This is a genomic window from Caballeronia sp. KNU42 (genome assembly GCF_053760385.1).
Window position 1 is genome coordinate 1,659,007 of the sequence record NZ_CM132389.1, and the last position, 57,671, is coordinate 1,716,677.

At 58.2% G+C, this 57,671-nt stretch carries 50 protein-coding genes (2 of these 50 only partly in view); 39 read left to right on the top strand and 11 right to left on the bottom strand.

Features of this window, described 5'->3' with window-relative positions; translation table 11 throughout:
- On the top strand, positions 1-290 hold the 3' portion of the coding sequence (locus tag ACSOSP_RS26605; protein WP_455311387.1) for an alpha/beta fold hydrolase. The gene continues 466 nt to the left of window position 1, outside the view; 290 of the gene's 756 nt are visible here — the last part of the coding sequence; its start codon lies beyond the left edge, outside the window; it ends in the stop codon at positions 288-290.
- A gap of 64 nt (positions 291-354) precedes the next feature.
- Here ACSOSP_RS26605 and ACSOSP_RS26610 read toward each other — a convergent pair whose 3' ends face one another.
- Positions 355-1,374, bottom strand: coding sequence for a LacI family DNA-binding transcriptional regulator (locus tag ACSOSP_RS26610; protein ID WP_455313685.1), 1,020 nt, complete (start codon positions 1,372-1,374; stop codon positions 355-357).
- A 265-nt stretch (positions 1,375-1,639) separates the two neighbouring features.
- Between ACSOSP_RS26610 and ACSOSP_RS26615 the strand changes: the two genes are divergently transcribed.
- The 5 genes from ACSOSP_RS26615 (at position 1,640) to ACSOSP_RS26635 (ending at position 7,942) form a co-directional block, all read left to right on the top strand.
- Positions 1,640-2,797 (top strand): ABC transporter ATP-binding protein, encoded by a 1,158-nt coding sequence (locus ACSOSP_RS26615; RefSeq protein WP_455311389.1) that lies wholly within the window; start codon positions 1,640-1,642, stop codon positions 2,795-2,797.
- A gap of 30 nt (positions 2,798-2,827) precedes the next feature.
- The gene (locus ACSOSP_RS26620; RefSeq protein ID WP_455311390.1) at positions 2,828-4,060 is read left to right on the top strand and encodes an ABC transporter substrate-binding protein; all 1,233 of its coding nucleotides are present in this window, start codon (positions 2,828-2,830) and stop codon (positions 4,058-4,060) included.
- A gap of 87 nt (positions 4,061-4,147) precedes the next feature.
- Positions 4,148-5,023 (top strand): carbohydrate ABC transporter permease, encoded by an 876-nt coding sequence (locus ACSOSP_RS26625; RefSeq protein WP_455311391.1) that lies wholly within the window; start codon positions 4,148-4,150, stop codon positions 5,021-5,023.
- 13 nt (positions 5,024-5,036) lie between these two features.
- Entirely contained in the window at positions 5,037-5,888 is an 852-nt protein-coding gene (locus ACSOSP_RS26630) for a carbohydrate ABC transporter permease (protein ID WP_455311393.1), read from the top strand.
- Between the two features lie 62 nt (positions 5,889-5,950).
- Positions 5,951-7,942 carry a beta-galactosidase gene (locus ACSOSP_RS26635; RefSeq protein ID WP_455311394.1) on the top strand — a complete coding sequence of 664 codons (1,992 nt, stop codon included), beginning with the start codon at positions 5,951-5,953 and terminating at the stop codon, positions 7,940-7,942.
- 53 nt (positions 7,943-7,995) lie between these two features.
- Here the strand turns inward: ACSOSP_RS26635 and ACSOSP_RS26640 are convergent, their stop codons facing one another.
- The gene (locus tag ACSOSP_RS26640) at positions 7,996-8,967 is read right to left on the bottom strand and encodes a helix-turn-helix domain-containing protein (RefSeq protein WP_455311395.1); all 972 of its coding nucleotides are present in this window, start codon (positions 8,965-8,967) and stop codon (positions 7,996-7,998) included.
- A 93-nt stretch (positions 8,968-9,060) separates the two neighbouring features.
- Between ACSOSP_RS26640 and ACSOSP_RS26645 the strand changes: the two genes are divergently transcribed.
- From ACSOSP_RS26645 to ACSOSP_RS26660, 4 genes are all read left to right on the top strand, one after another.
- On the top strand, positions 9,061-10,305 hold the full coding sequence (locus ACSOSP_RS26645; RefSeq protein WP_455311397.1) for a DUF1479 domain-containing protein: 1,245 nt from the start codon (positions 9,061-9,063) through the stop codon (positions 10,303-10,305).
- A gap of 105 nt (positions 10,306-10,410) precedes the next feature.
- Complete coding sequence (locus ACSOSP_RS26650) at positions 10,411-11,658, top strand: ABC transporter substrate-binding protein (protein WP_455311399.1); 1,248 nt, start codon at positions 10,411-10,413, stop codon at positions 11,656-11,658.
- 49 nt (positions 11,659-11,707) lie between these two features.
- A complete protein-coding gene (locus ACSOSP_RS26655) occupies positions 11,708-12,724 on the top strand; it encodes an aldo/keto reductase (protein ID WP_455311400.1) in 1,017 nt (338 codons plus the stop codon).
- Positions 12,725-13,046: 322 nt separating this feature from the next.
- Entirely contained in the window at positions 13,047-14,093 is a 1,047-nt protein-coding gene (locus ACSOSP_RS26660; protein ID WP_455311401.1) for a DUF3466 family protein, read from the top strand.
- 183 nt (positions 14,094-14,276) lie between these two features.
- On the opposite strand, the gene ACSOSP_RS26665 is transcribed toward ACSOSP_RS26660, so the two are convergent.
- The gene (locus tag ACSOSP_RS26665; protein WP_455311403.1) at positions 14,277-15,176 is read right to left on the bottom strand and encodes a DMT family transporter; all 900 of its coding nucleotides are present in this window, start codon (positions 15,174-15,176) and stop codon (positions 14,277-14,279) included.
- A 157-nt stretch (positions 15,177-15,333) separates the two neighbouring features.
- Between ACSOSP_RS26665 and ACSOSP_RS26670 the strand changes: the two genes are divergently transcribed.
- Both ACSOSP_RS26670 and ACSOSP_RS26675 read left to right on the top strand, forming a co-directional pair.
- On the top strand, positions 15,334-16,254 hold the full coding sequence (locus tag ACSOSP_RS26670) for a helix-turn-helix domain-containing protein (RefSeq protein WP_455311404.1): 921 nt from the start codon (positions 15,334-15,336) through the stop codon (positions 16,252-16,254).
- Between the two features lie 617 nt (positions 16,255-16,871).
- Positions 16,872-18,014 (top strand): porin, encoded by a 1,143-nt coding sequence (locus ACSOSP_RS26675; RefSeq protein WP_455311405.1) that lies wholly within the window; start codon positions 16,872-16,874, stop codon positions 18,012-18,014.
- A gap of 155 nt (positions 18,015-18,169) precedes the next feature.
- On the opposite strand, the gene ACSOSP_RS26680 is transcribed toward ACSOSP_RS26675, so the two are convergent.
- Positions 18,170-18,970, bottom strand: coding sequence for a winged helix-turn-helix domain-containing protein (locus tag ACSOSP_RS26680; protein ID WP_455311407.1), 801 nt, complete (start codon positions 18,968-18,970; stop codon positions 18,170-18,172).
- Between the two features lie 873 nt (positions 18,971-19,843).
- Between ACSOSP_RS26680 and argG the strand changes: the two genes are divergently transcribed.
- From argG to ACSOSP_RS26700, 4 genes are all read left to right on the top strand, one after another.
- Positions 19,844-21,178, top strand: coding sequence for an argininosuccinate synthase (argG, locus tag ACSOSP_RS26685; RefSeq protein WP_455311408.1), 1,335 nt, complete (start codon positions 19,844-19,846; stop codon positions 21,176-21,178).
- A 114-nt stretch (positions 21,179-21,292) separates the two neighbouring features.
- The gene (locus ACSOSP_RS26690) at positions 21,293-21,373 is read left to right on the top strand and encodes a hypothetical protein (protein ID WP_455313686.1); all 81 of its coding nucleotides are present in this window, start codon (positions 21,293-21,295) and stop codon (positions 21,371-21,373) included.
- A gap of 415 nt (positions 21,374-21,788) precedes the next feature.
- Positions 21,789-23,519: a methyl-accepting chemotaxis protein gene (locus ACSOSP_RS26695; protein WP_455311409.1), complete on the top strand. Its 1,731-nt coding sequence runs from the start codon at positions 21,789-21,791 to the stop codon at positions 23,517-23,519.
- Positions 23,520-23,939: 420 nt separating this feature from the next.
- Entirely contained in the window at positions 23,940-25,649 is a 1,710-nt protein-coding gene (locus ACSOSP_RS26700; protein ID WP_455311410.1) for a thiamine pyrophosphate-binding protein, read from the top strand.
- A gap of 315 nt (positions 25,650-25,964) precedes the next feature.
- Here the strand turns inward: ACSOSP_RS26700 and ACSOSP_RS26705 are convergent, their stop codons facing one another.
- From ACSOSP_RS26705 to ACSOSP_RS26720, 4 genes are all read right to left on the bottom strand, one after another.
- Positions 25,965-26,618, bottom strand: a complete 654-nt coding sequence (locus ACSOSP_RS26705; RefSeq protein ID WP_455311411.1) for an ureidoglycolate lyase — start codon at positions 26,616-26,618, stop codon at positions 25,965-25,967.
- A gap of 292 nt (positions 26,619-26,910) precedes the next feature.
- Positions 26,911-29,235: a beta strand repeat-containing protein gene (locus ACSOSP_RS26710; protein ID WP_455311412.1), complete on the bottom strand. Its 2,325-nt coding sequence runs from the start codon at positions 29,233-29,235 to the stop codon at positions 26,911-26,913.
- 1,180 nt (positions 29,236-30,415) lie between these two features.
- Positions 30,416-30,853 (bottom strand): hypothetical protein, encoded by a 438-nt coding sequence (locus tag ACSOSP_RS26715; protein WP_455311413.1) that lies wholly within the window; start codon positions 30,851-30,853, stop codon positions 30,416-30,418.
- Positions 30,854-31,013: 160 nt separating this feature from the next.
- Positions 31,014-31,619 carry a TetR/AcrR family transcriptional regulator gene (locus ACSOSP_RS26720; protein WP_455311414.1) on the bottom strand — a complete coding sequence of 202 codons (606 nt, stop codon included), beginning with the start codon at positions 31,617-31,619 and terminating at the stop codon, positions 31,014-31,016.
- Positions 31,620-31,749: 130 nt separating this feature from the next.
- On the opposite strand from ACSOSP_RS26720, the gene ACSOSP_RS26725 reads away from it, so the two are divergent.
- The 5 genes from ACSOSP_RS26725 to ACSOSP_RS26745 all read left to right on the top strand — a co-directional run bounded on the left by ACSOSP_RS26725 (position 31,750) and on the right by ACSOSP_RS26745 (position 36,781).
- A complete protein-coding gene (locus ACSOSP_RS26725; RefSeq protein WP_455311416.1) occupies positions 31,750-32,673 on the top strand; it encodes an NAD-dependent epimerase/dehydratase family protein in 924 nt (307 codons plus the stop codon).
- Positions 32,670-33,020, top strand: coding sequence for a DoxX family protein (locus ACSOSP_RS26730; RefSeq protein ID WP_455311418.1), 351 nt, complete (start codon positions 32,670-32,672; stop codon positions 33,018-33,020). The genes ACSOSP_RS26725 and ACSOSP_RS26730 overlap by 4 nt, the downstream gene beginning before the upstream one ends.
- 175 nt (positions 33,021-33,195) lie before the next feature.
- On the top strand, positions 33,196-34,221 hold the full coding sequence (locus ACSOSP_RS26735) for a GlxA family transcriptional regulator (protein WP_455311420.1): 1,026 nt from the start codon (positions 33,196-33,198) through the stop codon (positions 34,219-34,221).
- A 302-nt stretch (positions 34,222-34,523) separates the two neighbouring features.
- Entirely contained in the window at positions 34,524-35,903 is a 1,380-nt protein-coding gene (locus ACSOSP_RS26740; RefSeq protein WP_455311421.1) for an aldehyde dehydrogenase family protein, read from the top strand.
- A gap of 122 nt (positions 35,904-36,025) precedes the next feature.
- Positions 36,026-36,781, top strand: a complete 756-nt coding sequence (locus tag ACSOSP_RS26745; protein WP_455311422.1) for an SDR family oxidoreductase — start codon at positions 36,026-36,028, stop codon at positions 36,779-36,781.
- A 399-nt stretch (positions 36,782-37,180) separates the two neighbouring features.
- Here the strand turns inward: ACSOSP_RS26745 and ACSOSP_RS26750 are convergent, their stop codons facing one another.
- The gene (locus tag ACSOSP_RS26750; RefSeq protein WP_455311423.1) at positions 37,181-38,104 is read right to left on the bottom strand and encodes a sterol desaturase family protein; all 924 of its coding nucleotides are present in this window, start codon (positions 38,102-38,104) and stop codon (positions 37,181-37,183) included.
- 373 nt (positions 38,105-38,477) lie between these two features.
- Between ACSOSP_RS26750 and ACSOSP_RS26755 the strand changes: the two genes are divergently transcribed.
- From ACSOSP_RS26755 to ACSOSP_RS26795, 9 genes are all read left to right on the top strand, one after another.
- The gene (locus ACSOSP_RS26755) at positions 38,478-38,903 is read left to right on the top strand and encodes a lipocalin-like domain-containing protein (protein ID WP_455311424.1); all 426 of its coding nucleotides are present in this window, start codon (positions 38,478-38,480) and stop codon (positions 38,901-38,903) included.
- Positions 38,904-39,563: 660 nt separating this feature from the next.
- Complete coding sequence (locus tag ACSOSP_RS26760) at positions 39,564-40,601, top strand: ABC transporter substrate-binding protein (RefSeq protein WP_455311426.1); 1,038 nt, start codon at positions 39,564-39,566, stop codon at positions 40,599-40,601.
- A gap of 32 nt (positions 40,602-40,633) precedes the next feature.
- Positions 40,634-41,431: an ABC transporter ATP-binding protein gene (locus ACSOSP_RS26765; protein ID WP_455311427.1), complete on the top strand. Its 798-nt coding sequence runs from the start codon at positions 40,634-40,636 to the stop codon at positions 41,429-41,431.
- A 16-nt stretch (positions 41,432-41,447) separates the two neighbouring features.
- Entirely contained in the window at positions 41,448-42,302 is an 855-nt protein-coding gene (locus ACSOSP_RS26770) for an ABC transporter permease (protein ID WP_455311428.1), read from the top strand.
- A gap of 39 nt (positions 42,303-42,341) precedes the next feature.
- A complete protein-coding gene (locus ACSOSP_RS26775; RefSeq protein ID WP_455313687.1) occupies positions 42,342-43,748 on the top strand; it encodes a sensor histidine kinase N-terminal domain-containing protein in 1,407 nt (468 codons plus the stop codon).
- Positions 43,749-44,417, top strand: a complete 669-nt coding sequence (locus ACSOSP_RS26780; protein ID WP_455311429.1) for a response regulator — start codon at positions 43,749-43,751, stop codon at positions 44,415-44,417.
- A gap of 154 nt (positions 44,418-44,571) precedes the next feature.
- Positions 44,572-45,684, top strand: coding sequence for a porin (locus tag ACSOSP_RS26785; RefSeq protein ID WP_455313688.1), 1,113 nt, complete (start codon positions 44,572-44,574; stop codon positions 45,682-45,684).
- Positions 45,685-45,870: 186 nt separating this feature from the next.
- The gene (locus ACSOSP_RS26790) at positions 45,871-46,179 is read left to right on the top strand and encodes a hypothetical protein (protein WP_455313689.1); all 309 of its coding nucleotides are present in this window, start codon (positions 45,871-45,873) and stop codon (positions 46,177-46,179) included.
- A gap of 346 nt (positions 46,180-46,525) precedes the next feature.
- Positions 46,526-46,918 carry a Fur family transcriptional regulator gene (locus ACSOSP_RS26795; protein WP_455313690.1) on the top strand — a complete coding sequence of 131 codons (393 nt, stop codon included), beginning with the start codon at positions 46,526-46,528 and terminating at the stop codon, positions 46,916-46,918.
- A gap of 514 nt (positions 46,919-47,432) precedes the next feature.
- Here ACSOSP_RS26795 and ACSOSP_RS26800 read toward each other — a convergent pair.
- Positions 47,433-48,023 carry a hypothetical protein gene (locus ACSOSP_RS26800; RefSeq protein WP_455311430.1) on the bottom strand — a complete coding sequence of 197 codons (591 nt, stop codon included), beginning with the start codon at positions 48,021-48,023 and terminating at the stop codon, positions 47,433-47,435.
- A complete protein-coding gene (locus tag ACSOSP_RS26805) occupies positions 48,020-48,796 on the bottom strand; it encodes a porin (RefSeq protein ID WP_455311431.1) in 777 nt (258 codons plus the stop codon). The genes ACSOSP_RS26800 and ACSOSP_RS26805 overlap by 4 nt, the downstream gene beginning before the upstream one ends.
- Positions 48,797-49,967: 1,171 nt before the next feature.
- Here ACSOSP_RS26805 and ACSOSP_RS26810 point away from each other — a divergent pair.
- The 9 genes from ACSOSP_RS26810 to ACSOSP_RS26850 all read left to right on the top strand — a co-directional run.
- Positions 49,968-50,240 carry a DUF4148 domain-containing protein gene (locus tag ACSOSP_RS26810; protein ID WP_455311432.1) on the top strand — a complete coding sequence of 91 codons (273 nt, stop codon included), beginning with the start codon at positions 49,968-49,970 and terminating at the stop codon, positions 50,238-50,240.
- A gap of 356 nt (positions 50,241-50,596) precedes the next feature.
- Positions 50,597-51,592: a YncE family protein gene (locus ACSOSP_RS26815; RefSeq protein ID WP_455311434.1), complete on the top strand. Its 996-nt coding sequence runs from the start codon at positions 50,597-50,599 to the stop codon at positions 51,590-51,592.
- Between the two features lie 265 nt (positions 51,593-51,857).
- The gene (locus ACSOSP_RS26820) at positions 51,858-52,598 is read left to right on the top strand and encodes an FCD domain-containing protein (RefSeq protein WP_455311435.1); all 741 of its coding nucleotides are present in this window, start codon (positions 51,858-51,860) and stop codon (positions 52,596-52,598) included.
- Between the two features lie 204 nt (positions 52,599-52,802).
- Positions 52,803-53,738, top strand: a complete 936-nt coding sequence (locus ACSOSP_RS26825) for an ABC transporter substrate-binding protein (protein WP_455311436.1) — start codon at positions 52,803-52,805, stop codon at positions 53,736-53,738.
- Between the two features lie 41 nt (positions 53,739-53,779).
- Complete coding sequence (locus ACSOSP_RS26830; protein ID WP_455311437.1) at positions 53,780-54,790, top strand: tripartite tricarboxylate transporter substrate binding protein; 1,011 nt, start codon at positions 53,780-53,782, stop codon at positions 54,788-54,790.
- Positions 54,791-54,867: 77 nt separating this feature from the next.
- Entirely contained in the window at positions 54,868-55,248 is a 381-nt protein-coding gene (locus tag ACSOSP_RS26835) for a VOC family protein (RefSeq protein WP_455311438.1), read from the top strand.
- 84 nt (positions 55,249-55,332) lie between these two features.
- A complete protein-coding gene (locus ACSOSP_RS26840; protein WP_455311439.1) occupies positions 55,333-55,836 on the top strand; it encodes a tripartite tricarboxylate transporter TctB family protein in 504 nt (167 codons plus the stop codon).
- Between the two features lie 15 nt (positions 55,837-55,851).
- Entirely contained in the window at positions 55,852-57,408 is a 1,557-nt protein-coding gene (locus ACSOSP_RS26845; RefSeq protein ID WP_455311440.1) for a tripartite tricarboxylate transporter permease, read from the top strand.
- Between the two features lie 103 nt (positions 57,409-57,511).
- A protein-coding gene (locus ACSOSP_RS26850) for a porin (RefSeq protein WP_455311441.1) crosses the window boundary here: on the top strand, positions 57,512-57,671 show its start. Its footprint extends 986 nt past the window's final position; 160 of the gene's 1,146 nt are visible here — the first part of the coding sequence; it begins with the start codon at positions 57,512-57,514; its stop codon lies beyond the right edge, outside the window.

Consider the following 57,671-nt stretch of genomic DNA (forward strand, 5'->3'; position numbering starts at 1 on the left):
AGCCGGAAATCCAGGCCGCGCTGCTGTATGACTACCGTACGAATGTGGCGGCCTATGGAGACTGGCAAGAATGGATGAGAACGCAACAGCCTCCCGCGCTCATCCTGTGGGGACGCTACGACAGATCCTTCATTGCGGCCGGAGCTGCTGCCTACCAGCGTGATTTGCCAAATGCGCAAGTCCATCTGCTCGACGCGGGCCACTTTGCGCTTGATGAAAAAGTGGATGACGTAGCGGCACTGATGAACGAGTTTCTCGACGCGTTCTATTTGCGACAAGCGGATGAATGACCATTGACTCCGGGCGTTGCAGAGCGATTCGACGCGCGCGTGATGAACGCCCGGGAGGCGCGCGTCAACTCTTCCGTACCAGAGCGGTGGAATCGCGTTTGACCAGCACCGGATCGGCGGTCCGGATAACCGGTGCAACATCCGGTGTGTTGGCGATGAGCTTGAGCAACAACTCGACGCTTTGCTCGGCCATTTCAGCCGTGGGAATGGCCACGGTGGTAAGTGACGGTCTGGACTGACTCGCCAGTTCGATGTTGGTCACGCTGACAATGGACAGGTCGTTGGGAACATTCAATCCGAGCGAGGCCGCGGCGTTTAACGCACCCAGGGCGGGAAGGTCGTTCGAGACGAACAGGGCCGTCAAGTCCGGGTGTGCGGACAACAGGTCGAGCGCAGCGTCGAAGCCGCTTTGGAACGAGTCGCTGCAGAACCGCGCATCGGCCAGGACGTGCTTGACCTTTTGCGCGCGCAGGGCATCGCGAAACCCTTGATAGCGGCCACCGTGAATGCCGTTTTTAGCGCTGCCAACCACCGCGCCGATGCGGCGATGCCCAAGTTCCAGCAGATGATCCGCTGCAATAAAGCCAGCCTTGCGGGAGTCAAAGGCAACGCACGGAACCCCCGGCGGATCGTCTGGAAGTTCCCAGATCGAAACAACCACGGGCGTACCTGTTGCCTGGATGGCTTTCAATTCGTCGATCCGCAGATCGCCGTTGTTCGCCACCAAAATGCCGTCCGACAATGAGCCTGCGACATCCGCAAGAAACCGTGTCCCGCCATCCGGCTCATAATCAGTATTGCAAACCAATAAAAAACGGCCGTGCCGGCGAGCCGCATTGTTCGCTTGCAGCGTGAACTCCGGATAGAACGGGTTCGTGATGCAACCCAGCATGAGCGCGAGCGTAGGTGCGCGGCGTTCCACCAGCGCCCGCGCGTTCAGATTGGGACGGTAACCCTGCGCCGCGACCACCTCCAAGACCCGCTCACGCGTCGCGTCGCCTACCCGGCCGCGGTTTCGCAGCACGTTCGTTACCGTCGTCGGAGTCACGCCTGCCAATGCCGCGACCTCCTTGATCGTCGCCATCAGCCTTTCCCGCTTAGCCATTCGATTTCCCAGAATCTGCAGTGGTCACAACTTACGACTCCCTTTATTGTCATACCAGACATCGATGTTACCAACGCTTCCCGCCGACCGACGGTGTCGATTGCGTTAAAAAAATTCTTGCCAATCGTACCGCACGCTGCTAATTTGCTTCTGCACAACCACGTTGATCGAATTTCCGCACGGCCTCCAGGCCGTATTTTTAGCCAAATTTGATTTAACGTTAAACCAAAAAAATGGAGACGCAGTGGCTGCGATATCTTTGCAGGGCATTTCGAAGGCGTTCGGAGAACATGCGCCGGTGCTTCGGGATGTAAATCTCGAGATTGCACACGATGAGTTCTGCGTGTTCCTCGGTCCGTCCGGCTGCGGAAAGTCGACACTTCTTCGCATCATCGCCGGGTTGGAAGACCCGAGCGCGGGTGAGATTTCGATCGGCGGCCGCGTCGTGAATACGGTGCCGCCGGCCAAACGCGGCGTAGCGATGGTGTTTCAAAGCTATGCCTTGTTTCCGCACATGACTGTCGCCGAGAACATGAGCTTTGGCCTAAAACTGGCCAGGCTTCCGGCGCCAGAGGTGGAGCGCAAGGTACAGGAAGCCGCGAAGATCCTTGAGCTTGGCCCCTTGTTGAATCGCAAGCCGGCGGCATTGTCCGGTGGTCAGCGGCAGCGCGTGGCGATCGGCCGTGCCATCGTCCGCGAGCCCGGAGTCTTCCTGTTCGACGAACCTCTTTCGAACCTCGATGCGACCTTGCGCGGCCAGACTCGCGTCGAAATTGCGCGAATCCATCGCCGCTTCAGCGAGGCGAGCACCGTCTACGTGACGCACGACCAGGTCGAGGCCATGACGCTGGCCGACAAGATCGTCCTGCTCAATGTCAGCCGTAACGTATCGGCATCGGCATCGGCATCGGCATCGGGAAGCATCGCCCAGGTCGGCACGCCCATGGACCTGTATCTGCGGCCGAACAGCCGTTTTGTAGCGGGTTTCATCGGCTCTCCCCAGATGAATTTCCTGCCGGCCACGGTCAGCAAGATAGAAGGAGCGCACACGACCGTGACGTTAAGCGTTTCCCGCGAAGACGTCCGGGTCGAGCGGGCAGGCGCAGGCCTGACGCTTGGACAAGCCGTGATGTTTGGCGTGCGGCCGGAGCACATCGCGCTGCTCGCTTCTGGCGACGCAGAAAGGAACGGACCTCAGTACGTCGGTTCGACGCTGACGCGCACGGTGTCGCTCGTCGAGCGGCTTGGCGAGCAGAGTTACCTCCATTGCAGCGAAGCGGACGGGGCCACGCTTCTCGTCAAGCTGCAGGGCAATACGCTGTTGCGCTCCGGCGAAATGGTTCACCTCGCACCGGACCCCGCTTCATGCCATCTCTTTACCGAAGAAGGCCACGCCGTCTGAGCGGGCTCGACCAACACCAGGAGACAAACCATGCAGAACCGATTCCGCTTGTCGTTGCTTTGCGCTGCACTGAGCTTCGCCGCCACCGTTCATGCCGGCACATTGACTGTCAATATGGCGTTCAAAGGGGCGAATCAGCGCGCATTCTGGGAGACCACGGTAGCCGAATTCGAAAAGGCCAATCCTGACGTCAAGGTCAAGATCGCCTACATCGAGGAAGAGGCTTACAAGGTCCAGTTGCCCGGCTGGTTGATCTCCGAGGCGCCGGATATTGTCAGGTGGCATGAAGGCGAACGGATGCGCTATTACGTCGAGCGCGGCCTGCTGGAGGATCTCTCGCCCGACTGGCAGAAGAACGGCTGGAATACGAGCTTTGCCTCCCTGAAAGAACCGTCGTCGTACGAAGGTAAGCAGTACGCATTGCCGACGGACTACTTTTCATGGGGAGTTTTCTACAGGAAGGACCTGTTCGCGAAGGTGGGGATTCAGGGAGAGCCCAAGACCTGGGCTGAATTTCTCGACGACTGCAAGAAGCTCAAGGCGGCTGGCATTGCGCCGATCTCAATTGGCGGACGCGATTCATGGCCGCTCGCTGCATGGTTCGACTATCTCGATCTGCGCATGAACGGCTACGCGTTTCACATGCAATTGATGGACGGAAAAATTCCTTATACCGATGCGCGCGTGAAGAAGGTGTACGAAGCGTGGAAGGTGCTGATCGACAACAAATATTTTGTCGATAACGGGCTGTCCTACACGCTCGATTCTGCTCAGCCTCTGTTGATCCAGGGTCAGGCGGCAATGATGCTGATGGGCTCGTTCATCTCCGCCGGCTTGCCCGATCCGGTCAAGGCGCAGACGGGTTATTTCCAGTTTCCAATCGTCGACCCCAAGATTCCGGTGGCTGAAGACGGCTCCGCGGACTGCCTGAACATTCCAGCCAAAGCGAAGAACAAAGCCGATGCACGACGCTTCATCGCGTTTGTCGGCACGCCCGAGATTGAAGGACGTCTTGCCAAGGCATTCGGGTCGCTTCCGGCCAACAATCAAGCGACGGTATCGGACGATCCGTTTACGAAGAAGGGTTTCGAGATCCTGTCGAATACCAAAGGAGGCATCGCGCAGTTCTACGATCGCGACATGACCAAGGAAATGGCCGATGAAGGCATGAAGGGCATGCAGCGATTCTTCAGCGACCCGTCCAAGCTTGATCAGGTGCTGGCTCACCTCGAAGAAACCCGCATGCGCATCTACAAGAAATGATGCACGGCGTTCCGGCGCCATTGTGTGCCGGGCCAGCGATCGTTCAACTTACGCAGCGCGCCGTGGCGCGCGTCACCGAGTCTCGTCATGTCCTCATCCCTCAGTGCGTCACCGCTCGCGCGCCGCCGCCGACGCTCGGCGCTGCTGTTCCTCGCGCCCGCGTGCGCGATGTTCTTGATCTATGTGATCTACCCAATCTTCAGCAGCATTGTGCTGAGCTTCTACGATTGGGACGGAGTAGGCGCGCGAACCTTCGTGGGCCTGGCGAACTACCGTGAACTGCTGCACTCCGACACGTTCTCTACGGCGGTGTTGAACAACGTGATCTGGCTGGTCCTGCTGTTGCTCGCGCCGCCGATCGGATTGTTGCTCGCGCTGTATCTGAACCAGAAGGTACGCGGCATCCGGATCATCAAGTCCTTGTTCTTTTCGCCGTTCGTGGTGTCGGGTGTCGTGATCGGTCTTGTTTTCAGCTGGTTCTACGATCCTTCGTTCGGATTGCTGAAGGTATTGATCGGACACGGTGTGCCGGTGCTCGGTGACGAGCATCTGGCCACGCCCGGGATCATTGTTGCCGCGCTCTGGGTGCAGATCCCGTTCTGCATGATCCTGTTCCTGACGAGCCTGACCGGCATCAACCCCGAGGTCATCGAGGCCGGCCGCCTGGAAGGCGCCCGCGGCTGGACCCTGCTGTGGCACGTGGTGCTGCCCCAGTTGCGTCCGGCAACCTTCATGGCGATCACGCTGACCGTGATTGGCGCCTTGCGCAGCTTCGACCTGATCTCCGTCATGACCGGCGGCGGTCCGTTCGACAGCTCGACCGTCCTTGCTTACTTCATGTACGACCAGGCGATCAAGTACTTCCGATACGGCTATTCGGCGGCGATTGCGGTCGTGCTGTTCCTCATCATGCTGGTCTTCATCGTCTATCAGCTGCGGCGCTTGCTGCGCTCGGACAACTGATAAAGGAGCATCCATGTACCCCTTACCCGTCGCCAGCTGGAAACCATCGAACCGGGTGCTGTACAAGATATCTTTGCCGGTCGCATTGATCATCTGGTTGTTGCCCCTGTTAGCCGTGCTGGTCACCTCCATCCGATCCTCCGATGAATTGATGCAGGGCAATTACTGGGGATGGCCGCACGACTTCGCCGCGTTCCAGAACTACCGGACCGTGCTGGTCGACTCGCCGATGCTCCACTATGCATGGAACAGTTGTCTCATCACGTTCCCCTCGGTGTTCGGCGCAATCGTGCTTTCCGCAATGGCAGGTTTCGCGTTGGCGACCTATCCGTTCAGGGGCAGTGCGGCCGTTCTGGCGACTTTCGTCGCCGGCAATTTCGTGCCGATCCAGATCCTGATGATCCCGGTACGCGACCTGACGCTGAGGCTCGGACTGTTCAATACGGTCGGTGGGCTCATCCTGTTTCATCTTTCTTTTCAGACGGGTTTTTGCACCTTGTTTCTTCGCAACTTCATCAAGGAGTTGCCGTACGAACTGGTGGAAGCGGCGCGGGTTGAAGGCGCGACGGAATGGCAACTGTTCTACAAGATCGTGCTGCCGTTGATCCGGCCCGCACTTGCCGCGCTCGCGGTCCTCGTCTTCACCTTCGTGTGGAACGACTATTTCTGGGCGCTCTGTCTCACGCAGGGCGACGACGCTGCGCCACTGACAGTCGGGGTCGCTGCGCTGAAGGGGCAGTGGACCACTTCGTGGAACCTGGTCTCGGCGGGTTCATTGCTGGCAGCACTGCCGTCCGTTGCCATCTTCTTCGCCATGCAAAAGCACTTCGTAACCGGCCTCACGTTTGGCGCAACCAAGGGCTGAATTCTTCCACTTCGCGCCGGGCATTCGAGCCCGGTGTTTAACCATCCAATCAGGAAACGCTTATGAAGGTCGGTGTCGATTATTACCCCGAGCATTGGGACCGCGCGATCTGGGAACAGGACGCCGCGCGCATGCAGGCTGCGGGGATCACGCTTGTGCGGCTTGCAGAATTTGCCTGGTCGCGTCTGGAGCCGACCGAGGGGCAATTCGACTTTGCCTGGCTCGACGACGCCATCGGCGTGCTCGGACAGCATGGCATTCAGGTGGTGATCGGTACGCCGACAGCAACGCCGCCCAACTGGATGGTGGCGAAGTGTCCAGACGTCCTGCCGCTGGACAACAAGCGTCAGCCCGTCTATCCCGGCGTGCGGCTGCATCGTTGCTATAACAGCCCGTCGTTGCGCCGGTACACGCAGATCATTGTCGAAAAACTGACCCGGCATTACGGCAAGAACCCGCATGTCATCGGATGGCAGACCGACAACGAGATGATCGGCAACGACAGTCACAGCGACGCCGCCATCAGCGATTTTCGTCTCTGGCTGCAGAAGAAATACGGAGACCTCGACACGATGAACCGGGCGTGGGGCACGGTCGTCTGGAGCGGCGAGTACAGCGACTGGTCCCAGGTGAATACGCCGCTGGGCGGCTCACCGCATATGAACCCGTCCTACCTGCTCGACTACAAGCGTTTTTGTTCGGACTCGGTCGCGGATTTCAACCGGTTCCAGGCGCGCATCATTCGCGAGAATTGCAGCGGACAATTCGTCACGCATAACCTGTGGGGTTACCCAGTCGTCAACGATTACTACGACCTGTTCGACAGCATGGATTTCGCATCGGTCGACTATTATCCGAGCACCGATCTCGTCAACGACAGCAAGTCACGCGTCTATCACGGGGCGTTGACGCATGACCTCACGCGCGGCCTCAAGCAGAAAAACTTCTGGGTGATGGAGCAACTGAGCGGTACGCCGGGTTGCTGGCATCCGATGTCGCGCACCCCGTATCCGGGCATGATCCGCGCGCACGCCTGGCAAAGTGTGTCGCGTGGCGCGGACGCGATCGTTCAGTTTCGATGGCGCACCGCTCGCATTGGCGCAGAACAGTTCTGGCACGGCTTGCACGACCACCACGGCAAGCCCGGACGTCGCTTCGACGAGTTCGTCCGCTTTAGCGAAGAAGCGCGGCGGGTGTCGCCTCTGCTGGAGGGGACGAGCGTGGTCAACGACGTCGCGATCCTGTTCTCGCACGAGCAACTCAATGCGTTGACGATCCAGCCGCAATCGGACGGATTCGATTATCTTGCCAACCTGAAGCAGATACATCGGGCTTTCCTCAGGCTTGGTGTCGGTACGGATGTCATCAACTGGACATCGAACATTCATCGCTACAAGCTGGTCGTGGCGCCGTTCCTGTTTCTCATCAATGACGACATCGTCAAGACGCTGACCGACTACGTGGCGGGAGGCGGAACGTTGATCCTGACGCCCCGGACCGGCGTCAAGAACATGGACAACGTGTGCTTGCCGACGCAGCTTCCTGGACCATTAAGCGAGCTTGCCGGCGTGCTGGTTGATGAATATGACCCGGTGGGTCATGACACGCAGTTCGTCGCGCTTGGTGAAGACAGCAGGTTCGAATGCAAGCAATGGTGCGATGTCCTCACGCCGACGACGGCCGAGACAGTGGGGACATATGCCAGCGAATTCTTTGCGGGTCGCGCTGCAGTGACCATGAACCGCTTTGGGAGGGGAGCCACCTATTATCTCGGCACGGTGCTGGAGGACCATGGGTACAAAGCGTGGTTTGAGGCGATCTTGACTGGCTTGAACGTCGCGGTCATGCCGCATTTCCCGGCGGGCGTCGAGGTTTCCGTTCGGTCCGACGGCGAGCGTCGCCTTCTGTTCGTGCTCAACCTGACGAAGAACGAACAGGTCGTCGAACTGCCGGAAGGTGACTATCAAAGCGTGCTGAGTCAGCTCGTTGCGCCAAGGCGTTTAGTGCTTGAGGCTATGGGAGTCGAGATCTTGCAGACTCCCGGCAAGATGTAGTGTGTTTTGACATGTTCACTGCCGGCCGGACGTCTCGCCGACGTCCGGTACGGCTAAGCAGTCTCTTCGCTGCTTCGCTCAGCGGCCAATTTCCGCGTCCTTTGCAGCGAAGGGGAGCGTTCGGTCAAGCTGGCCGCTGTGTCCTTATCCTGAGAGCCTGCAGCCGCGAACTGCCGCCTATATTCGGCTGGTGTCGTTTGCTTGGCGCCCCTGAACTGGCGATTGAAATTGGCAACGTTCGCGAAGCCCGATCGAGCAGCAATGACGGCAACGGGCAGTGACGTGTCAACCAGCATCCGGCAGGCGTGGCCAATACGAACCCGGGCGATATACCGGCCGACGCTCTCACCAATATGCTGAACAAAGTATCGCGTGAGCGTACGTTCCGACAGGTTGGCGGCCGCGCAGAGTTCTGACAGTCGCAAGGGTTCGGCAAAGCGCGCGTCAATCATCGAAAGGACCCGGTTGATTCGTTCGGGCTCGTGGCCGGACGGGCCGGCGCCTGACTGATTAAAAGCACTTGGCGAGGCGAGCGGCTGCCCCGGCGCGTCGGCGAGCGTGCACAAGATATCGAGGGCGGCGCTAAGGCGCTCACGCGACCCGCTCGATAGTAATTGCCCCAGCCGGCCGTGCATCGATTTGCCGGCAGGCGGCTCGAAGGCTAGCCCGCACGCGGCCCTGCGTAACAGGTTGCGCAGCGGCTCGTATTCGGGGCAGCAATCCGCCATGCGCCGCGCCCAATCGCCATCGAACCAGATAACGATGGCGACTTGTGGGGAGGATACATCGATCGAACGATTCGACGCCCAGGTGTGCGGCAGATCCGGCGGCACGAGGACGAGATCCTCAGCCTCATATTCGTTGACGGAGTCGCCAATGTAACGCTTGCCATGACTGTTCATGGTCAGCGTCAACTCGTATTCCGGATGGTGATGCCACTCGAACGGAATACGCGGAAGCCGCCGATGGTATACCCGCAGCGAACAGTCCTCGCCGAACTCGACGTGCTCATAGGCTGGTTTCATGGCTGAAAACGCAAATAGATTGCCTGAATAGTATCACCAGGGCGTGCATGCACGTCATATCCTCGGGCATATCAAATTCAGACGGAGACAATCATGGCGTTAGTCATCGACGATTTGCCGAGCTCAATCCGGCAAGCGAAAAAGGAGTTGCGCGCGGCGTTGCCGAACTACCGGGAGGTCTTCGCCGAAGTCGAAGAAGCGATCATCGCCGAGGCGAAGCGAATCGCCGCGCAGCGCGATCGTGGAGAAGCCGTCATACCGGAGATACAGTTTTCCGACATCACCGAACGACGCGTCACTGCGGACCAGATCGCGGTCGTCAAGGCGCGCGGCGCATGCGTGATTCGTAACGTCTTCCCGCGCGCGCTGGTGCAGGGTTGGGATCAGGATATTGCCAACTATGTCGAGCGCAACCATCTCGACAAGCGCCTTGAAAACCGTGCCGAGGACAAATATTTTGGCCAGCTTGCTTCCAGCAAACCGCAGATCTATGGCGTGTACTGGTCGAAGCCACAAGTGCTGGCGCGTCAATCGGAGCTGCTGACTGAGGCACGCGTGTTCCTGAACCGGCTGTGGCGCCACGAAAGCGAGGGCCGCGTGCACTTCGATCCGGAGCGGGTGCCCGCGTATGCCGATCGTTTGCGTCGCAGGCCGCCGGGCTCCGCGTCGCTCGGCTTGTCGGCGCATTGCGATGGCGGGTCCGTCGAGCGCTGGATCGAAAGCAATTTTCGCAAGGTGTATCGCCACGTGTTCGAGGGGAACTGGCGCGACTACGATCCGTTCGACGCGGCGTTTCGGCCCGATGTGCAAGAGATCGAATCGCCCGCCGTATGCTCGATGTTCCGCACCTTCCAGGGATGGACCGCGTTGACGCCGCAAGGCCCGGGCGACGGCACGCTGCAACTCGTGCCCATCGCCAATTCGATGGTGTACATCCTGCTTCGCGCGCTTCAGGACGATGTCGCCGAGGACGACCTGTGCGGCGCCATGCCCGGTCGGGCGCTGTCGATCAAGCAAGAATTCCATGCGCCATTGTTCGAGGCGTTGTCGTCAATTCCCAGGATGGAAGCGGGCGACACCGTGTTCTGGCACAGCGACGTCATCCATGCAGTCGAAGACGAGCACAAGGGAACGGGTTACAGCAATGTGATGTACATCGCGTCGGCACCCGCGTGCGCCAAGAATGACGCTTATCTCAAGCGCCAGTTGCCGAGCTTCCTGAAGGGTGAAAGCCCGCCCGATTTTCCGACTGATCATTTCGAAGTGGATTTCAACGGACGCGCCACGGTTGACGACCTGACAGCGCTCGGCAAGACGCAACTTGGTTTGGACCTGTAGATCGACATCGATACCTGACACGCACGCAAGAAGACGAGCACCCAAGCGCGGCCGCCCTGGCCGCGAATGCGCCGCTCGCTCAATAATTAAATCTCGGAGACTGCAATGAAACGATCACTGACGTCGATTGCGACGGCTGTTACCCTGCTCGTGGCTGGAACGCATGCCGTACTTGGCGCCGAACAGCTTTCGGTACTGCACTGGTGGACCTCCGGCGGCGAATCGAAGGCGATCAGGGTGCTGAAGGACGATATGAGCAAACAGGGCTACGAGTGGAAGGACTTCGCCATAGCGGGAGGAGCGGGCGCGGCGGCCATGACCGCGCTGAAGACGCAGGTTATCGCGGGCAACGCACCGTCGGCTGCGCAGATCAAGGGGCCCCTGATCCAGGACTGGGCCACTCAGGGGGTGCTGGTCAATATCGATCAGTCCGCCACAGATTGGAAAGCGCATTCGCCCGCGCAAATAGACAGCTCCATGAAGGTTGGTGGTCACTATGTGGCTGCACCATTCTCCGTACACCGAATCAATTGGTTATGGATCAACAAAGCCGACCTCGATAAAGTCGGCGGGTCGGTGCCCACGACATGGCCGGAGTTCTTTGCGCTCGCCGACAAGTTTCGCGCGGCGGGAATCACGCCCGTTGCGCATGGCGGCCAGCCTTGGCAAGACATGACCATCTGGGAGACTGTGGTGCTGTCTCAGGGACCTGACTTTTATAGAAAAGCGTTCGTTGATCTCGACCAGAAGACCTTGACGTCGCCGCAAATGGTGCAGGTGTTCGAGACTGTCCAGAAGATCCGGACTTACTTCGACAAGGGCTACTCCGGCCGTGACTGGAATCTCGCGACGGCCATGGTTATTTCCGGCTCAGGCGGGATGCAATTCATGGGCGACTGGGCGAAAGGGGAGTTCGCCAATGCGAACAAGAAGCCGGATGTCGACTATATCTGTGCTGCGGCGCCCGGCACGTCGAATGCCTACACGTACACAGTGGATGCGTTCGTGTTTTTTCAGCAGAACGGCAAAACGGAGGCGACTCCCGGGCAGCTTGCACTTGCCAAGACGATCATGTCGCCTGATTTCCAGCAGCAGTTCAGTCTTTACAAAGGTTCGATTCCGGTCCGGTTGGATGTGCCCATGGACAAGTTCGATGGCTGCGCGAAGAAATCACGCGCAGACGAGCAGGCCACGATTAAATCGGGCGGGTTCCTGCCGTCGTTGGCCTTCGGCGAACTTCAGTCGTCGGTTACTGCTGGCGCCATTACTGACGTCGTAACGAATTTCATGAACTCGAACGAGGATCCGAAAGAGGGCGTGCGCAAACTTGCTGCCGCTGCGAAGGTGAAGTAGGCGGGGACCCCGGCGCTAGTCAAACAGGTTACATGGGATGGGAGACAAAATGGATCCGGTAGCAAAACGTAAATGGCCGCGTTCAGGGCTAAACACAACCGTAATGGGCTTTGGCGCCGCGCCGATCGGTAACATCTTCAAGCCGATCAGCGAAGAGGATTCGGCTGCCTTGATCGAGGCAGCGTGGGACGCAGGCGTACGCTACTTCGACACCGCCCCCATGTACGGCCACGGGTTGAGCGAAGCGCGCTGCGGCCAGGGGCTGCGTTGGTATCCGCGCGACCAGTATGTGCTGTCGACCAAGGTTGGACGCCTTCTGAAGCCACGCAAGCGCGCTGAGATCAACTTCGCGCCGTGGGTCGATGGACTGCCGTTCGAGCCCGTTTTCGACTACAGCTACGACGGCACGATGCGATCGATCGAGGACAGTCTGCAGCGTCTGGCGCTGGAACATATCGACATCGCGCTGATCCACGACATCGACGTATTTACACACGGGAAGCGGCAGCCCGAGATGTTCGAGACGGCGATGGGCGGTGCCGCGAAAGCACTGCTGAAACTTCGTGACGAGGGTGTCGTGAAGGCGGTGGGTATCGGTGTCAACGAGTGGCAGGTCGCGCACGAAGCCATTCGCCGGCAAGATTTCGACTGCCTGCTGCTGGCGGGTCGCTACACGCTGCTGGAACAGGATGCATTGGATGGCTTTCTGCCGCTTTGCGAGGAGAAGCAGGTGTCGGTGATTCTCGGTGGCGGCTATAACAGCGGCATTCTCGCGACCGGCGCGGTGCCTGGTGCGAAGTACAACTATTCGCCTGCGCCGGAGCCAATTCTCGAGCGCGTGCGCAAGATCGAACAGGTGTGCGAGGAATATTCGGTGCCGCTCAAGGCGGCGTCGCTGCAATTCGTTCTGGGCCATCCTGCGATCCCGACCAACATCCCGGGTGTGCGGACGGTGGCACAGCTCGAAGACAACCTGCAAACCTTCCGGGCCGATATCCCACCGGCATTCTGGGCCGAACTGAAACGCCGCGAACTGATCCGGCAGGATGCGCCGACTCAGCAGTAGCGCCTGATTACATGCACTGTCGAGCAACGGCAAGTCATCGCCGCTTGGCAGCATCATTGGATTATTTAATTTTTTTCATTATTTAATTTGTTGAAAAAAATATTCCTTAGACTAGACTCATCGATAGCTTTAACCCAAACGATTATTAGAAGGCTCGGCGCTAACGTCGGCTATGAGACAGCTTTGCAGGAGTTCCCTCGGCTCGACTGAAAGTTCGGGCCTGTCCACGATTCTCAAGGTACCTTGTCAACACGCATTCAGTGCGCCTGTGCTCGGGTCGCCGAATGTGATCCAGGTCGTGTCTCAGGAAAGGGAGATCATCATGAAATTCGCGTGCGGAATAATTAGCAATACGAAATTCATTCACCGTACTCTGATTTTCTTCACCCTGCTCGTGGTGGCAGCATTGCAGCCCGCCGCAGGCCAGAGTCTCACTATCAAGAATCTTGGCACGCTCCCCGGTGGCAATCAGAGCCAGGCGGTCGCGATCAATGAGCGCGGCCAAGTGGTTGGCTACTCGTTCGACGCGCGCGGGGACCAGCATGCCGCCCTGTTCGAAGACGGGCGGATCATCGACCTGCACACACTTCCCGGCGGCGATACGCTTTCCGCCGCTTACGGGATCAACAGTCGCGGACAAGTAGCCGGTTACTCGTTCAACTGGAGCGGCTACCCGCGCGCTACCGTGTTTGAGAAGGGGCAGGTGATCGACCTGGGGACGCTCCCCGGTGGCGACAACAGTGCCGCTAACGCAATCAACGATCGCGGCCAGGTGGTCGGCTGGTCGTTCAACGCGGGCAGGGCGTCGCAAGCCTTTTTGTTTGAAGACGGGGTGATGACCAACCTGGGTACACTCCCCGGTGGTTACTTCAGCGGCGCGAACGGGATCAACGATCGTGGCCAGGTAGCCGGCTGGGCCACGGCAAGCGACGACAACTACCACGCCATTCTGTTTGAACATGGCGCGGTGCGCGACCTGGGTTTGCTCCCCGGCTGCAACAGCAGTGTCGCTTACGGGATCAACAATCGCGGCCAGATAGTGGGCTCGTCAGCCGCTGCAAGCGGGGATCAGCACGCCTTTCTGTTTGAGCACGGGGTGATGACCGACCTGGGCACGCTGCCCGGCGGCAACAAAAGTGCCGCTTATGGGATCAACGAGCGCGGCCAGATAGTCGGCTCGTCGAACACCGCAAGCGGGTGGCAGCAGCATGCCTTTCTGTATGAGCACGGCGTGATGACCGATTTGGGCACGCTCCCCGGCGACGACCAAAGTATCGCTCAGGGAATCAACAATCGCGGCCAGGTCGCAGGTTACTCCGCGCCGGATTCCTCCGTGTGGCAAGCTGTTCTTTGGACACGAGAACGATGACAGCTCGTCTCTGGTAGTCGGCATGACCGTTGGAACTACGGAACCAGCACTTGCGCCGCGTGCGCAAGTGCATGGGCTCGGCGCTAGCGAAGTTCACAAGCCACGATTAGCGTCCCCTCGGACCTCGCTAGTGCTGCAACGGACTTCAACACCGCGACGCCGTTATTCCACCCGTCGGTGAGATCAGGAAGACTGCACCCGGCGCGCAAAGATGCGCCGCGTCAAATCGAACGCCACCAGATTACCGGCGACCACCAGCACGAGCCCAACTACCGCTAATGCGCTCCACCGATAGCCTTCGAACACGGTCGACGCCGCCAGCGCCACGATCGGAAACAGCACGGTGCAGTAAGCAGCCCGTTCCGGCCCTATGCGCCCGACCAGCATCAGATACGCCGTAAAGCCGATCACCGAGCCGAACACGGCCAGATAGACGAGTGCGCCGAGATATCGCGCGTCCGGCTCGATGGCGAAGGAGAAGCCAGCCAGCGCGCTGCCTATCGTCAATACGCTGGCGCCGATCAGCATGGCCCAGCTATTGGTGGCGAAGGGGTGCAGACCCATCGATTGCATCCGGCTCGACAGCAGATTGCCGGCCGAGAAGCACAAGGTGCCGAGAAATGCGATCGCAAGGCCGAACCACACTGCGTGGTCGCCGAGATGCCCGGCCATCTGCTGGACGAACAGGCAGACAATGCCGACCAGGCCCAGCGCCGCGCCGGCAATCGCCGTAGGCTGCAAGGGGCGGCCCATGAACAGGCGTCCGTTGATCGAGTTCAAAAGCGGTGCGGTAGAAAACACCACCGCCACCAGTCCGCTCGGCACGACCTGTTCGGCGTAGTAAAAGCACAGAAAATTAACGCAAAACAGCGCCATTCCCTGCGCGGCCAGGTAGCGCCATGCGGCGCGCGGCGGCCAGATCGGACGGCGCATCAGGCGTAGCAGCGCGAACAGCACCAGCGCCGCAATCCAGAACCGCCACGCAATCGATACCGGCGGCGGCACCGACCCAAGCTGCCATTTGATCGCAATCCAGGTGGTGCCCCAGATCAGCACGGTGACGGCATAGAGCAGCATATTCATGGCGTGGCTTGCAGCATAAAAAACGGGAACTCAACTATGCTGCAGCGGGCCCGGCCGCGCTTGTCCAGGATTGCGCACTTCTTTGCCGCATCGCACCGGTGCTCATGGCGGCGCGTATACTGACGGTTACCCAGTCATCAGATGCATCCGCTCGTCCATGAACGCCAGGCCGCCTGCCTCTCCGACGGATTCCACCGAAACGCCGTTCGGCCTTCATTCGGTCTGTCACACGCTGCACAGCGCCAACGCGGATCTGGAACGGTTCGCGTGGCTTGGGGATCAATTGGCCATCGCGGTGTGGACGCGCGACATCGAGGAAGCCGAGACCGTCTATGACCGGCCGGGTCACCACACGCTCTCGTGTTATCTGGATGGCGGCTATCGCACTGAACGTCAGAAAATGCCGGGGCGCTACGGTGCGCCGGCGCGTCTTTGCGCGCTGCCCGGCGACCACGAATCGCGCTGGTGGGTCCGCGGCCACATGCATTTCATGCATCTGTACTTCCTGCCCGAACACTTCACGCAACGCGCGGTGCAGGAGCTCGATCGCGAGCCGCGCGAACTGACGCTCGCCGATCGCACCTATTTCGAAGACGCCCGTATCGCAAGCCTCTGTCAAACGCTCGCCAATGAAAACTGGCAGGACCCCGACGGCCTGCTGCGTACCAATGAAACCGCACATCAGGTGTTGAGCCTGCTGCTGCGTGCACAAGGCGTGCGGCGGACCGATGCATCTATGACGGGGGGGTTGTCGGTTGCGACCCGGCGGCGGTTGCGCGAGTACATCGACCAGCATCTCGGGCAAACACTCACACTCAGCGAACTGGCCGGCGTTGCCGCGCTATCGGAGTTTCATTTCGTACGCATGTTCCGCACGTCGTTCGGACTGCCGCCTGCTGCGTGGGTTGCTCAACAGCGCCTCGAACGCGCTCGCTCGCTGCTGCGCACCACGGCGCTGCCGCTCGCGCAGGTCGCGGAACAATGCGGGTATGCAAACGCCAGCCATTTCAGCCATCGTTTTCGCGAAAGCGTTGGTGTTGCGCCCACTGTATTCCGGCAGGCCGTCGGCATTCGATAGCTGCTGCCGGTGCAGATGTCACCTGGGACGCGGGATCAGTGATGGCCGGAAGTGCGAAAACGCCATGCACGGGAATTTAGTTTGGCGGTCAACGCCAGCGGGCTGCAATGAATCCGAGTAGCGTCGGAAATATATTTAGGAATATTGAGTAAATATAAAAAATGGGCGAGGCAGCACCGAAGATGCTGCCTCTGACTCAATCTGAATGAAAATGTTTGGCAACAACTTTCACCTGGCACAGAGCTGATGGGGAATATATCTGAACCGAAAACGAAGTGTTAACACAGGGTCTTACGGCATATTCCAGGTTCCATGGATCTGGGTGGCGGCGCTCTGAGTGGCGATGCCGGACCCGGTTGATTCGATGCCACCGATCCCGTCGCAGCGCGGCGCGCGAACGTTTGCCATCCGGAAGACAAGGAAAGTTTTTATATACATAGAATAACTTATCAATGCTTCCGCAAGAATAATCGGTGAGGTTTGGAGACCAAGCGTAATTAGACGGAGTGCGTAACGTATCGCTTTCGCGACAGACTCTGAAAATTAATTTTAGATTTCGGGAAGACGTTCTATTGTCTGCTTCGCTTGATCCCATCAACGAACCAAGACATGTACCCATGACAAAAAAGATTGCTTTAACTGCGACCACTCTCGCTCTTGTCTTCGCCAGCATCCAGGCCCATGCACAAAATTCTGTGACTCTGTACGGGATCATCGATACGGGCTTCACGTACACCCATAACAGCGGTGGCTCCGCCTCCCAGTTCGCGATGACCGCCGGTAACGAATCCGGCTCACGCTGGGGCCTCAAGGGTTCGGAAGACCTGGGCGGTGGTCTCAAGACAATTTTCCAATTGGAAAACGGCTTCAATTCGACGACCGGAAAACTGGGTCAAGGCAGCCGCGAATTCGGGCGCCAGGCGTTCGTCGGATTGTCCGGTACGAACTGGGGCACCGTCACGCTGGGACGTCAATACGATCCGCTGATCGACCTGGTCCAGCCGGTGCAGGGTGACAACTATCTTGGTGGCATCTTCACCTCGCCGGGCGACGTGGATAACGCCGACAACAGCGTTCGTTTCAACAATGCGGTCAAGTGGGCGAGCCCGACCTGGGGCGGTGTGACGGCTGAGGCCATGTACGCAGCAGGCGGGGTCGCGGGTTCGACAAGCAATGGCCAAAGCTATTCCGCCGCGTTGGCTTATAACAGCGGTCCGCTCGGTTTGGCAGCGGGTTATTTGCACATTGACAATGGCACCGCGTCGGTACGCGGAACCACTTCGTCCACGTCTACGGCGGATTCGTTATTCAACTCTAACGTCAACCTTCACTACGAATCGGCGAAGACGATCAACATTGCCCGCATTGGTGGCAACTACCAGATTGGCGCAGTGACAGTTGGCGCTTACGGGAGCTACTCGGACTATAAGCCGGATGCCAGTTCCGCATTCACGACCGCTGAGAAATACAAGGTCGGATCTGCGTACGCCGTGTGGCAAGTGTCGGCACCGCTTAGCACGGAAATTGGTTACGTCTACATGAAGTCGAACGGGGATTCCTCGGCCTCCTACAATCAATTTGCAATTGCGGCGGACTACTTCATCAGCAAGCGTACCGACTTCTACGCCTTCGCCGGATACACCCATGCTAGCGGCACCAACGGGCTTGGCACGGCAGACGCGGTGGTCGGATCGACGGATACGGATTCGGGCAAGAGTTCGCAGGCTGTCGTCACCGTCGGCATTCGCCACAAGTTCTGATCGTTGCCGGTCATGTGCCCGCAATGCATCGCGGGCATTCATGAAGGAGGCGATCTGATGATCGGACTGTCGCGATCGAACCGGTCATGGGTCCTGCAGAAGGGAGAAGGCCACATCCCTTCTGCAGGACCATGTGAACAGGCTGTGCATGGCGCTTAGGGTGAGATCGGCTGCGGATGCGCTTCTTCTCGTCTCAATGCCGGCTGTGTTTGCAAGGCGGCATCCACCTTCTCGAAATCGGCCGGATGTGCGCCAGTACCTGATGGACTGAAGACATAGCCTCGTCCGCGGATGGTCTGGATGAACCGGGGAAGCGAGGGATCCTGCTCTAACACTTGTCTGAGCCGCCAGACGAGTACGTCGAGCGAGCGCTCGCTATACCCCGTCGGGGAATCGCGCAGCTTGGCGACTATGCTACGTCGGGAAAGCACTTTCAGTGGATGTTCCACGAAGAGGTGCAATAACGGGAACAGGCTCGGATGCAAGGTGACGGGGATGCCGTCGCGCGTAACCGATTGCGTCCGGAAGTCGAGAGCGATGCTTCCCAGCTCGCATTTCACGCGCCCCGGCAGGGACCATTGACCATTTTGCAACCTGTGCCGCAGCACGTTCTGGACACGTGCAAGCAATTCATGCGGATCGCAAGGCATTCTTAAGTAGTCTTCGGCTCCGAGTTCCAGGCAGATAATTGCATCGACGGAATCCCTTGGCTCGCCGATCACGATAACCGGGATGTCGTTCCCGGAGTTGCGCAAGGTTTGCAGGACGGCCGTGGCTTGAACGCTGGGCGAACCGTCACGCAACACAAGCAGTGACGGAGTGTCTTGCTTCATGTGCCGGATTAATGAGCGGCTGCAGTCAAGCATATATACGGTCATGCCACGACTTTCGAGAAAGTCACTTAGCATCCCGAGGGTGGGCGGATCGTCTCCAACAAACCAGATACGTTCATTCATCTCTTTCTCTTGAAATGGCTTTGGAGCGCGCTACGAGATCGGCGGGTCCAACGAGTACTTCGGGAACGCAATAATTCGGCACTGACTGGGGCCTGATAGCCCTTACGATGCATGGCGAGCCAGTGCGATTGCGCGCATGCATGGGCTTTACGCACGGACTTCACGCACGGACTTCACAACTGGGGGAAGACCCACTCGCCTTATGTTGACGCTCCAATGCGTCGTGTGCGTCGTGAATTCCGCGAATACAGTGGACGTCTCCGACCGATACGGGTTTCCAACCGGCTGATTGATGCAAACAATCTGGACCGGAAAGTCAGCGCTCGTTTCGAGCTATCTTAGACTAACAAAACCATTCAATGCGTTAGAAATTCAGAAATCCAAACGATATATACGATTTCTATAAGGATAGGCTCACTTTGGGGTAAGAGAAAACCTACAAATGATTAAGGATTTAACTTGAAACCATGCTCAATACTTTGCATATGAATAAGAATGCTTGATTGAGATACTTACTTCTTATAAATATCCCGCTTGTTCATGAACGAAATGCCGGCTACCGTCGCTCGCCCGGCAGATCACCCGGGTCTCTGGTCGGCACAAAAAGCGGCTGGTCAGAACGCGCTAATCTATACAGGCCTCGTGGCACCTCGGGAAGGGTAAAGCGCACCCTGAAACCGGGTGATTTTGGGTCGGACACGGCCTGGACCAGAACCGGCGATTCGACAGCGACGTCCAAATCGTCGAAAATCGTTGCTCGAAATTTCAGATTCGGGGTCGAAACGGTCGAGCTACCCTCCGGGGTGCTCGAATCGGAGGCGCGGCCCCACCTCTGTTAGCTTGTACGTCAGCTCTTAACCGGATGATTCCAACATGACCACCATTCTCGAAAGTCTTCCCGTCCAGCAGCGCGTCGGAATCGCGTTCTCCGGCGGCCTCGATACCAGCGCCGCGCTGCACTGGATGCGCCTCAAAGGCGCGGTGCCGTTCGCTTACACCGCTAACCTGGGGCAACCCGACGAGGATGATTACGACGAGATTCCCCGTCGGGCAATACAGTACGGCGCAGAAGGCGCGCGGTTGATTGACTGCCGGGCGCAGCTCGTGGCCGAGGGCATTGCCGCTTTGCAGTCTGGCGCGTTCCATATTTCGACCGCCGGCGTGACCTATTTCAATACGACGCCGATCGGCCGCGCGGTGACGGGAACCATGCTGGTCGCCGCGATGAAGCAGGATGGCGTCAATATCTGGGGCGACGGCAGCACGTATAAAGGCAACGACATCGAGCGGTTCTATCGTTACGGCCTCTTGGTGAACCCGGACCTCAAGATCTACAAGCCGTGGCTCGATCAGGCGTTCATCGACGAACTGGGCGGGCGCGCCGAGATGTCCGAATTCATGCGCAAGTCCGGATTCGACTACAAGATGTCGGCGGAGAAAGCTTACTCGACCGACTCCAATCTGCTGGGTGCGACGCACGAAGCCAAGGACCTCGAAAGCCTCGAAAGCGGCATGCAGATCGTCAACCCGATCATGGGCGTGGCGTTCTGGCGCGACGAAGTGCAGATCGCCCGCGAACAGGTCACGGTCCGTTTCGAAGAGGGCAGGCCGACAGCTTTGAACGGCGTGGAGTTTCCGGATGCGGTCGAACTGCTGCTGGAGGCCAACCGCATCGGCGGGCGCCACGGACTCGGGATGAGCGATCAGATCGAGAACCGGATCATCGAGGCGAAGAGCCGCGGGATCTATGAGGCGCCGGGGCTTGCGCTGCTGCATATTGCCTACGAGCGGCTGGTGACGGGCATCCACAACGAGGACACGATCGAGCAGTACCGCGATAGCGGCCGCCGCCTCGGACGCCTGCTGTACCAGGGCCGCTGGTTCGACCCGCAGGCGATCATGCTGCGCGAAACCGCCCAGCGCTGGGTGGCCCGTGCAATCACCGGTGAAGTGACCATTGAACTTCGGCGCGGCAATGACTATTCGATCATGAGCACGAAGTCGCCGAACCTGACCTATCAGCCGGAGCGGCTGTCGATGGAAAAAGTTGCGTCGACGTTCTCGCCGCGCGACCGGATCGGGCAGTTGACCATGCGTAACCTGGACATCAACGATACGCGCGAAAAGCTCCGTGTCTACGCGCAGGTCGGCCTGCTGACCCCGGGCGAAACCTCAGCTCTGCCGCAGCTGAAAGAAGACGCCAAGTAAGAAAGACCGGGGACACGGACAGGCGCGCACCCTTACGCAGATGCCAGGCCGGGTGAGCGCCATCGGGCGTTCACAGGTTGGTTACCGCTAAATGCTCTCGATCCCGAGGCATATCTGCGCCGTGTCCTCTCACGCATTGCCTCCCATCCGCTCAATCACGTGAGCGAACTGCGGCCGTGGGCCGTTGCTGAATAGTCACCCTCATACCCCTCCTTGATCGCGATTCGCGTCAAGGACGGCCTCACGCCGACGATGGCTCGGCACGTCATCCAGATCCGGCACCGCATATCCGTAATACAGTGTAAGCATTATTTGTATGAAGATTTCATTCGTACTGTCGTTAACCCCTACATGAGGGTCTTGCGGCGTTCCCTGCCGGTCCGGTTGGGATCCGCTTGCCACTGTGAAATGCAAGGAGATTCGACATGCAGTCTCATGAACCTGAAGGGGGCTATCCAGCTCGTCCCGACAGTTTCGACTGTCATTTTCGGGCTCCTTTTACAGCGACCTCCAGCCGGAACACAGGTTGCGCGACAGTACATTGCGGCCAGCGTTGCCGATCCGTTCCGGTTCTTTCACTTCAACATAGCGAACTATGAATTTCGGCAATATGAAGCTCGGCGCGAAACTAATCAGTGCCTTCATCCTGGTATCCGTCATCAGCGCCATCGTCACCGGGATCGGTCTTTACAACATGGCGCAGATTAGCGCAAATGCCGATAAGACCTATCGGATGGATCTCGTTGGGCTTAACCTGATCCAGCAGGCGAATGCCGATGTGCTGAGGACCGGCACGTATCTGCGCAACGCCATTCTGGCTTCCACTGCCGAGCAGCAGACTGCATCGCTGGACGCGGCTGAAAAAGCCCTCGCGTCGGCGCGCGAACGCCTCAATCAAGCGGAGCCGCTGGTCTACAGCGAGAAAGGGAAGGCTACCTTTACCGATCTCGATCAGAACTGGCAGGACTACACGCAGGCCTTCAATGAAATGAAAGGCAGGATTAACACAGCCGGGCTAAAGGATCGAGACGGCCTGACTGATTACCTGTTGAACGAATATCATCACAAGGGTTTCAAGACCCTGGTCCTGATGAGCGCCCTGGTTGCTCTGAAGCAGGGCGACGCACAAAACGCGGCCGAGTCCAATGAGAAGGTGTACGACCAAAGCCGCAATCTGATGCTTGTTCTGGTGATCCTCTCTGTGCTGACTGGTTTGGGGCTCGGTGCTTACTTGACGCGTAGTCTGACCCGGCAGCTTGGAACAGAGCCTGCGACCGCGGCAGACCTGGCGAGAAGCGTGGCTGCCGGCGATCTCAACGTAAGCATCGACCTCCGGCCCGGCGACACGAGCAGCCTGATGGCGTCGCTGAAGGTAATGCGCGATGCGCTGTTGCGGGTCGTCTCGGATGTACGCGAGAACGCCGAAAGTGTGGCGACTTCGAGTGCGCAGATCGCGCAAGGCAATCTTGATCTGTCGAGCCGTACGGAGGAGCAGGCGGCATCGCTGCAGCAAACTGCCTCGAGCATGGAACAGCTGACCGCTGCAGTCCGTCACAACGCCGACAACTCGAAGCAGGCATCTACACTCGCCGGCACGGCCTCAGGTGTCGCGCAGCGAGGGGGCGAAATCGTCGGGCGGGTGGTTGAGACGATGCACGAGATCTTTGCGAGTTCGACCAAGATGTCCGAGATCATCAGCGTGATCGAGGGGATTGCTTTCCAGACCAACATCCTCGCCCTCAACGCGGCGGTTGAGGCGGCTCGTGCCGGCGAACAGGGGCGTGGATTTGCCGTCGTGGCTGGTGAAGTGCGCACGCTCGCGCAGCGCAGCGCCACCGCGGCCAAGGAAATCAAGGAACTGATCGCCGTCTCGGTCAACCGGGTGGAAGCGGGTTCGACGCTTGTCGAGCAGGCTGGCGGCGCGATCAAGGAGATAGTCGAGTCGGTGAAACGCGTGACTGACATCGTGGGCGAGATCTCATCGGCGTCGGTGGAGCAGAGCGGCGGAATCGAGCAGGTGAATCAGGCGGTCAACCAGATGGACCAGGTAACCCAGCAAAATGCCGCGCTGGTGGAAGAAGCTTCGGCAGCGGCGCAGTCGATGGACCAGCAGGCGCAAAGCCTGCGTGAAGCGGTGGCCTTCTTCAAGGTCAACGGCGGGCGGGTATCAGTGTTACGAGCGAATGCGCCCCGGAAAGAACCCCACCGGACGGCGCCGAAATTTCACGCGTCTTCGCCTGCGATGCTGACAAAACGCGGGAAGACTCCAGTTCTTGTCGCTGGCCAGAGCACGGTGGTCGCGACCGGCGCCAGTGACGCGTCGGGCTGGCAGACATTCTGAACAGGCTTTGGCGTTGGGCGGTGCTCTCGACGTGAGAGCGCCGTGCTCGTCGAGCAGAGTGTCGCCGCACAGGTATTGCATATGCTTGATAACACCTTGCAGATCTTGCTTCAGCTATTCGTGAAGCGTATGCGAGCGACGTCGTAGCCCAAGAAGAGTACTCATGGATGGAGACACGGGCCCGTTGATCAAGCGGGCACGATGAAGCAGCGCGAGACGCGGCTGCAGCTGCTTTGCAGCGCACTCAAGGCCGTCTCGCCGTCTCCACAGGCCGGTTGCGACCGGTCGCGTCATGTCGCCGTTGCGAGGGCTGCACGCGATGACCGGATGAGGGATGGCGAGATCCAACTAACAGTTTCTGCTCGGATCGTACTCGAAACCATGGGATCACCCGCTCCATTCAGCGTATCGAAAATAGTTGTGAAGTCGTTGGAGTCCGCGAAGATCGACCACGTCTTCCTGGTCCCGGGAAAGATGATTTACCCATTGCTGGAGGCAATCGACGAGTCGCCGGCGATTCGCGCAATCGTTAGCGCCCATGAGACTGGCAGCGCCTTCATGGCCGATGGTTATGCGCGGGCCAGCCGGAAATTCGGCGTATGCATAGGGATTTCCGGACCAGGCACCATGAATTTCGTGCCCGGCATGGCGGCTGCTCAGGCAGACCAGATTCCCATGCTCTATATTGCCGGAGGTGTCTCGTCGCGCGCAGAAGGGAAAGGCGCGTTCCAGGACGCTACGCTGGGTGGCATTTTCGAAAGCGGCGTGGTGAGAAACCTGGTGGACAATGTCATCGAGCTAAAGAACAAGGAAAATATCCAGGCCGAAATGCGCCGTGCGACAGACGGGTTGAACTGGATGCGCCGAGCGCGGACTTTCATCAGCATTCCTATTGATGTTCAAAAGCAGGAGGTTCCGACGGGTCAGGACGGAACGAGGCAGCTGTACGATCATGGCGAATTCAATGTATGCGAAGTCCCCGCGAGCCGCGTGGCGTTGGATGCCTTGTGCAAGGAGTATCTGCTCAAATCGAAGAAAGTAGCTTTCCTGATCGGAAGCCGTGGCAATGACGCGGACACCGCAAAGGCCCTGCTCGAGGTGGCCGAAAAATTTCACATTCCCGTCGCGACCACGCTATCGGGGAAGGGCGCATTTCCTGAGCATCATGTCCTTGCTCTCGGCATTTACGGATTCTCCAGCCACTCGCGTGCCGTTCACGCGATCAATTCGGACGGGCTCGACGCCATTGTCGTGTTTGGCAGCGACTTGAACCAGCGCGACAGCATGAATTGGAGCAAGAAGCTGACGGCCGGGAAAGAGTTGATCATCTTCGACGACAGCTTCGACCCGCCCGCAATGGGGCACGTCGCGCACGGCAGGATTTTCTCCGGGATTGGCGCTACATTCCGCGTGCTGTCCCAGACCGATACGGACAGCAGCGCCGGCTTCGTGAAGGTGCTTGAAGCAAGAAAGGCGTGGGTCGCCGAGCTCAACCAAACGCCGTTGTATGACCATCGATTCGAGCAAGCAAGTGTCCCGGTTTTACCTGGCGATCGATCGCTTTATCCGGGAGACGTAGTGAAGCGCTTGTGCCAACTCCTGCCGAAGGACAGCAATGTTGTCGTGGATTCCGGCGCGCACCGTATCTTCATGGCCCATTACTGGCTTTCGTCGGGCATCGGCAATTACTTTTCATCCAGCTCCCTCGCGCCGATGGGTTGGGCAATCGCCGCCGGGATCGGCATCAAGCTTGCAGCCCCAAAGCGCCCGTGTATTGTCGTGACCGGTGACGGTTGCATGCTGATGCACGGAACCGAGATTCAGACCGCGGCGCGCTACGGGGTCAAGATGATCTACGTTGTGTTGAATAACTCCGCGCATGGCGCAATCCATATCGACGCGATCAGCAACGGATCGATTTCAGAGCAGTTCAGCAAGCTCCCTCGTCATGACTGGACAGCTTTTGCATCTTCGCTCGGTGTGGCGGCGCGCAGGGTCGAGCACGTCGATGACCTGGAAGATGCACTGAGCGAAGCGTCGCGATATAACGGGCCATTCCTGATCGAAGTGATGACCGGCGTCTTTCCTGCACCGAATCGGTACTACGCGCAATCGGCGGCTTGTTCGTGAACGGCGCACGAGGGTACGCTCGTTGTTCTACAAAACGCCATGGTTCAAATGAACTCTGATTTTCTGGCGTTAAATGATCTTGATTCGGCAACGCTTGTATAACTGCTCGAACGCACGCAGCAATTGGCAAGCTTTTGGAAAGAGCAACGCATGCCTCAGGGCTTGGCGGGTAGGTACGGGTCGGCTTCTGGCGATAGCTGACGGGCAAAAGCCGGTCAGTTACCGACGTTTGACGTTGCTCTCCGGCGGACATTCGAATGTCCGCTCGACCTGAGTCACAGACCTGCCGCGAGGATCGCCGTCTCGAACAAACGGTCAGGCGCCACTGGCGATCGGCGCCTCGAGTAGACAGCCAAATTCGCGGGCAAAGTCGACCGAGACGCGCGCATGGACTGCGCCCTGCTTGTCAAAGAACCGCTGCGTCCCTCTGAGAGCGAACACACCTTCATGCCAGACGTTCGGGTGGATGTAGAGACCCTGCTGTCCATCGAAGCGAAAGCACACGAACTTCTCTGGCGCGATGTCGTCCCCGGGCAATGCCAGTGGAATGTAGAACGGAAGATGGTCGAGAGGAAAGAACAGCTGTCCGCCGTCCGGGTGATAGTTCGCGTGCCAAAGCAGCATGCGTTCCGGGGCATTGGCGTTGTCGTCGCGGGCTGTCGCAGGCTCCCTTGCGTATGCAAGGATGTAGTTACCGCCCACGGCCTCGTTTCGACCGTAGAGAATATCCCCGCGCCATTCGCTTACAAATGTCCCTTCGGTTGTGCCTGCCTCATCACCGGTTCCAGGATCGATGGGCCTCGTTCCCACCGACGGCCATTGCACGATCTCGATCGAGCACTCGCTCGGGTCTGTCACAAGCCGGCCATATCCATCAAGCGTTGTTGGGGTCGCGTCGACCACGGGCATCGACACGCGTCGGAGGCCCGGAGGAAGGGCGGGGTTGAGGTAATCGATTTCGTCGGACATCCACGCAGTTTACACGAGTCGACAATTCGACCGCAGGTGCTCGAACAAGGCGTTAGCCGACCTTCATACACGTGAAAACGGCCACTGCGGCAACGTCGGACCGAATTCCGGAAACGGATCGGCCTGTGCCTTGGTTACCTGGCTGAACTTGAACGTCACGATAAAACTGCGCCGTCGGCGCGATCGCAAAAGCGATCAGGACGACAGCCATTCCCCGCGTGGGCAGCAACATGGGCGGCGCTTGCGCGTCGTGCCCGGCGGCTTGCCGGGCACGACGCGCAACGCTGACCGCTCAGTGTGCAACTTGCCATCGCAGCACAGGAGACGTCGCGCCAGCCGGGATCACCCACGTTCCGGTGGGACTGAAATTCCAGCTCGAGCCGAAGCTGGCCGGAACGCTCATTTGCGCGGTCGTCAAACCATTGGCAGCGGGTATTTGCGTACCGTTGACTACGCCCGGAGCGCCACGCGCGGTGACCGTGTTCCAGAAGACGTTATTCGCGATGGTGCCGGTGTTCTCCGCGGCAATCCCGCCGTAGGACGCGAGCGGGAGACCTCCCGCCAACCGTGTGGCAGCGGAGTAGGACTCTTCAATCAATCCGGCGTTGGTCCCGACCAGACCACCCGCCTCGGTCGAGGTTTCGACTGCCCCGGTCGTGTAAGACTGGTTGATGACACCGGTCGACGAGTTCGAACCAACCAGGCCGCCCTGCAAACCATGGCTCCCGCCGCTTACGGAGCCCGTAGCGTACGACTGCAGGACCAGTCCGTTGTTGATGCCGACAAGGCCGCCAGATACGCCCTGGATGCCGACTGACGCGCTGCTCCAGGAGCGCTCGATGGTGCCATTATTCGTACCGGCCACTCCACCGGCACTGCCCGATCCGAAGCTCCCGGAGCTTGCCGTCCCGGTGCTGTACGAGTTCGTGATCAAACCAAGATTGTCGCCCGCAATGAGGCCGACACTTGCGAACATTCCGCTGCCAGTTGCATTGGTGACGCCCAGGTTCCGTACTACACCCGTTGTTCCAACTGTCGAGAACAAGCCAATGGCTCCGGTGAAGGAAGTCGAATTTGTCGACGCATAGCTAAGACCGCTGACAGTGTGGCCCATGCCATCGAACTGGCCGGTGAATGGTGTAGCCGGTGTGCCTCCAATAGGGTTGAAAGCGACTGACGGGTCAGCCTGGATATTGTTGCCAAGCGCGTAGATGCCTGCGAGATTCTTCGAAACGTTGTTCAGATCGGCGAGCGTATTCACGAGTTGATAGGCCGTAACCTGCGTCAGAAGTCCGCTAAACGGCGCAGCGCTCCATGCGCTATTGCTTCGAATCGTGCCGGCTTGCCAGCTACCGTTCATGTCGTAGAGCGCAGAGACAATGCCGGTGCTCTTCGACCAGTCGATCGTGCCGGCGTTGATCACGCTGCCGCCGTTGTCAATTCCGGCAGCATCGGCGCGCAACGTGAGATTGCCGCTTCCGGTATTGCCGACGCTGACATGCTGCCCGACGTTCACCGTGTGATACGCATTCAGCGCAAGCGATGCAGCACCCTTCCAGTTCACGCTGGACGATACGGTCAGGTTGCCGTTGGCGCCACCGGCGCCCGTTGTGGTCACGGCAACTGAGGTTCCAAGCGACAGGTTTTGCGCAAGTGCGCTGGCGGTCGCCGCGTCGATCGTGAAGATGGGGGCGCTCAGGTTCCACTGCGCTGCATTGACCGTCGCGCCCTGGACATTCAACGTCTTGCCGCTCATGTCGACCGTGCCACCGCTGCCGCCTGCGTTCGCTGCCTGGATGGTACCTTGCGCGTTGACGGCGCCGGTGTTCGCGACCAGCCAGACATGGCCGTCGCGCGTGGCTGTGCCAGTCGCGCGCAGCACGCTGTGACTTCCGGCAAGCGCGTACACGTTGCCGTCCGCAGCCTGCAGGTTGATCTGCGCCGCCCGAGCCGTGCCGGAGTTGAGCACCTGCCCGGCGCTGCCCGCTTGCACGAACACCTGCGGGCCCGAAGACGAGTCCTGCAGCAGAACCTGGCTACCGGCGGCAAACTCTGCAGTTCCGTTGGGCGCCGTCACAGTGCCCTGGTTCGACACGGTCGTGCGCGAGATCAGGAATACATCGCCGCCGGTCGAACTGATCGCGCCGAGATTGACGATGGTGCCCTTACCATTGCCGCTCAGTGTCAGCGGTCCGCCGTTCATGAACGCGGTGTTGGATACGCCGAGCGTCGAGGCGACAAAGCGGCCCCCTGTTGTGACGACGCCGGTCGTCCCTATCAGCACGCCCTGCGGATTGATCAGATATACGCTGCCGGTCCCGCTCAGCAGTCCGCTGATCGACGAAAGACTGTTACCGGTGACAACGTTCAGCGTCGCGCCCGAGCCATTGTTGATCGCGACGTGTTGACCCGCGCCAATCGAAAAGGTATTCCAGTCGATCACGCCGCGCGCGCTTGTCTGCGAGATGCTGAGCCCGGAACTGACAGTCGAGATCTTGCCGTTGCCTGCAACGAACTGGCCGCCTTGCGGAAGCACGCCGGCCGCTTGCGTTAAAGGCACCCAGAAAGAGGCCGCGATGGGAATAAGCAGAGTAACAACGGGACACCGACGTGACATGTCTTCCTCCAGGGAACAGCGACTGCTTTGGTTATTGGACTGCCCGGCATACAAAGGAATGGCTCGATACACCGATCGGGATATCAGGTATTTAATGCCGGGAAGATATCAAGCATGGAATGTGGTGAATCAATATCGATCTGGCGTAGATGCAGTATAAAAAGATTTTCGCGAAATTAAGATAAATATGTCTGGAGAATAATCAAAATTAAGTGGTCTACCGCACGGTGTTGCCAATACCCGCCCCATGCCGCTTTGAGTGGAACTTGACGGCCGGCGCGATAGCGTTTTAACCCTTTGTCTTTGTTAATCTGAATGAACGAGGGGAAAGACCCAAGATAAGCGGGACGGCGGCGGGGTGTTTTTGGGTTTCGGCAACTGAGGCGCAGCGGCGAAAATGGCATCCAGGCCTTTGCCGCATGGGCCAGGGTCGCCAGAGGCCGGGATTTACCGGCATGCTGGGTCAAGCGTGCTTGTGCTCTGCGAAGGCAAAATAGTGAGCCGGTGTGGCGGCAAACCCTGAGTATTCGCTGCCGAGAAAAAGCGCATCCACGGACTCGAAGCTAAAGTGTCAAACGTGCTGGCGTTTGCGTCGGTTTATTCGTCGTTCTGCTGTAAGTATTGAATTATCCCGACTCGGTAATTGACGTTTTTGACCGTGTTGCTCTCCGGCGCTGCGTTTTCTTGGTGAATGTCCTTCCAGCTTGCTATTACAGCGCTGAACGCCTCAGTCTGGGTGATCAAATCCTGAAATACCACGAGTAGTCGATCCCCAATTATCAGGTGAGGGTTCGCAACCGTTAAATCTTCCATTTTTACATTCAATGGATGACAACAGTTCTTACCCCCGATCGCCATGCGGCAGCTTCTTCAAGCATTGAAGGGTTGCGCGTGTCAAGAAAATAGCGTCGATTTTTACAAGCATAGGTATTTTTAAACTGTCGCCAAGGTTTGTCGTCAGCTTGAGTCAGCGGATAGAGGCGCCCGTAAAGATGCTCAATTTGTCTTTTAATATGGTCTGGTTTTGCGCCACGGACCCGGTCGATCGAGTTGACGACGTAGGTGGCGACGTCGGGTGCTAGTGCAATGACACCAGCCCACGTTTTGCTGGCGGGAAATAGTTGTCCAGCATCAGCGCTTGCTGTGATACGCCATGCAGCTGGACAACCGTTACTTCAAATCAAATGGGATGATTCAGATCGGTCGCGAGTTGGGATGCGATGTTGTTTGCCCCTTCGGTCAAATCCTGTTTGATATCGGTATCTAGCACATTCAACTTCCCGTAGTTGAACGTTTTCCGATATATAGCATTGCCAGCATCGAGCGGGTCGGAATCGTTCGGTTTTTTCCTGAACTGCAACAAGTTGTCGGCCTTTGGATACATCACGACATTAGCGGAGACATAAAGATTTCCCGACTGCAACTGATAGCCGACATCGACGAACAAGACTGCGCTTGCTGAAGCATTGTCAAAGACTGTTCTTTTCTGCGTGCTCGAGTTGACAGTTTCGACATCGAGCGGCGCGGCAAACTTGATGGTCTGAAGCGCGCCGACTGCATTGTCGGACGCCTGCTTCATGACAGCGCGGAAGTCAAAATCGTGGAGTTGCTCAAGCATTGGAGTGGTGGCAATTTCTTTAGCACTCCCAAGGTGCCGCGAGGCCGATATAGAGCGATCTAACAAGCCACGTTCGGAATCGGACGCGCGGTGTCTTGCTTCCCGCGCTACACGCTGTTGCGCTCCGCATTTAGTCGCTCGACATCCTATGCGGTGCTCTTTAGCGAAGTGCCGCCGCCACCGCCTCGTCAATCTGCAGTGCGAAGCGCGCTTGCACATCGGGCACCGTGAAGCCAATCGACAGCTCCAGATACGCGTCGCCCAGCACCAAATTAACGAATGTCGCTGCCCGCAATGCAGCCGTCGATTCGTCAAATCGCTTTCGCAGAATTTTTGCGGCGAAGGCGCGTACGCCCTTCGCACCATTTTCGTAAAACACCTGGCCGAGTTCCGGAAGACGCTCGGCCTCAGCAACGATGGCCCGGTAAAGCCGCAGAAAATCCGGTGCGATAAGACTTTGTGCCAACACCCATCCCAACTCGCGCAACTCGACTTCGGGTGATCCATCGGATTGCTCGTCTAGAGCGCCGGCAAGAAATCCGCCCACCTGAGCGCACATCGAGCTCACCAGACCAACGAAGAGCGCTTCCTTCGACTTGAAATGACGGTAGACCGTCTGTTTGCCGACGCCAGCGGCCGCGGCGACATCGTCCATCGTTGCCAGGCCGAAACCCTGGCTTAAAAAAACGGTTTTCGCGCCGTCGAGGATGGCGGACCGCTTGCGGTGTTGCAGCGGGCTCAGGTCAGAGAGAGAGGATGTGTTCATGCCAGATAAATAACAGATCATCGAGTAGTTGACAAGACTGGTCAGTCTCGTTTAAATTTGCCGAAACGAGACCGATGAGTCTCGTTCGTGTGGCTTATCAACTTCGCAGGCAATCATCGAGGAGAACGCTATGGAACTATTCATTACAGGCGGTACGGGCTACATCGGGCAAGCGGTCGCGCGCAAGGCGATCAGCCTCGGCCATCAGGTGACGGCGCTGGTGCGCGACGACAAGTCGGCGGCCGCGAGCGCGCTTGCACGTCTCGGTGTGAAACTGCATGGCGGCGACTTGCGTGAGCCGCAGTCTTTCGCTGCGACTGCCGGTGCCGCTGATGGCGTGGTGCACATGGCGTCGACTAACGACGCTTCCGCCGCTGCTGCTGACAAGGCCGCGGTTGAGGCGATGCTTTCGCATTTGCATCCGGGCGCGGCGTTTGTCTATACGTCGGGCACGTGGGTCTATGGCAATACGGAGGGCGAGCCCGCGAGTGAAACGTCGGCGCTGAACCCGACACCACTCGTTGCCTGGCGTCCCGCAGTGGAGCAAGACGTGCTGGCGCTGGCAGCACGCCGCTCGATTGCCGCGGTGATCCTCAGGCCGGCAATGGTGCACGGCTACGGCGGCGGCATCTTCCGCATGCTTGCCGGCATGGTCCGTCAGACCAACACGGTGAGAGTCGTCGGCGATGGTCGCAACCGCTGGCCTGCCGTGCATGTCGATGATCTCGCCACGGCCTATCTAAGCGCGGTGGAGCGGGCGGCAAGCGGGGACGGTCGAGTCACGGGACAGATCTTCAACGTGGTCGCGGAAGATGCCGTTGCCGTTGCCGAAATGGGTGAAGCGATCCGGGCCTCGGTCGGCGCCGAGCGCGTCGAATTTTGGCCGCTCGACGATGCTCGCAAATCGCTTGGCCCATTTGCTGACGCTCTGGCGCTTGACCAGACGGTAAGCGGCCAGCACGCCCGGCGAGTTCTTGCGTGGGAACCCCGTGGCCCCGGCCTGATTGCGGACCTCTCTGTACAGAAGCACTTTCAGCAAAATAACGGAGCATGACGATGGCGTTAAACACTGCATCTTTCGAATCGATTCTCGCGACGATCGTAGCGGTTCTGTTCGCGGTTGCCGGGGTGGTCAATCTCGCAGGACTCGGCGGGGTGAAGCGCGACTTCGCGCGCTGGGGTTACCCGGCATGGTTTCATTTGCTCTGTGGCGCTCTTGAGTTGTTGGCTGCGGCACTTCTTTTTGGACAACAAACCAGAGCCTTGGGCCTAACGCTGGCCGGTGCGATCCTGGTCGCCGCGCTCTTCACTTTGCTACGAAACCGGGAGTCGTTGCAGCATCTCGCCCCTGCGCTGATCTTCTCGGCGCTCATCGTAGCGACTGTGGCGCTCCGCAGTTGAGGCTTGCTCGCGACCAGGCGAGTGAGCCCGGGACGCTAACAGGCCGGGCGGCCAATTTCTGTCATTCGACGTGACGAGGCGGATCGTTGACAAGTATTCGCCTCCCAATAGTCCAACCCTCTACGCTGATTGCCCAGCCGCTACAATATGCACATCAGCTCACGAGAGGTTGAAAATGCCGAATCGGGGAAATCTGATCCGTCGGTCGCAGCACACCAGATCCATCCTGCTGGTGGGCGTTCCTCCCGTCCTGGAGCTCGATCTCTTCGGTCCCGCGAGCGTATTCGACCTCGTCAATAAGCTCGTCGCAGGCTCCCCGCTTGCCCCTGCAAATGAACCTCCATACCGGCTTACGATAATTTCATCGACGGAGAGCTGTCAGCTTGAGGGCGAGGCAGGCAGCAGGCTCGCTGCGCATTGCTCCTACAAAGACTACGAGGAGCAAGTCGATACCCTGCTCGTGACAGCTGGCCCGCGTTCGATTGATGATGTGGGAGCGCCCGAGTTCCGCGAGTGGCTTTGCCGCATGAGCAAGAGAGCACGGCGCACCGCCTCCGTTTGCATCGGAGCATTCATACTGGCCGATGCGGGCCTGCTTGAAGGAAAACGTGCGGCCACCCATTGGCATTGGGTGAACGAACTACAGACGCGTCATCCCAATGTTCTGGTCGATCCGGAAAGCATATGGGTCAAAGATCAGGGCGTCTATACCTCCGCGGGCGGCACGGCGGGTATCGATCTGGCGTTAGCGATGGTGACGGAAGATTATGGAAACGCAGTTGCCTTGAATGTGGCCCGCAATCTGGTTGTTTTTCTCAAACGGCCAGGGGGACAGCGTCAGTACAGCGTATCGCTTGCAGCGCAAGCGCCGAAATCGCCAACGTTCGAAGACCTGGGTGTCTGGATTGTCGAGAACCTCGATAAGCCTTTGAGTGTTGAGTCCCTGGCTCAACGCATGGCAATGAGTCCCCGAAATTTCGCTCGTGTATTTCGAGCGGAGTTCGGCTGTACGCCGGCCAGTTACGTCCGTCAAAGCCGGGTAGAGGCAGCGCGCGGGCTGCTCCAGGAGTCAGGACACGGGCTGGAGAAAATTGCCGCGCACTGCGGATTTGGGAGCGATGAAGCAATGCGGAAGGCTTTCATCGTCGTGCTCGGCGTTTCTCCGGGACACTACCGGACTACTTTTCAAACGCATCATTAGAATCAGGATCTCGCTGAACGGGGTTCCAGCATCGCTCAAACGCTGTCCGCCCTCAGATCTCCATACACCCCTCAGCGATTCACCCGGCTCAACGTCACTTCAGTGCGCCTCGCGGCGTAGCGTCGCTCAACGCGGCGAAACTTCTCCATCCGATTGGCAGAGTTGTTGCCCTTTTTGACATCGCGCTTTCCAGCGCCTGCCGATAGTCTGATCACCAGTTTTCGACGAATGCAATGCCTCGGTGGACGGTTGCCGAACGTGCAGCAAGTCGAGACGCTTCCATCCATCCGAGAGTACACACCATGAATCCGTTTCAGGAGTTATTCGATCGTCAACAAAGTCACTTCGCAACTGGCGTAACGCGCAGTCGCGAGTGGCGAATAGAGCAGCTCGACCGTATGGGTCGGCTTATTTTGGAGAACGAGGCGGCGCTTCAGCAGGCGATCGGACGGGACTTCAAGACAGCCAGTCAGGAGCAGATCTTCGAGACCCAGGCGTGCTACGGCGAGACGCTGTTCCAGAAGAGCCAGCTCGAAGAATGGATGAAGCCGACCGAAGCCCCCGTGCCAAAAGCACTCGCCGCCACCGGCCACCGCGGCATTGTCTATCGTGATCCCTACGGCGTTGCACTGGTCATGGGGCCTTTCAATGGCCCGCTCCTGCTGCTGCTCCGACCTGCGATTACGGCGCTGGCCGCAGGCAATTGCTGTGTGCTCAAGCTCAGCATGGCGCTCGAGACTACGTCGTCGCTGCTGATGGAGCTCGTGCCGAAGTACTTTGAACCCGAGGCTGTGGCGGCAGTCGCGGGCCATCGTGAAGAGACCACAGAGCTGTTGAAGCTTCCGTTCGACTTTATCTTCTTCACCGGCAGCACCAGCACGGGCAAGGTTGTAGCGCGGGCTGCTGCGGAGAACCTGACGCCCGTCCTTCTGGAACTTGGCGGACAGAATCCGGCCGTGGTGGACGAGACCGCCAACATCAAGGATGCCGCGAGGAAGATCGCGTGGGGGGCGACGGCATGGGGTGGTCAGTGGTGCACGTCGCCGGGTTACGCTTATGTGCACGAATCCGTTGCAGAGGAGTTCGTCAAGGAGGCAAAGGCCGCGCTCATCGAATTTTATGGCGAAGATCCAAAAGCCAATTCGGACTATTCCCGCGTGATCAATGCACGCGAAGTCAACCGTCTCGCCGGCCTGATCGACCCGAAGAAGATCGTGATCGGTGGGCAATCCGACCCGGCAGCCCGCTATCTCGCCCCGACGATCGTGTATCCCGTGACCTGGGACGACCCGATCATGGAAGAGGAGGTCTTTGGGCCAATCCTGCCCATCCTTACCTATCGCACGTTGGACGAAGCCTTCGGAAAAATTGCGGCGACTCCGCACCCGCTCGCGGCCTTTATCTTCAGCCGGGACCAGAAGACGATCGATCGCTTCGTCGGCGAACTGTCCTTTGGCGGTGGCGCAGTCAATCAGGTCAACGTACACCTGTTCGTTGAAACGATGCCGTTCGGCGGTGTCGGGGCTTCCGGCATGGGTCACTACTACGGGAAAGACGGCTACAACTCGCTGACCCACGCCAAGTCGATGCTGGCCTCGCCGCCGGACGTCGAAATCGAGCATCTGTTCCCGCCATACACCCCGGAAAAGAACACCGCGCTCAAGCTCTGGTTCGAGTATTGAGGTCGCACTAAATTGGACCAGGACTGCATGCCCGTGGAGATAAAAATGAGCGTGCGTTATTAATAGTATTCCTCTTCAATATGATGAATGGGCGACGGAATATTTATAGCAAGGAAAAAATCATGAAACTCTCTGGAAACACCATCTTCATCACGGGCGGCGGCTCCGGCATCGGCCGCGGACTCGCAGAGGCGCTCCACAAGCGCGGCAACAAGGTCATCATCAGTGGCCGCCGGCGCAGTCACCTGGACGAGGTCCTGGCGGTGAACCCTGGCATGGCCGCGGTCGAGCTCGACATTACCGATCCCGCCAGCATCGAGCGGGTAGCAGCGAAGTTGATCGCGGACTTTCCGGATCTCAACGTGCTGTTCAACAATGCGGGGGTGATGTTGCCGGACCAAGCCGGTGACAAGGTCGAGGAGACGGTGATGGTGTCGCACATTACGACCAATCTCATGGGCCCGATCCGCATGACGTCGGCACTCATCGATCACCTCAAGACCAAGAAGGACGCCGCTATCGTCTATACCAGCTCGGTGCTGGCTTTCGTGCCGTTGGCTCCGACTGCAGTGTATTCAGCAACCAAGGCGGCGGTTCACTCGTACGTGCTCTCTCAACGGTTCATGCTGCGAGACACGACGGTTCGCGTGCTTGAGATCGCACCGCCTTGGGTACGTACGGACCTCATGAACAGCCGCGAAGCCGAACAGGCGATGCCACTTGACGCGTTCGTCGACGAAACGATGACGGTGCTCGGAACCAACGCCGATGAGATTCTGGTTGAAGGCGCCAAGCTGTTTCGCGGCAACCCAGGCCCCAGCGAACACGATCTGGTCAACGGCTTCAATACACAGATGCTGGCGATACTGGCCGGGTAATTCGTTGTCTGCAGATGTTCGGAGAAAAGTTCCAGGCAAATGTCACTCGCTCCACTATCGGAGCGAGCATCACTGAAGTTCGCAAGCCTGCATCGGACATTCGGTGTGCCGTCATATTCTCGCTGCGTGGCGCAGGACGGCATAGCGTGTGTCTACCTAAACGGCGTCAAACACGGGACCAAATTAATGGCAACAGGGACTGACGGGTTTCATTGCTCGACGACGTTAAACATCGCCAAACATACATGGGAACCGCGCGACCTTTGAAGCTCCCGAGCGTCCGCTTTCGACAGTCGGGAACAGCCGAGTCCTCGCAGAGGAGCGTTTGCAGTCCGGATTATCTTGTTAGAGAACGCGCAATATCGCATTGGTGAACTCGAGCCGTGACGGGAAATTCGGTCACCGTCCCTGCGTACTGACTGGAACCGTGCGACGTGCGGCCAGATCCCGTTGACGCAGCGCTTCGGTTGTCTGGCTGGATCCGTCCACGTGCCAGCCCGGCGGCAGCATCACGTAGCGGATCGCAGTCCACACGCTGCCCGCCGACATGACATCACGGGCAAGGCTGACCCAATGTTCGAATTCGACAACTAGCGGGTTGCGGGAGCGCGTTGGTGTCGTCAGACCGTAGCGGCACGGCTCATCGGCGCGTTCTTCGACATACGTACCGAACAAGCGGTCGAATATGACGAGCACGCCGCCAAAGTTCGCATCGAGATAGTCGGCATTCGATGCGTGGTGCACGCGATGCGCGGATGGCGTATTGAACACATATTCGAGCCAGCCGAGTTTCGGGGTCCACGTGTTATGGAGCCAAAATTGATAAAGCAGATTGAAACTTAGCGTCGCCAGCACGATTTCCGGACGCACGCCTAGCCACACGAGCGGTGCGAAAAACATCGCTGAGCCAGTCAGCTTGCCGGTCAGGCCAAGCCGGTAAGCAGACGAAAGCGTCAGTTGATTCGGCGAATGATGAACCGCATGCGTTGCCCAGAAAAAGCGAATGCGGTGCGACGCGCGGTGGTACCAGTAGTAGCAGAACTCCTGGCCGATAAAGAGCAGGAACACCATCAGCGCACTGTTGAGCGTGACGGTGAAGATCCGGTGATCCCAGGCAAGCGCGAAAATCGGGGTTGCGAGCGAAAGCGGCAGCAGGGCGAGCAGCTTGCGACCGGCCACATCGGCCAGCGAAATCCACACTTCATACCAATCGAAAGGCATGGCGCTATTGCGCTGCTTGCGAGTGAGCACGCATGCCTCGATCAGTGAGACGGTAATGACGAACAACGTAGCGCAAAGAGCGATCTTTCCAGTGGTAACCATGATGGGCAGATAACCGGTTCAGATTGGACGCGTCGTTTGCTGGAAAGGCTGCTATCGCGTCGGGTGAAGCTAATGTAGTGTTAGGCCCGGTTAAAAACCATGCGCAAACTATGTCACCAGATGTCGCGGACTTCCGCCCGTGACTGGCAAGCCGCGATGCAGGGTCGGCGCTGCGGCGGCGCCCCGGCGATGGACCGTGACAGACAAACGTTTTGTGCCGTATCCAATTGCTTGCTCTACTGCCCGGCAAGGTCCGGCCATTAGCGGTCCGTGGCGCATCCCGTGGATTTGTCGGTGTTTTTGCAATTTGCATGGCAACATACCCTACCTTCGACAGGTTGCTACATTCAAGCAAACTACTACAGGAGCGAATATGTCTGAGCGCGACACTAAGCTTCACGGTTGCTGGCGGTTGGTTTCTTTTGATACTGAACTTCAGGATTCAAAGGAGCGCAGTAAGCCGTGGGGCGCCGACCCCAATGGGCACCTTATTTTCGGCTCTGATGGGCGAATGATGGTACTAGTTACCGCGCAGGCGCGGGAGCCAGGGAATACAGATGAGAAACTCGTGGCACTTTTCCGTACTGTGATGGCCTATACCGGACGGTATCGGATAGATGGGGATAGGTTCATCACAAAGGTTGACGCATCGTGGAATGAAGCCTGGAACGGCAGTGAGCAGGAACGATTCTATAAGCTCGATGGAGACACGCTCGATGTCTTTACGGCCTGGATGCCGAATCCGCTAGTATCAGGAAATCCAATTGGAAGGGCTATTCTCGGTTTTAGACGCGAGTAATTTTCCCTACGCTGAGTTCGCAACTAGTCGCTGATTTGCAGGTCATCAACTCGACGGTGGGTCTGGCAACCAGACAATCGATTTCTCAAAGTAACGCCGTGCTGCAGTCTTTGTCTACTGCTCGATGTAGGACACGTCCGCGACAATCGGCGCCATGTAGCTGGCAGACCTGTCTAGGGAGATCGATGCCGAGAATATCGATTTCCATGATGAAGCTCTGCTCTTCAGGTTGACATCCGTCAGTGTCCCCCGAGGGGAGGTGTCGGGTCCGTCTCATTAGAACCCGTTAGTCTGCGCAACCATGTTGAGCTTGCGGCCCAACGCTCCAAGCGCATTTTCGGCAACACCATGAAGACGAGCGCTGCTGCCGCGGAAAGCGCAGGCATGCTTCAGCGCGTGCGCACTGCACCGAATGACTGATTAAATGACCAATCCCCGCACGCAGGTGTCCGTGAAAGTCTGGAAAGACGAGCACATCGGAGATACCTGGCTTTAGTTTTTCTTTATTCAACGATGCCTATGACAAACCCTTGTTCAAACGAAAACTCACGGGCGTGAAAGGTTGGCGAAGGATTGCAAACCGTAAAATTTCTTCGGCGACTATCAAGGCGTTTAAATCAAACGACGCCACCCGGTCTATTGGGATTAACGGAGACAAAAATGACCCTCGCTGCACGAAAATCTAATCGGTTGGGCAAGTGCACCGTCTCATCGGTTCTGGCGCTTGGCGTGTTCTGCGCAATCACGCAGGCTGCGCGCGCGGCGGAGCCCGAGAAAATCACCATCATGGTGGGCGGCATCACCAAGCTGATTTACCTGCCGGCGCGTCTCACCGAACAACTCGGGTACTTCAAGGCTGAAGGCCTGGATGTCGAGCTTTTATCGCAGCCCGCCGGCGTGGACGCGGAAAACGAACTGCTCGCCGGCGCCGTGCAAGCCGTGGTTGGCTTTTATGATCACTCAATCGATTTACAGGCCAAAGGCAAGGAAGTCAAAGCCATCGTCGTATTCGGCCAGGTGCCGGGTGAAGTTGAAATGGTTGCGACCAAACAAGCCGACACGATCAAGAGCATGGCCGACGTGAAGGGCAAGACCCTTGGCGTGACCGGGTTGGGTTCATCGACGAACTTCCTCACGCAGTACCTCGCGCATCTGAAAGGCATACCGAACTCCGACTATACGGTGCTGCCTGTTGGCGCAGACAACAGCTTTATCGCGGCTATCAAGCAGAACCGGATTGACGCGGGCATGACGACTGAACCGACCGTGTCGCAGCTGCTGAAATCCGGCGATGCGAAGGTGCTGGTCGACATGCGCAGCCTCGATGGCACACGCGCCGCTCTGGGTGGAACCTATCCCGCTTCGAGTCTCTATGTCCAGAGCGCGTGGCTCAACACGCATCAGGACGAGGCGCAAAAGCTTGCCCGTGCTTTTGTCCACACGCTGCAGTACTTGCATACGCATACGGCCGACGAAATTGCGGCGCAGATGCCCAAGGACTACTACGGCAGTGACAAGGCGCTCTACGTGAGCGCATTGAAAGCCTCCCTGCCCATGTACACCGTGGACGGCAAGATGCCTGCCGATGGCCCCGACACCGTGCTGAAGGTGCTCGCCGGGTTCAACCCGTCGGTGAAGGACAAACATATCGACTTGTCGCGCACGTTCACCAACCAGTTAGTGAGCCAGGTGAAATAAGTGAGAGCGCGTACATCAACAGAAGGCAGCCGATGAATCAAGTCACCGCTCAAAATGGGCCTGCGATCGAGTTTCGCAACGTGTCGTGCCGTTTCATATCGCCCGATGGACACGCAACCGTCGCGTTACGCGAGTTCAATATGTCGGTTGCAAGGGGGGAATTCGTGGCTATCGTGGGGCCGACCGGTTGCGGCAAGTCCACCACGCTCAGCATGATTACCGGGCTGCTCAAGCCAACCACGGGCGAGGTTCGCGTGATGGGGCAGCCGGTGGACGGCATCGACCCGCGCATTGGTTTCGTGTTTCAGGCAGATGCCGTATTTCCCTGGCGCTCGGTGCTCGATAACGTTGCGGCCGGTCCCATCTACCGCGGCCGCTCGAAGGCGGCGGCGCACGAACTTGCCCACGACTGGATTCGCCGCGTCGGCCTCGACAAGTTCGCGAAGCATTACCCACATCAGTTGTCCGGCGGCATGCGAAAGCGCGTGGCGCTCGCCCAGACGTTCATTAACAACCCGGAAATTCTGCTGATGGACGAGCCGTTTTCCGCGCTGGACATGCAGACGCGCACGCTGATGCAGGACGAGCTCCTGCAGTTGTGGTCGGGCAACGCGGGTTCCGTCGTGTTCGTCACCCACGATCTCGAAGAGGCGATCGCGCTTGCGGATCGGGTCTTCGTGCTCACCGCGCGGCCGGCGACGCTCAAGCGGGTGTACGAGATCGACCTGCCTCGCCCGCGGGTGACATCCGAAGTCCGCTACGAACCGCGTTTTATAGAAATCTCGCGGGATATCTGGCACGACCTGCGCGAGGAAGTGCAAATTGGCTAATCATGGAACCATGAAAATGAAGGACACGGCCCTGCCGAAAAAACTCGACGCGGTCTCGCTAGCCCGGGATGAACAGATAGCGCAGCGGCGCATTCGCGTGCGCAAATGGACCATCATCACGCTGCGCATCGCCGTGCTGGTCATCGCGCTCGGCGGTTGGGAACTGTCGGCACGGATGAAATGGATTGACTCATTTTTCTTTTCGATGCCGTCACTGATCTATCTTCAGCTGGTGGAATGGTTCACCAATGGCACTTCGCAAGGGCCGCTCTGGATGCAGGTTCTCGTTACGCTTGAAGAAACCGTTCTCGGCTTTCTAATCGGCGCGGCAGGCGGTATCGTGTGCGGGATCGCGCTGGGACGCAACAAATTACTGTCCGACGTTTTCAGCCTCTATATCCAGATCGCCAATTCGATTCCCCGTGTCGTGCTCGGTTCGGTGTTCGTGATTGCGCTGGGTCTCGGGATGGCTTCCAAGGTCGCGCTGGCCGTCGTCATGGTGTTTTTCGTGGTGTTCGGCAATGCATTCCAGGGGGTTCGCGAAGCCGACCGGTATATGATCGCGAACGCGCAAATCCTGGGGGCGTCGAAGCATCAGGTGACAATGACAGTCGTGATTCCATCGGCCTTGAGCTGGATACTCGCCAGTTTGCATGTGAGCTTCGGGTTCGCGCTGGTGGGCGCGGTGGTCGGGGAATTTCTCGGCTCAAAGCAGGGAATCGGACTGCTGATCTCGACCGCGCAGGGCGCGTTCAACGCGAGCGGTGTGTTTGCCGCCATGATCGTTCTTGCGGTCGTTGCACTCGCCGCCGATTACCTGTTGACCAGTCTTGAGCGGCGTCTGCTTAAATGGAAACCGGCAGCGTTTTAAGCGACTATTTGATGCATATTCAAGGAACGTGATTTCGTGATTTTGGGCAGCTTGCGAGCCAGGCTATTAGGGTGGCTTTTATTGCCACTGACGGTGTTCGTCTGCGTATCCGGAATCATGTCCTTGCAGAATGCGCGCTCCACCGCGAATCTCCTGCAGGACAACGCGCTGATGTCATCGATGCGGATCATTGGCGAAGACATCGACTGGGACAACGGCGAGATCGTCGTGCAGATCCCGCCGGCGGCCCTCGAACTGTTCGAGTCGCCCGAGCACGACAATGTGTTCTACAAGATCGTGGATGGACATAACCGACTGCTGGCGGGCAACCCCGACCTGCCGTTGCCAGACACTTTCTCGTCCACGCCGGCGTTTTACAGTGCGGTCCTCAATGACGGCCGGCGTGTGCGCGCCGCTGTATATGTGCGGCAGATGTTCGATTCCGGGCGCGTGGAGAACGTCACCGTGGCGGTCGCGAAGACGGAGTTTTCGCGGGATGCAATGGTGGCCGCCCTATGGCATCCCCAGCTCATCCGCCTTGTCTTAATGCTGCTCCTGGCAATGCTGCTCGTCTATTTCGGCCTCACCTTCGAGTTGAGGCCGCTGATGAAGTTGAAGGATGACGTGGCCGACCGGGCGCCATCCCAACTGCAGCCGATTCGCGCCGAACGACTGCATTTCGAGCTTCGGCCTATCGTCGATGCAATCAACCAGTGCATCTCGCGCATGAGCTTGCAGGCGGCTACGCAGCGCCAATTCATATCCGACGCTGCACACCAGTTGCGAACGCCCCTCACGCTCCTGGACACACAGATCCAGTTTGCCCGGCAGCGGCAAAGCGAGGATGAAAAACTGGTTGAAGCGCTGGCGGGCATGCATAAAAGCAGCCGGAAAATGGCAGTGCTTACCAGCAAGCTGCTCTTGCTGGCCTATACGGAGTCTTCGCAACCGGGTCGCGGCGAGGGCTTCGTCGACCTGAGCGCGGCGATCTACGGGGTACTCGAAGAGCTCGTTGGATTTGCGCAGGAAAAAGAGATTGATCTTGGCGCGGAGATCAGCGACGAAATGTGCGTGACCGGTGACGAGTCCTTGATGACCGCGTTGCTGACCAATCTTGTCGATAACGCTTTGCGCTACACGCAACGGGGAGGACGGGTCACCGTGACCGCGCAGCGCAGCGGCGCCAGCGCGGTAGTCCGGGTGATAGATAACGGACCCGGCATCTCGGCTGAAGCCCGCTCACGGGTATTCGAGCGGTTTTATCGTGCGTCGACTGATACGGAGGGTTCCGGGCTCGGCTTGTCAATTGTGCGCGAGATTGCAAATCGGCATGGCAGTACCGTGACGCTCACACCCGGCGAAAGGGGCGTTGGCCTGCTTGCGACCGTCACCATGCGCTTATGGTGCGATCCGGCGAGCATAGATGCCCAAGAAAAGGAGAGGTGAATGAAATTGCTGCTGGTGGAGGACAACGCAGATCTGGCGCGCTGGGTGGTCAACCTGATGCAAGCCGAACACTTCATGGTGGACTGGGCAGCGGACGGAGAGCAGGCCGAGACCCTGCTCAAGGCGAAAGGTTACGACGCTGTGCTTCTTGATCTGCGCCTGCCGGGTATCAACGGCAAGGACGTGCTGACGCGCCTGCGTCGCGGACGGGACAATGTACCGGTCCTGATGTTGACCGCCAATGGATCGACCGATGACAAGGTCGCCTGTTTCGCGGCCGGTGCAGACGATTACGTCGTCAAGCCATTTGACGCGCGTGAGCTGGTCGCAAGGATAAAAGCGATCATTCGCCGCAAAGCAGGTGGAGACGAAAGCCAATCGATCGTCTGCGGTGATCTTCAATACCGGTTCGAGTCGCGCGAGTTTTTTATCGGAGACGAACCATTGCGCCTGCGGCGCCGGGAGCACGCAATTTTGGAGGCGCTCATCCTTCGCCAGGGGAAGACCGTGTCGAAAGCGGCGTTGATGGAGTGTGTGTTCGCAATCGATGACGATGCCAGCGCCGACGCCATCGACATCTATATTCATCGGTTGCGCAAGCATCTGGGTATCTCGACAGCGCAGATCATGACATTGCGTGGTCTTGGATATATTATTCGGATACCTTAAATAATAGGTAATCGGTATTTCCACCGACGTTTTTCGGGGCCTCGTGAAAGATTCACGAAGGATTGAGGTAGTTAAGCTTTGTTCGGCATCGAACGAATCATAAAAACCTATTCCATCGTGAAGTCGTGAGGAGAACGTCGTGAAAAAAACCTACATGGTATTGGCTGCGAGCGCAGGCACCCTGATAGCCGCAAATGTGCACGCGCAGTCGAGCGTGCAGCTCTACGGGCTGATCGATTTGAGTGCACCGTCGTATCAAACGCACGCCGACGCAAAGGGCGATCACGTGGTCGGCATGGGTATCGGCGGTGAGCCGTGGTTTAGCGGCAGCCGCTGGGGTCTCAAAGGCGCTGAAGACATTGGTAACGGGTCGCGGATCATCTTCCGGCTGGAAAGTGAATACCGCATGAGCGACGGCCAGATGGAGGACCCGGGTCAGATCTTTGACCGCGACGCATGGGTTGGCTACGAGGACGATACGTTTGGGAAGTTCACGGCGGGCTTTCAAAATACAATCGCACGCGATGCATCGACGATCTACGGTGATCCATACGGCAGCGCCGCATTGACGACAGAGGAAGGCGGCTGGACCAACGCCAACAATTTCAAGCAACTGATTTTCTATGCAGGCAGCGCCACGGGTACGCGCTACAACAACAGCATTGCGTGGAAGAAGCTCTTCAACAGCGGCTTGTTCATGAGCGCTGGTTATGCGTTCGGCAACACAACCACTTTCCCGACGGGCTCGAACTACCAGGCCGCGCTCGGCTATGACGGCGGCCCGTTCAATCTCTCCGCATTTTATAGTCACGCCGATAACGCCGGATTCATAAACCAATCGTATTCGGCCGGCGGCAATTATACGTTTAGCATCGTGCGCGTGAATGCAGGCTACTTCCACTACACAGGTGACCAGGGAGCATTGGGACAGCGTCACGACAACGCATGGACTGTGTCGCTGAAGCTCGCTCCGAAGGGCGCATTCGACTATGAGGTCGGATACCAGCAAATGCACGTCAAGAACGCGGCGTACAACAGCGACGGCGATGTCCCGAACGCAAACATAGGGACATTCAGCATGACCAACGGGATCGCCAACGGATACAAAGAGACGCTCTACGCATCCGTTTTCTACCATCTGTCGAAGCGTACCGAAGTGTATATTGCCGGCGACTACATGAAGCTGCATGGCGGCTACACGGTTGCGACTACCTACGGGGCGAACAACCAGCTCGAGCTGACTTCAGGCATTCGTACACGGTTCTGAACGATCGGTGGGTGCGGTGTCGGCTTTGCTGTTCCGACACCAAAGCAGAGCAGCGCGGTCGAACGCGGGTGGTCGTGAGCCGTAACGCGCCCGTACCGGGATGAACTCAAGGATCTTTCGGGCGAAGGCCAGGTGTGATAGAAATGAAGAAGTGCCGTGACGCGCTCGGACAGGAGGGGAACTGTGATGAAATCGCTCAAAGCTGTACTACTTGCGCTCACGGTGATTGCTTCGGCTTCGTGCGCATCGACGATCAGTTCATCCTACACAACGGACGTCCGGCTGAAAGACGGAAAAGCCGTCCGATGTGCGGTTAACAACGCAGCCGAAGCAGCCGGTTTGCCGCCCGCAGGAACGCCTCCGCTGACCCAGCGCGAGCGAAACGAAGCGGAAGTCCTTGCGACTCAACCATTGCGCCTGCTGTCCGGGCCTTTTTCTCCCTATCCAGATCCGGATACTGCGCCGAGGCTGAGCTGCTACGAAGTTCCTGGTTAGGTTCGTGAGGTCGCGGCTGTCTCAATCGTCGGCGCAACAGGATTTACTGACGGTGCGAACGTGCTTTTTCTTCCACGCTTAAGGAATCCTTAAGCAGCGGATCGGTAAAGTTCGAGCTCGAAAAATACCGCGTACTACCAGCTGCGACCAATCGTGATAGTTCGATTCAACTCGGACAAGCCCGGACAGCCCCATTCAATGCCAATTCAAAAAAGACGCCGATTCGTGCAAGCGAAAGCGATCCATCCACTGGGTCTTTTGTTCGGCCGGCGGTGAGAATTTAAAAATGCCTATCGACGTTATCGAGGAATTGCGAAGTGTCGGGTTGCGGGCGACTGTGCCGCGAATGAGAGTGCTGTCGTTTTTCCGCGATGAGCAGCAAAGGCATTTCACCGCCGAGGATGTTTGCCGGCACGTCGCCAACGAGAAGCTCCACATCAGCTTCGGGAGCATCTACCGTGTGCTCCAGCAGTTTGTTGACGCAAAGATACTGCGGAGCGGGACGTTGCACTCGACCAAGATTGTGTACGAGTTGAACAACAGCCCGGATCATGACCACGCCATTTGCATGAGTTGCGGAAAGATCGAGGAATTTCACGATCTGGCGTTCGACGCGAGGCAGAGGGAAGTCGGCGAAAGCTTGGGATTTTTGGTCGCGGGACGACAGTTGGTGCTGCAGGGGTACTGCCTCAATTGCCGCGCGATGGCACTGGAGCCACGGACGAATCAGAGGGGGTAGTGCATCAACGCTTATGCCCTCTGCCATCAAGGCCTCGCGGCCCGCTCATGAAGGTGTAACCGCAAGTCTGTCGCGTCTTTATATATGCGACGATCCGGCGCAACGCTGGACAACGCAGCAGTACATGCCAGGTGTCCGGGTTGTGTCGGAGCGAACGGGCGTACTGCGCGACCAGGTGTCGTACAAGCCGGGAGACATCGATTTTCGTGTTGTCAGGGCGTTCTTAAAGGTAACCGCAAAAGCAAAAAGGCCACCAGTCTTGCAACGGGTGGCCATGGAGGACTTGGACGTGACGGTGATCGCCGCCAGATAGAGCTCCCTTCGGCGGGTGTGCGACAGCATGCCCGCATGAAGCGGGCAAGGGATGCAGTGCAGGCGAACATGAGAAAACGGCTAACGCGTGTTTCTCGGTTGGTCAATATGATTGCCTCATCGTCTTAACTGCAAGAGTCCCTTCGCCTGCCTCAGGTTGCTACCTGCGACATCCAGGACGTTGCCACAAGGGACCGGCAGCCTAGAATTTATAATCCAGACCGACGGAGACCCCCATGATTCTCCCACCCGCATAGCAGAAGGGGGCGCCCTGCGAGATCGAGCTGCCGTCGTGGCAGTCTGTGGTGACCGATCGTCCTCCCGCGCCGAGATCGTAGTGAGCCAGGGCCTGGTTGATCGTGATGGCGTAGTCGGCATAAACGGTGGTGTGTTTGTCCACTGCATGCCTGTACATGGCCGTGAACATATTGGCGCCGTTGGAGGGGTTGGGGTTACCCAGGACATTGGGGTCCGCCGGCGCCGTATTGTGTTGGCCAGGGTCGCCTGGCGTCGAGTTCGCATGGGCCCATCCGATGCTGGCGCTGTCCTTCGGTGTGAACTCCTGCGTCAGCGCCAGCCAGAAACCATTGCGGCTACGTTCGTTCTGAATCTGCAAATAGGCGGGAACATTCCTGCGCAATACTTCGTAGATTGCGCTCAAGGTTGTTTTGGTGGGCAGTGTATATTGCGCGCCGACTTTGAACGCCCATTCGTTACCGATATCGTTCGGGTCGGTGCCGTCGGGTGATGCCAATGCTGCGGCGCTTGTTGTGACATCGCTGGAGCGGTTCACACCTTGGTGCAATTCGTAGGCGGTGGGAAGTAAAGGGGGCCACTGGTATAAGCGAGGTTCGCGCTATATGCCGAGCCATAACTGCCGTCATTACAGGCGATTGGTGTACCGCCGCTCCCGGGAACATCGCCTCCCGTACAACTCGATTCCCCCGCAGCTTGAACCGAATTTTCATAACCGCGGTTCTGGCCAGGCGACACCAATGCGTTAAAGCTCCAGCCGTGGAACGTCGGCGATTCATACCAGATTGCATGGTCAAGCCGCGTGCCGAATTCGACGCGATTGTCCCCGCCCGTGTTGCCCATGATTGCGGAGTAGTCTCCGATCGTCCCTGAGAAAGGATTCATGCGAGCCGTGGACGTCTTGTACGGGGCATCGGTCTTGCCGATCTTCAACGCGCCCCAGGACGTAGACGCGACGCCAATGAAGCTGTTGCGCGATGTTAGCGCGCCCTTGACGCTTGAGTCTTGCGCGGAATTCGAATTTGCCGTGCCGGCCGTCGCCGAGATGTCCAGTTGTGTCTCCAACTGATAGATAAACGCGAGACTCTTATCCGATCCGAACGGCTGTTTGCCGCGTACGCCAACGTAAGACAGGTTTGACGAGACGTCAGGTTGCCAGCCCAGGTGACCCGCCGGAAACACTCGTTCGCCGCCTGGCGTCGTGTATTCGCTTTTAAGTCCCTTGGTGAGGTAGTCCACTGAGAGGTCCAGGTTTCCATAGAATTCCATGTTGCCGAGGGCCGCCAGCAAAGACCGCAAACGTGGCGGCATACTGGCGCCCCATGAGTCGGATCCGTCATCAGCCGAGGCTGTCTGAGTGCTCGTTGGTGTGGCCGTGGCGCTGGCCGACACGGAAGACGTGTTCGGAATAGTTGACACGGTTGCCGGGCGAGGGGCCTCGGTACTGGATCGAGTCTGTCTGGCGGAAAGCTCGTCCAGTTTTTTTGTCAACGCGTCCATTTGTTGCCGCAACAATTGGATTTGTCTTGCCTGGTCGTCCGCGGGAAGTGCCTGCGCGAGCGCTTTCTCCGAAAGACCTCCGCTGCCGGCGGCAAGGAAAATGATTGGCGCGGCCGCCAGAAGTGAATTGCGTCCCTTTCTCAAAGTCGTCTCCGTTCAATAGTTATACTTATTAAAATATCTACTTGCCTTTATGACGCTGGGGCCTCCTCGATGGAACAGGTATCAGGTTGATTCGACGGGACGCGTCCAAGCCGGATACATCGATCGAGTCACGCGAAGAACGCGTGACTCAGGCAGTGCGTGGTCGTTCCAATTTAGCTCGATGGGAATGGCATCGATGTAACTGAAATCAATTTGTAAAAATGACGTGTCCGGAAGTAAATGTGAGGGTTGTGTATTTTTTAGGATAGTTAAATGAATTTATGGTAACCATACCCAATGGTGAGTCTGTATTGCGCGGGTGCAATCAAGTGTGTAGTCGAAGCTAACTTGAGTGGTTTTATTAAAAGATATGGAATGCTATTAAAATTAAAATGAAAGCACACGCTAAGTATCGACTAAGTATCGGCTAGTGATTTCATTGCAACAGCAAGCTGTGTGCGGGATGGCTAGCGGCTTTGAGGAAAACGATTTGGCGCGGCGCCGTCTCTTTCCGCTCGCTGTGTACGCTGGTGTCCAAGCCTAGGGTCAACTGCCGGGAGCAAGCGCAAGAAATGGATCGTCGAAACCTGGCGCGGTGAGACGAGAATCGCCCCGACGAGGTTTGCCATTCGTTCAGGGCGTCCGATTTGAGTCTGGTTCTTTGCATTTGATAAACGAGACGATCGGGAATAAAACGCCCTTGGCCGTAGTTATATGGGTACACGTCTGCCTGATTCATTCAGGACTTTGAGATCTTTGCAATATCTCCGACGCGACAATTCAATGCCTCCAACACATTGAATATACATAGTATTACTTAATAAATGAATGGGAGATTATGATGAAATACCTCACGTTAGTTGTCACTGGCGCGCTGATGGCCGTTGCGGCGCATGCGTATGCCGGGGAGTATGACGCGGCCAAGGGCGCGTCTGGCGATAACAGCGCCGTGGCATCGCAACCGAATACGGCCCCCGCGCAGTCGGCGGCACCCATGAAGAGCAACGCTGCGCCCGTCGGCAAGACTCGTGCAGAGGTTTATCAGGAACTGATGCGCGCCCAACAGGATGGCTCGCTGGAACGCCTGAACCAGCTTTACGGTGGTGAGTGAGCTAGTGCTCCGGCAGGTCTAACAAGGGCTGGTATCCGGCTCATTCTGCGGGGACACGGCCCGCAGAATATTCCGTTCTGTGGCTGAGCACCGTCATGTTGTACGGTTACTCGCTAGAAGCATCGGCGTCTCTGCGAAGCGAAAGCTGATCACGACCAGCACCTCGAACGCGGCCAAAAACTACCCATTCCTTAGCGTAAATCCCTAAGTGCCAACTGTTGACAATTCGAATTGCCATGTCAAAATAAACTGTCGACATTTAACAGTCAGCAAAATAACAAGTCTAATCAAGGAATCTCGCCGACAGGGCGTCGATAAAAATGGGTTCAACGCGGACTATCAAAGAAAGGGCAAACATGAAGCTGTTCAATTTCTCTTATCTCAGCACGACGTTGGCGCTCGGCATCCTTGCACTGGCCACGGCCTCGTTTGCCCATGCGCAATCCCACTACACATTGATTAAAACGATTGATTTGCCGGGGAAGGGGGGTCATGGAGACTGGGTCACGTTCGATGAACCCACTAACACAGTGTGGATAGGCCAGGCGCCAGCGCATAACGTCGTTGTCCTGGATGCTGAAAAGTTGGAGGTGAAAGCGGTTATTCCGGGTATCAAGGAAGCGACCGGTATCGACCTCGATGATGCTTACGCGTACGTCTCGGACGCTAAAAGCAACGCGCTCGTTGTGATCGATAAGCACACGTTCGAGAAGGTCGCGACGGTGGATTCAGGCGGTGAATCGCCCGACGGCGTCAGCGTTGACCGGCGCACCGGGAAAATCCTTCTAGCCAATGACGATAGCAATAACGAAGTGATGTTCGATGGCAAGCCGCCATTCACAAAAATCAGCGCCATCGAATTGCAGCCGCGCCCGGCGAAGCACGGTCCGGACGTCGGCCTATACGTGCCAGAACGGGACCGTTTATATCAGCCGGTGGACAACATGATCGACGTCATCGATCCAAATACGAACCACATAGAAAGTGTCTGGGACTTAGGGGTGAAAACTGATGCCAAGCCCATGGCCTACGACAGCAAGACCAAACACCTGGTGATCGGGACGCGTGACAAGAAGATGCTGATCGTTGACCCCACGACGGGAAAAGTCATCGCGACCATCCCGTTCCAGGGCGGCGATATCGACGAAACTGCTATCGATGTTGACGCCCGTCGCGCTTTCATGGGCGACAAGTCGGGCAACGTTGAAGTCGTGGATCTGGACGCCAATACAGTAGTCGATCACCTGATGACGGAGAAAGGCGTTCACACGCTGACGGTTGATCCGAAGACGCACCGGATCTTTGTCTATCTCAACGTAAGCAACAAGGTTGCGGTATTCGAGCCCACGTGAGGGCCGCGATGGTGAAGACGACATGAATCATGCAACAAGAGATACGACGCGGCACTGTTTGTATCCATCAGGCTCGCAGCGGCGCTCGTGACGGCGTCCATCGCGCAGGATTCCGCGCGGCAAGCCCAGTTCAGCGAAGTCTGGCAAAACGCCAGGCAAGCGCGAAGGCGCGTGAAAAGAGGCGGCCGCAGAGGTAGGCGCAAACCAGTGACGACGATTCGATCAAAGTGTTGACAGTTTGCAAAGTGCAATTTAGTATGGGTCCATGACAACCGATTACAGCACCTCGACCGTTACCGTTGCAGAACTCCAGTCGCACACCCTGACAGGAGTGGTGCAGAACGAGATCGAAAAAATGATCCTGCGGGGCGAGTTAGCTCCAGGGCAGCGCCTGAATGAAAAGCTCATTTCCGACAAGTTGTCGGTCAGCCGCGGCCCGGTGCGGGAAGCATGCCGGGCTCTTGCAGAACTGGGGCTCGTCTATTTAATCCCGAACCGCGGCGTGTTCATCAAGCGGCTGACGAAGAGCGATGCGATTGAAGTCTACGATCTGCGTGCCGGATTGATTGGCCTGTCGGCATCGCTGCTAGCGCCAATCTTGACCGCGCAAGCCGCAACGAAGCTCGATGCATTCGTCGACGAAATGGAAGATGCCGCGGAAAAAGGCGATTTTTCCCGCTTCGATCCGGTCAACCTCGAGTTCCATGACTTCATCGTGCGCTCAACTGAGAACACGCGGCTGATCAAGTTGTATGGGAGTCTCGTGAAGGAGTTTCACCTGTTTCGTGCGCATGGGCTGGTTCAACGCGGCTCCTTATTGCAATCGAATCGGGAGCATCGCGAGATTGTCGTGGCGCTGAAGTCGAAGGATGCGAAGCTGAGCTATGAGGTGAGCTTCAGCCACGTCAGCAATGGCAAGCAACGCATGCTGACAGCGCTGGATGATCTGGCAAAAAACGTGTCTTCGCCCGCGAAGCAGTCGGAGATGAGCGACCCGATCGTATAACGCGGCGGCAGGTAGAAGGAATGATGGAACGTGGGGAGCCAATTATAAGTTGGCCGGCCCATTTATTATGGTGTACGAAATTTGTGAGATGTGCATGCCCGGAGATGCTGATTTGGGCGCCGCTACAAGACGCTGTCAAAGAGGTTTGCCAATATCATGCTTGAGATTTCGTTAGCATGCCAAATTACTGATCGAACCCGGGCATTGATCGACGGCAGGATAAGCATCGGGGGATGTCGGATCAACTTTGTTCACGGTCCCGCGGAGGAGCTGTTTCAGCGAGCGTTTCGTCACGAGGAGTTTGACATCTCGGAGCTCTCGCTCGGCACGCACCTGCTCACCACAGCACGTGGGCAGAGCCGCTATATCGGCGTGCCGGCTTTTGTGTCGCGGTCATTTCGTCATTCAGCCATCTATGTGCGCGCCGATCGCGGGATCGATTCGGCGCAAGCGCTGCGCGGACGCAAGATCGGCGTGCCGGATTTCCAGCAGACCGCAGGGGTATGGGTGCGCGGTTTTCTCGACGACGAACACGGCGTGCGCACACGCGATGTGCATTGGTTGACTGGCGGGCTTGAGCAAACGGGACGCGAAGTGCGCATGCCGCTCGACTTGCCGCCGGACATCAGCATCGTGCCGATCGATTCGGGCGCGACACTGTCAAAACTGCTCGATGCCGGCGATATTGACGCGATCATCGCGCCCAGGGCGCCTTCCTGCTTTGGCCGCAATCCGAACGTCCGGCGCCTGTTCCCGCATTTCCGCGAGGCGGAGGAAGCTTATTTCACCAAGACGGGTCTGTTTCCGCCCATGCATACCATTGGCATCCGCCGTTCGCTGGTGGAGAGGCACCCCTGGTTGCCAGTGAACGTATTCGCGGCTTTCGTGAAAGCGAAGGAAACCGCCATGGCCGAACTGACCATCACCGACACACTGCGCATTACGCATCCGTGGATCAACGCGGAGGTGGACCGGGTCAAGGCGCTGATGGGCGATGACTACTGGCGCTATGGAGTCGACGCCAACCGCCCCGAACTGGCCGCACTGCAGCGCTATGCAAGAACCGACGGGCTCATCGGTCAGGAGGTGCCTCTCGAGGAGCTCTTTGCTGCAACCACGTTTGATGGCTTCAATTTTTGAGCTGCAAAACGGTGATCAAAAAACAATCAGGAGACGATGTAATGGGCAAGACCGGTAGTACCCGCTTCAATCGGTACAGCACGGCGCTGTTGTCATGTGTAGCGGTTCTCGCGTTCAACTCGATAGCTGCGCGCGCCGCCGACGCATGGCAGCCTCATCGTCCCGTTGAGATCGTGGTGCCGAGCGCGCCTGGCGGAGGGCTGGATCTCGTAGGACGCACGCTGCAAAGCGTCATTCAGCAGGACAAGCTTTCAAGCAAGCCTGTCACCGTCATCAACCGTCCGGGCGGAGGCGGTACGGTTGGCATTGCGTACATCAACTCTCACCCTGGAGACGGCCATTACGTCAGCGTGCAAGCACTGCCGCTCATCACGAACCGCATCACCGGCATCAGCACAGTAGGCGTAGACGACGTGACGCCGCTGGCCGTCTTCGTGACCGAACCGGTCGTCTTTTCGGTCGCGGCATCAGGGCCGATCAAGACGGGCAAGGATCTTGTAGAGATGCTGAAAAAGGATCCTTCGGCGGTCAGCATGGCGGTGTCCAGTTCGCCGGGTGGGCAGAGCCACGACGCTGCCGCCCTGGTGCTGAAGGCGGCGGGGCAGGACCCGAAGAAGCTGAAAATAGTGTTCTTCGATTCAGGCGGCGAAGCGATCACCTCGCTGATGGGCGGCCACGTCACCGCGAGCGCAACACCCGCGGGGGTCGTGCTTGGACCGAGTCAGGCGGGTCGTATCAGGATGATCGGAATTCCTTCGGGATCAAGGCAGCAGGGTGACCTGGCCAATGTGCCAACCTGGAAGGAACAGGGTGTGAACGTGGATTTCAGCACGTGGCGGGTGCTCGTCGGACCGAAGAATATGACGCCGGAGGAGATCGCCTGGTGGGACAACGTACTGAAGAAAGCAACCTCATCCACAGAATGGAGCGCGGCGGTCAAGCGCAATCTCTGGACTGCTGATTATAAGAACAGCACCGACACCAAAGTTTTTTTGAGCGGAGAGCAGAAGCGGCTGACGTCGCTTCTCACTGACCTCGGTCTCGCAAAGTAATCGCATAACGGAAATATTCATCAGCATTCACATCCCCTGACTTTTCCACCGTAGCAACCAACGACATGGAGAACCATATGTCACGCATCGTCCATCTCGCCGTCAAGGTCAACGATCTCGAAGAGGCAACCAGGTTTTATACGGAAGTATTCGGTTTCACTGAGGTTAAAACCGGCCGCAACCGGGAGCATATCTCGCGGCATATGACCGACGGTCACATCGACTTCACCCTGATGCAGTACGACAGCGAGGATTCGCATGAGGCCACGATTGCCGGAGAGGGGCCGCGTCTGCATCACTGGGGTGTGACTGTGGACGACCAGGAACTGGCGGCCGAGAAGATCAAGCAATACGGCGGCACGATCCTCTCGGCCAAAGGCGAAGGGGCGCTTAAATTCCGCGCCCCGGACGGCACGATTGCCGAAGTCGTAAAGCCCGGACGCTACAACGAGAAATAGAGCGCGGAATATTGCCGCGCCAGCGCCGGACCGGCGACGCCTGTGCATCGGGCGCGCCGGAGCATGGAAATATAAGGAGGAGACGTGAAAAGCTTAAAGGGTGACGCGCAGCTTGCCATCGGCGTGATCGTGCTCGCCGCCGTATATCTGTACATGGACATGCGCCTGCCGGAAGTGCGTCTGAGCGACCCACTCGGACCCAAGGCTTTTCCCGCGCTCGTCGGCGTGGGCTTAATAGTATCCGCATTGTTGCTGCTGCTCGAGCGGCGGCACAAGCTGCGGATCAATCCGCTCGCCGAGACGCCGCCCGCGGCCGATGAGCCGGGGACCAATCCAGGCAAAAGTATCAAGCACTCGCCGCTGGTCCTGCTCGGCATGGTGGCCTGGACGGCGCTTTATTACGTTTGCTTCGATCGCGTTGGCTATCTGATTGCCACGACTGTATTTCTGCTCGGCCTGCTGACGTATTTCAACCGAAACCGCCACAAAACGAATATAGCGGTCGCACTTGGTTTTACGCTTGTTTTCGACTTGCTGTTTTCCCTGGTGCTGGGTGTCCCCATGCCCGCCGGCCTGTTATCGATCTGACGCGGGAGCGCCAACATGGAAAGCCTGTACGGGATCTTGCATGGACTGGCTGTCGCCATCCAGCCGACCCACCTTCTCTATACGCTCATCGGCGTTTTTATCGGCACGATGATCAGCCACTTGCCGGGCATCGGTCCGTCGGCGGGCATTGCGCTGCTGATTCCCGTCACGTTTGGCATGGACCCGATCACTGCACTGATGATGTTGACCGGGATCTATTACGGCTGTATGTACGGCGGTGCGGTGACCGCGATTCTCCTTAATACCCCGGGCGATGCCGCGGCCGTGATGACCGTGCTCGACGGCTATCCGATGGCGCGCAAAGGTCGTGCTGCGGCCGCGCTCGCCATTGCCGGCGTGAGCTCGTTCATTGCAGGCATGATCGGTGTGACGTGTCTCTCGTTCGTCGCTGTCCCGCTCGCTGCGGTGGCGCTGCACTTCGGCCCGACCGAATACTTCGCGCTTATCTTCTTCGCTCTCTCGACCGTCGGCGCGCTCAATGGCAATTCGATTGCGAAGGGCATGATGGCGGTGTTCATGGGGCTGGGACTCGCGACCATTGGCATCGACCTGCAGAGCGGCGTGCCGCGTTTCACCATGGGCCTTGCGCAACTCCAGGACCGGGTGAGCTTTCTCGTGGTTGTCGTCGGGCTGTTCGCGATCGCCGAGGTCAGCCGGATGGTGGAAGGCACGCTCGGTGGAACGCTGCATTCGGTGAAGGTGGAGGGCAAGCTGTGGTTCACCAAGAAAGAATGGAAGCGCGCCCGTCCAGCAATCTTCCGCGGCACGGCGGTGGGTTTCGTGTGTGGGGCGGCGCCAGGCCTGGGTGGTACGCTGGCGGCGATGCTGTCGTACGTGCTGGAAAAGAAGATCTCCAAGCATCCCGAGGAATTCGGGCACGGCGCAGTGGAGGGTATCGCTGCCCCGGAAGCCGCCACCAATGCCGATACCTGCGGCGCGTTTGTGCATTTGCTTGCCCTGGGCGTACCGGGCTCCGGGGCGACGGCCGTGATCATGGGCGCGTTCATCATGTACGGGATCCAGCCCGGGCCCATGCTGTTCCACACGCAGCCGGATCTTGTCTGGGGGCTGATCGCAAGCATGTACATTGGCAACATCATGCTGCTGGTGCTGAACCTGCCACTCGTGGGCATTCTCTCCAAGATCCTGTATGTGCCGCCCGGTATCCTGCTGTGCCTGATCCTCGGCATTGCTTCGGCGGGAGTCTATTCATTCAACAACGATGTCTTCGACCTGTACCTCGCGCTTGGCTTCGGCGTGGTAGGTTTCCTGTTCCGCAAGCTTGATGTGCCCAAAGCGCCGCTGCTGTTCGGGCTGATTCTCGGGCACACGCTCGAGCAGTCGTTCAGGCAGGCGCTTACGATCTCCAATGGTGACCCAACCGTCTTTGTCCGTAGCCCGATTGCGGCGGGCCTCCTGCTGTGCGCTGCCATCATGATCGGGGCTTCGATCTGGAGCAAGCGTCGTCCGGTCAAGGACCTGCAACTGGCCGAAGCCCGCATTGCGGAGCAGCGTCTGGCGGAACAACACCTCGCTGAACATCGGCACTGACACTGCCTGATTGATATTTGAATGAATTGGCCGCGAGTGCGGATCTTTGCGCCGCCAGGGGGCGGCTCGTGCTGAATTTACCCGATTGATCGTGGGAACAACGATGAATACGTATCGACTATCTATAAGTTTAGTGATCCTTATGTTAACGGGATCGAACGCCTGGGCGCAAAGCAGCGTCACCCTCTATGGCACGCTGGACGACGCGGTGGCCTATTACAACAACGTAGGCGCTCACTCAGTGATCCAGATGCAGGGCGGGG

Bases quoted from the DNA above. Each gene is read 5' to 3' on its own strand.
- ACSOSP_RS26630 (WP_455311393.1), top strand. From the start codon at position 5,037: ATGTACCCCTTACCCGTCGCCAGCTGGAAACCATCGAACCGGGTGCTG.
- ACSOSP_RS26810 (WP_455311432.1), top strand. From the start codon at position 49,968: ATGATGAAATACCTCACGTTAGTTGTCACTGGCGCGCTGATGGCCGTT.
- ACSOSP_RS26670 (WP_455311404.1), top strand. From the start codon at position 15,334: ATGAACGCCAGGCCGCCTGCCTCTCCGACGGATTCCACCGAAACGCCG.
- ACSOSP_RS26610 (WP_455313685.1), bottom strand. From the start codon at position 1,374: ATGGCGACGATCAAGGAGGTCGCGGCATTGGCAGGCGTGACTCCGACG.
- ACSOSP_RS26655 (WP_455311400.1), top strand. From the start codon at position 11,708: ATGGATCCGGTAGCAAAACGTAAATGGCCGCGTTCAGGGCTAAACACA.
- ACSOSP_RS26645 (WP_455311397.1), top strand. From the start codon at position 9,061: ATGGCGTTAGTCATCGACGATTTGCCGAGCTCAATCCGGCAAGCGAAA.
- ACSOSP_RS26720 (WP_455311414.1), bottom strand. From the start codon at position 31,619: ATGAACACATCCTCTCTCTCTGACCTGAGCCCGCTGCAACACCGCAAG.
- ACSOSP_RS26635 (WP_455311394.1), top strand. From the start codon at position 5,951: ATGAAGGTCGGTGTCGATTATTACCCCGAGCATTGGGACCGCGCGATC.
- ACSOSP_RS26735 (WP_455311420.1), top strand. From the start codon at position 33,196: ATGCCGAATCGGGGAAATCTGATCCGTCGGTCGCAGCACACCAGATCC.
- ACSOSP_RS26680 (WP_455311407.1), bottom strand. From the start codon at position 18,970: ATGAATGAACGTATCTGGTTTGTTGGAGACGATCCGCCCACCCTCGGG.
- ACSOSP_RS26760 (WP_455311426.1), top strand. From the start codon at position 39,564: ATGACCCTCGCTGCACGAAAATCTAATCGGTTGGGCAAGTGCACCGTC.
- ACSOSP_RS26640 (WP_455311395.1), bottom strand. From the start codon at position 8,967: ATGAAACCAGCCTATGAGCACGTCGAGTTCGGCGAGGACTGTTCGCTG.
- ACSOSP_RS26715 (WP_455311413.1), bottom strand. From the start codon at position 30,853: ATGCTTGAGCAACTCCACGATTTTGACTTCCGCGCTGTCATGAAGCAG.
- ACSOSP_RS26750 (WP_455311423.1), bottom strand. From the start codon at position 38,104: ATGGTTACCACTGGAAAGATCGCTCTTTGCGCTACGTTGTTCGTCATT.
- ACSOSP_RS26620 (WP_455311390.1), top strand. From the start codon at position 2,828: ATGCAGAACCGATTCCGCTTGTCGTTGCTTTGCGCTGCACTGAGCTTC.
- ACSOSP_RS26705 (WP_455311411.1), bottom strand. From the start codon at position 26,618: ATGTCCGACGAAATCGATTACCTCAACCCCGCCCTTCCTCCGGGCCTC.
- ACSOSP_RS26755 (WP_455311424.1), top strand. From the start codon at position 38,478: ATGTCTGAGCGCGACACTAAGCTTCACGGTTGCTGGCGGTTGGTTTCT.
- ACSOSP_RS26725 (WP_455311416.1), top strand. From the start codon at position 31,750: ATGGAACTATTCATTACAGGCGGTACGGGCTACATCGGGCAAGCGGTC.
- ACSOSP_RS26820 (WP_455311435.1), top strand. From the start codon at position 51,858: ATGACAACCGATTACAGCACCTCGACCGTTACCGTTGCAGAACTCCAG.
- ACSOSP_RS26740 (WP_455311421.1), top strand. From the start codon at position 34,524: ATGAATCCGTTTCAGGAGTTATTCGATCGTCAACAAAGTCACTTCGCA.
- ACSOSP_RS26835 (WP_455311438.1), top strand. From the start codon at position 54,868: ATGTCACGCATCGTCCATCTCGCCGTCAAGGTCAACGATCTCGAAGAG.
- ACSOSP_RS26805 (WP_455311431.1), bottom strand. From the start codon at position 48,796: ATGCCGCCACGTTTGCGGTCTTTGCTGGCGGCCCTCGGCAACATGGAA.
- ACSOSP_RS26770 (WP_455311428.1), top strand. From the start codon at position 41,448: ATGAAGGACACGGCCCTGCCGAAAAAACTCGACGCGGTCTCGCTAGCC.
- ACSOSP_RS26665 (WP_455311403.1), bottom strand. From the start codon at position 15,176: ATGAATATGCTGCTCTATGCCGTCACCGTGCTGATCTGGGGCACCACC.
- ACSOSP_RS26795 (WP_455313690.1), top strand. From the start codon at position 46,526: ATGAGAGTGCTGTCGTTTTTCCGCGATGAGCAGCAAAGGCATTTCACC.
- ACSOSP_RS26785 (WP_455313688.1), top strand. From the start codon at position 44,572: ATGGTATTGGCTGCGAGCGCAGGCACCCTGATAGCCGCAAATGTGCAC.
- ACSOSP_RS26660 (WP_455311401.1), top strand. From the start codon at position 13,047: ATGAAATTCGCGTGCGGAATAATTAGCAATACGAAATTCATTCACCGT.
- argG (WP_455311408.1), top strand. From the start codon at position 19,844: ATGACCACCATTCTCGAAAGTCTTCCCGTCCAGCAGCGCGTCGGAATC.
- ACSOSP_RS26710 (WP_455311412.1), bottom strand. From the start codon at position 29,235: ATGTCACGTCGGTGTCCCGTTGTTACTCTGCTTATTCCCATCGCGGCC.
- ACSOSP_RS26780 (WP_455311429.1), top strand. From the start codon at position 43,749: ATGAAATTGCTGCTGGTGGAGGACAACGCAGATCTGGCGCGCTGGGTG.
- ACSOSP_RS26675 (WP_455311405.1), top strand. From the start codon at position 16,872: ATGACAAAAAAGATTGCTTTAACTGCGACCACTCTCGCTCTTGTCTTC.
- ACSOSP_RS26830 (WP_455311437.1), top strand. From the start codon at position 53,780: ATGGGCAAGACCGGTAGTACCCGCTTCAATCGGTACAGCACGGCGCTG.
- ACSOSP_RS26695 (WP_455311409.1), top strand. From the start codon at position 21,789: ATGAAGCTCGGCGCGAAACTAATCAGTGCCTTCATCCTGGTATCCGTC.
- ACSOSP_RS26730 (WP_455311418.1), top strand. From the start codon at position 32,670: ATGACGATGGCGTTAAACACTGCATCTTTCGAATCGATTCTCGCGACG.
- ACSOSP_RS26765 (WP_455311427.1), top strand. From the start codon at position 40,634: ATGAATCAAGTCACCGCTCAAAATGGGCCTGCGATCGAGTTTCGCAAC.
- ACSOSP_RS26625 (WP_455311391.1), top strand. From the start codon at position 4,148: ATGTCCTCATCCCTCAGTGCGTCACCGCTCGCGCGCCGCCGCCGACGC.
- ACSOSP_RS26650 (WP_455311399.1), top strand. From the start codon at position 10,411: ATGAAACGATCACTGACGTCGATTGCGACGGCTGTTACCCTGCTCGTG.
- ACSOSP_RS26845 (WP_455311440.1), top strand. From the start codon at position 55,852: ATGGAAAGCCTGTACGGGATCTTGCATGGACTGGCTGTCGCCATCCAG.
- ACSOSP_RS26815 (WP_455311434.1), top strand. From the start codon at position 50,597: ATGAAGCTGTTCAATTTCTCTTATCTCAGCACGACGTTGGCGCTCGGC.
- ACSOSP_RS26745 (WP_455311422.1), top strand. From the start codon at position 36,026: ATGAAACTCTCTGGAAACACCATCTTCATCACGGGCGGCGGCTCCGGC.
- ACSOSP_RS26790 (WP_455313689.1), top strand. From the start codon at position 45,871: ATGAAATCGCTCAAAGCTGTACTACTTGCGCTCACGGTGATTGCTTCG.